Origin of the sequence: Bradyrhizobium sp. WSM2254 (genome assembly GCF_000472645.1) — a bacterium.
Taxonomy (GTDB): Bacteria; Pseudomonadota; Alphaproteobacteria; order Rhizobiales; family Xanthobacteraceae; genus Bradyrhizobium; species Bradyrhizobium niftali.
The window spans coordinates 1-57,671 of the sequence record NZ_AXAB01000026.1 but is presented as its reverse complement, the minus strand read 5'-3'; the positions used below and the strand labels follow the sequence as shown (position 1 = coordinate 57,671).

49 protein-coding genes and 6 pseudogenes (1 of these 55 running past the window's edge) are annotated in these 57,671 nt (G+C 60.0%); 39 read left to right on the top strand and 16 right to left on the bottom strand.

Annotation, left to right across the window (positions count from 1 at the left end; all coding sequences use genetic code 11):
• Positions 1-478 carry the 3' portion of an ABC transporter ATP-binding protein gene (locus tag A3M7_RS0119735; RefSeq protein ID WP_027545451.1) on the top strand. The gene continues 1,325 nt to the left of window position 1, outside the view, so 478 of the gene's 1,803 nt are visible here — the last part of the coding sequence; its start codon lies beyond the left edge, outside the window; its stop codon occupies positions 476-478.
• 549 nt (positions 479-1,027) lie between these two features.
• On the opposite strand, the gene hemN is transcribed toward A3M7_RS0119735, so the two are convergent.
• The 3 genes from hemN to A3M7_RS0119720 form a co-directional block, all read right to left on the bottom strand.
• Entirely contained in the window at positions 1,028-2,362 is a 1,335-nt protein-coding gene (gene hemN / locus A3M7_RS0119730; protein WP_027545450.1) for an oxygen-independent coproporphyrinogen III oxidase, read from the bottom strand.
• Positions 2,363-2,459: 97 nt separating this feature from the next.
• Positions 2,460-3,332, bottom strand: a complete 873-nt coding sequence (locus A3M7_RS44645; protein WP_049823571.1) for a xanthine dehydrogenase — start codon at positions 3,330-3,332, stop codon at positions 2,460-2,462.
• 604 nt (positions 3,333-3,936) lie between these two features.
• Positions 3,937-4,527, bottom strand: coding sequence for a hypothetical protein (locus tag A3M7_RS0119720; protein ID WP_027545449.1), 591 nt, complete (start codon positions 4,525-4,527; stop codon positions 3,937-3,939).
• Positions 4,528-4,808: 281 nt separating this feature from the next.
• Between A3M7_RS0119720 and A3M7_RS0119715 the strand changes: the two genes are divergently transcribed.
• The 18 genes from A3M7_RS0119715 (at position 4,809) to A3M7_RS0119620 (ending at position 20,016) form a co-directional block, all read left to right on the top strand.
• Complete coding sequence (locus A3M7_RS0119715) at positions 4,809-5,123, top strand: iron-sulfur cluster assembly accessory protein (protein WP_027545448.1); 315 nt, start codon at positions 4,809-4,811, stop codon at positions 5,121-5,123.
• Between the two features lie 17 nt (positions 5,124-5,140).
• Positions 5,141-5,431 (top strand): NifU family protein, encoded by a 291-nt coding sequence (locus A3M7_RS0119710; RefSeq protein ID WP_027545447.1) that lies wholly within the window; start codon positions 5,141-5,143, stop codon positions 5,429-5,431.
• Positions 5,428-6,621 carry a cysteine desulfurase NifS gene (nifS, locus tag A3M7_RS0119705; protein WP_371090201.1) on the top strand — a complete coding sequence of 398 codons (1,194 nt, stop codon included), beginning with the start codon at positions 5,428-5,430 and terminating at the stop codon, positions 6,619-6,621. Before A3M7_RS0119710 ends, nifS begins: the two co-directional genes overlap by 4 nt.
• 4 nt (positions 6,622-6,625) lie before the next feature.
• Entirely contained in the window at positions 6,626-6,850 is a 225-nt protein-coding gene (gene nifT, locus A3M7_RS0119700; protein WP_027545445.1) for a putative nitrogen fixation protein NifT, read from the top strand.
• Positions 6,847-7,710 (top strand): SIR2 family protein, encoded by an 864-nt coding sequence (locus A3M7_RS0119695; RefSeq protein WP_027545444.1) that lies wholly within the window; start codon positions 6,847-6,849, stop codon positions 7,708-7,710. Before nifT ends, A3M7_RS0119695 begins: the two co-directional genes overlap by 4 nt.
• A gap of 382 nt (positions 7,711-8,092) precedes the next feature.
• The gene (gene nifB, locus A3M7_RS0119690; RefSeq protein ID WP_245284292.1) at positions 8,093-9,589 is read left to right on the top strand and encodes a nitrogenase cofactor biosynthesis protein NifB; all 1,497 of its coding nucleotides are present in this window, start codon (positions 8,093-8,095) and stop codon (positions 9,587-9,589) included.
• 13 nt (positions 9,590-9,602) lie between these two features.
• Positions 9,603-9,827: a 4Fe-4S binding protein gene (locus tag A3M7_RS0119685; RefSeq protein WP_027545442.1), complete on the top strand. Its 225-nt coding sequence runs from the start codon at positions 9,603-9,605 to the stop codon at positions 9,825-9,827.
• Between the two features lie 133 nt (positions 9,828-9,960).
• Positions 9,961-10,281, top strand: a complete 321-nt coding sequence (locus A3M7_RS0119680) for a nitrogen fixation protein NifZ (protein ID WP_027545441.1) — start codon at positions 9,961-9,963, stop codon at positions 10,279-10,281.
• A 268-nt stretch (positions 10,282-10,549) separates the two neighbouring features.
• Positions 10,550-10,909, top strand: a complete 360-nt coding sequence (locus tag A3M7_RS0119670; protein ID WP_027545440.1) for a DUF3024 domain-containing protein — start codon at positions 10,550-10,552, stop codon at positions 10,907-10,909.
• Positions 10,910-10,945: 36 nt separating this feature from the next.
• Positions 10,946-11,215: a hypothetical protein gene (locus tag A3M7_RS0119665; RefSeq protein ID WP_027545439.1), complete on the top strand. Its 270-nt coding sequence runs from the start codon at positions 10,946-10,948 to the stop codon at positions 11,213-11,215.
• A gap of 978 nt (positions 11,216-12,193) precedes the next feature.
• Positions 12,194-13,078, top strand: a complete 885-nt coding sequence (nifH, locus tag A3M7_RS0119655; RefSeq protein ID WP_027545437.1) for a nitrogenase iron protein — start codon at positions 12,194-12,196, stop codon at positions 13,076-13,078.
• A 158-nt stretch (positions 13,079-13,236) separates the two neighbouring features.
• Positions 13,237-13,914, top strand: a complete 678-nt coding sequence (locus A3M7_RS0119650) for a nitrogen fixation protein NifQ (protein WP_245284291.1) — start codon at positions 13,237-13,239, stop codon at positions 13,912-13,914.
• A gap of 688 nt (positions 13,915-14,602) precedes the next feature.
• Complete coding sequence (gene nifV / locus A3M7_RS0119645) at positions 14,603-15,790, top strand: homocitrate synthase (RefSeq protein WP_371090204.1); 1,188 nt, start codon at positions 14,603-14,605, stop codon at positions 15,788-15,790.
• A gap of 194 nt (positions 15,791-15,984) precedes the next feature.
• Positions 15,985-16,332: a nitrogenase stabilizing/protective protein NifW gene (gene nifW / locus A3M7_RS0119640; RefSeq protein WP_371090203.1), complete on the top strand. Its 348-nt coding sequence runs from the start codon at positions 15,985-15,987 to the stop codon at positions 16,330-16,332.
• Positions 16,333-16,832: 500 nt separating this feature from the next.
• A complete protein-coding gene (locus tag A3M7_RS0119635) occupies positions 16,833-17,024 on the top strand; it encodes a hypothetical protein (protein ID WP_049823570.1) in 192 nt (63 codons plus the stop codon).
• Between the two features lie 228 nt (positions 17,025-17,252).
• Complete coding sequence (locus A3M7_RS0119630) at positions 17,253-18,377, top strand: electron transfer flavoprotein subunit alpha/FixB family protein (protein WP_027545432.1); 1,125 nt, start codon at positions 17,253-17,255, stop codon at positions 18,375-18,377.
• Positions 18,374-19,681 (top strand): FAD-dependent oxidoreductase, encoded by a 1,308-nt coding sequence (locus A3M7_RS0119625; protein ID WP_027545431.1) that lies wholly within the window; start codon positions 18,374-18,376, stop codon positions 19,679-19,681. The genes A3M7_RS0119630 and A3M7_RS0119625 overlap by 4 nt, the downstream gene beginning before the upstream one ends.
• 38 nt (positions 19,682-19,719) lie before the next feature.
• Positions 19,720-20,016: a ferredoxin family protein gene (locus A3M7_RS0119620; protein ID WP_027545430.1), complete on the top strand. Its 297-nt coding sequence runs from the start codon at positions 19,720-19,722 to the stop codon at positions 20,014-20,016.
• A gap of 213 nt (positions 20,017-20,229) precedes the next feature.
• Here the strand turns inward: A3M7_RS0119620 and A3M7_RS0119615 are convergent, their stop codons facing one another.
• Positions 20,230-20,772 (bottom strand): carboxymuconolactone decarboxylase family protein, encoded by a 543-nt coding sequence (locus tag A3M7_RS0119615; protein ID WP_027545429.1) that lies wholly within the window; start codon positions 20,770-20,772, stop codon positions 20,230-20,232.
• Positions 20,773-20,777: 5 nt separating this feature from the next.
• Entirely contained in the window at positions 20,778-21,332 is a 555-nt protein-coding gene (locus tag A3M7_RS0119610) for a peroxiredoxin (RefSeq protein WP_027545428.1), read from the bottom strand.
• A gap of 2,344 nt (positions 21,333-23,676) precedes the next feature.
• On the opposite strand from A3M7_RS0119610, the gene A3M7_RS0119600 reads away from it, so the two are divergent.
• A complete protein-coding gene (locus A3M7_RS0119600) occupies positions 23,677-23,883 on the top strand; it encodes a cold-shock protein (RefSeq protein WP_027545426.1) in 207 nt (68 codons plus the stop codon).
• A gap of 669 nt (positions 23,884-24,552) precedes the next feature.
• Here the strand turns inward: A3M7_RS0119600 and modC are convergent.
• From modC to A3M7_RS0119585, 3 genes are all read right to left on the bottom strand, one after another.
• The gene (gene modC, locus A3M7_RS44640; RefSeq protein WP_049823569.1) at positions 24,553-25,719 is read right to left on the bottom strand and encodes a molybdenum ABC transporter ATP-binding protein; all 1,167 of its coding nucleotides are present in this window, start codon (positions 25,717-25,719) and stop codon (positions 24,553-24,555) included.
• The gene (locus A3M7_RS0119590) at positions 25,716-26,399 is read right to left on the bottom strand and encodes a molybdenum ABC transporter permease (protein ID WP_027545425.1); all 684 of its coding nucleotides are present in this window, start codon (positions 26,397-26,399) and stop codon (positions 25,716-25,718) included. Before A3M7_RS0119590 ends, modC begins: the two co-directional genes overlap by 4 nt.
• 65 nt (positions 26,400-26,464) lie before the next feature.
• Positions 26,465-27,277: a hypothetical protein gene (locus A3M7_RS0119585; RefSeq protein WP_156936938.1), complete on the bottom strand. Its 813-nt coding sequence runs from the start codon at positions 27,275-27,277 to the stop codon at positions 26,465-26,467.
• A gap of 733 nt (positions 27,278-28,010) precedes the next feature.
• Between A3M7_RS0119585 and A3M7_RS0119580 the strand changes: the two genes are divergently transcribed.
• The 13 genes and pseudogenes from A3M7_RS0119580 (at position 28,011) to A3M7_RS0119510 (ending at position 43,919) form a co-directional block, all read left to right on the top strand.
• A complete protein-coding gene (locus A3M7_RS0119580) occupies positions 28,011-28,205 on the top strand; it encodes a hypothetical protein (RefSeq protein WP_156936937.1) in 195 nt (64 codons plus the stop codon).
• 261 nt (positions 28,206-28,466) lie between these two features.
• Positions 28,467-29,656, top strand: a protein-coding gene (locus A3M7_RS0119570) for an IS3 family transposase (RefSeq protein WP_156936936.1) whose coding sequence is annotated in 2 segments (ribosomal slippage) — positions 28,467-28,716 and positions 28,716-29,656 — 1,191 coding nt in all. Because the reading frame shifts where the segments join, the coding sequence is not laid out codon by codon here.
• A gap of 668 nt (positions 29,657-30,324) precedes the next feature.
• Complete coding sequence (locus A3M7_RS0119565) at positions 30,325-31,557, top strand: acyl-CoA dehydrogenase family protein (RefSeq protein WP_027545420.1); 1,233 nt, start codon at positions 30,325-30,327, stop codon at positions 31,555-31,557.
• 431 nt (positions 31,558-31,988) lie between these two features.
• Positions 31,989-32,849, top strand: coding sequence for a MaoC family dehydratase (locus tag A3M7_RS0119560; protein ID WP_027545419.1), 861 nt, complete (start codon positions 31,989-31,991; stop codon positions 32,847-32,849).
• A gap of 1,152 nt (positions 32,850-34,001) precedes the next feature.
• Positions 34,002-35,159: a Xaa-Pro peptidase family protein gene (locus A3M7_RS0119550; RefSeq protein WP_027545417.1), complete on the top strand. Its 1,158-nt coding sequence runs from the start codon at positions 34,002-34,004 to the stop codon at positions 35,157-35,159.
• An 18-nt stretch (positions 35,160-35,177) separates the two neighbouring features.
• Positions 35,178-36,341, top strand: a complete 1,164-nt coding sequence (locus tag A3M7_RS0119545) for a M20 aminoacylase family protein (RefSeq protein WP_049823568.1) — start codon at positions 35,178-35,180, stop codon at positions 36,339-36,341.
• A 1,140-nt stretch (positions 36,342-37,481) separates the two neighbouring features.
• Positions 37,482-38,342, top strand: coding sequence for an acyl-CoA thioesterase II (locus tag A3M7_RS0119540; RefSeq protein ID WP_027545415.1), 861 nt, complete (start codon positions 37,482-37,484; stop codon positions 38,340-38,342).
• Positions 38,343-39,250: 908 nt separating this feature from the next.
• Positions 39,251-40,438 (top strand): pimeloyl-CoA dehydrogenase large subunit, encoded by a 1,188-nt coding sequence (pimC, locus tag A3M7_RS0119535; protein WP_027545414.1) that lies wholly within the window; start codon positions 39,251-39,253, stop codon positions 40,436-40,438.
• 77 nt (positions 40,439-40,515) lie between these two features.
• A complete protein-coding gene (gene pimD / locus A3M7_RS0119530) occupies positions 40,516-41,652 on the top strand; it encodes a pimeloyl-CoA dehydrogenase small subunit (RefSeq protein ID WP_027545413.1) in 1,137 nt (378 codons plus the stop codon).
• Positions 41,653-42,016: 364 nt separating this feature from the next.
• Positions 42,017-42,271 (top strand): hypothetical protein, encoded by a 255-nt coding sequence (locus A3M7_RS50600; protein WP_027545412.1) that lies wholly within the window; start codon positions 42,017-42,019, stop codon positions 42,269-42,271.
• Positions 42,272-42,426: 155 nt separating this feature from the next.
• A complete protein-coding gene (locus A3M7_RS50595) occupies positions 42,427-42,729 on the top strand; it encodes a hypothetical protein (protein ID WP_027545411.1) in 303 nt (100 codons plus the stop codon).
• Positions 42,730-43,272, top strand: a pseudogene (locus A3M7_RS50590) (IS630 family transposase); the annotation flags it as partial.
• Between the two features lie 185 nt (positions 43,273-43,457).
• Positions 43,458-43,919 carry a tyrosine-type recombinase/integrase gene (locus A3M7_RS0119510; RefSeq protein WP_245284287.1) on the top strand — a complete coding sequence of 154 codons (462 nt, stop codon included), beginning with the start codon at positions 43,458-43,460 and terminating at the stop codon, positions 43,917-43,919.
• A 435-nt stretch (positions 43,920-44,354) separates the two neighbouring features.
• Here A3M7_RS0119510 and A3M7_RS0119505 read toward each other — a convergent pair whose 3' ends face one another.
• Together A3M7_RS0119505 and A3M7_RS44630 are read right to left on the bottom strand one after the other, a co-directional pair.
• On the bottom strand, positions 44,355-45,551 hold the full coding sequence (locus A3M7_RS0119505) for an IS91 family transposase (protein WP_027545409.1): 1,197 nt from the start codon (positions 45,549-45,551) through the stop codon (positions 44,355-44,357).
• Between the two features lie 11 nt (positions 45,552-45,562).
• Positions 45,563-46,443, bottom strand: a pseudogene (locus tag A3M7_RS44630) (tyrosine-type recombinase/integrase).
• A 326-nt stretch (positions 46,444-46,769) separates the two neighbouring features.
• On the opposite strand from A3M7_RS44630, the gene A3M7_RS44625 reads away from it, so the two are divergent.
• The 5 genes and pseudogenes from A3M7_RS44625 to A3M7_RS0119465 all read left to right on the top strand — a co-directional run.
• A complete protein-coding gene (locus A3M7_RS44625) occupies positions 46,770-47,102 on the top strand; it encodes a hypothetical protein (protein WP_049823566.1) in 333 nt (110 codons plus the stop codon).
• Between the two features lie 7 nt (positions 47,103-47,109).
• Positions 47,110-47,343 carry a hypothetical protein gene (locus A3M7_RS0119480; protein ID WP_049823565.1) on the top strand — a complete coding sequence of 78 codons (234 nt, stop codon included), beginning with the start codon at positions 47,110-47,112 and terminating at the stop codon, positions 47,341-47,343.
• A 139-nt stretch (positions 47,344-47,482) separates the two neighbouring features.
• Positions 47,483-48,334 carry a transposase gene (locus A3M7_RS0119475; protein WP_245284286.1) on the top strand — a complete coding sequence of 284 codons (852 nt, stop codon included), beginning with the start codon at positions 47,483-47,485 and terminating at the stop codon, positions 48,332-48,334.
• A gap of 21 nt (positions 48,335-48,355) precedes the next feature.
• Positions 48,356-48,643, top strand: a pseudogene (locus tag A3M7_RS50580) (transposase); the annotation flags it as partial.
• Positions 48,644-49,406: 763 nt separating this feature from the next.
• A pseudogene (locus A3M7_RS0119465) lies at positions 49,407-50,214 on the top strand (IS66 family transposase); the annotation flags it as partial.
• 498 nt (positions 50,215-50,712) lie between these two features.
• On the opposite strand, the gene A3M7_RS0119460 reads toward A3M7_RS0119465, so the two are convergent.
• On the bottom strand, positions 50,713-52,071 hold the full coding sequence (locus A3M7_RS0119460) for an LLM class flavin-dependent oxidoreductase (protein ID WP_027545403.1): 1,359 nt from the start codon (positions 52,069-52,071) through the stop codon (positions 50,713-50,715).
• 864 nt (positions 52,072-52,935) lie between these two features.
• On the bottom strand, positions 52,936-54,492 hold the full coding sequence (locus A3M7_RS0119455; RefSeq protein ID WP_027545402.1) for an ISL3 family transposase: 1,557 nt from the start codon (positions 54,490-54,492) through the stop codon (positions 52,936-52,938).
• Positions 54,493-54,655: 163 nt separating this feature from the next.
• Between A3M7_RS0119455 and A3M7_RS0119450 the strand changes: the two genes are divergently transcribed.
• Complete coding sequence (locus A3M7_RS0119450; protein WP_027545401.1) at positions 54,656-55,681, top strand: IS110 family transposase; 1,026 nt, start codon at positions 54,656-54,658, stop codon at positions 55,679-55,681.
• Between the two features lie 241 nt (positions 55,682-55,922).
• Here A3M7_RS0119450 and A3M7_RS44620 read toward each other — a convergent pair whose 3' ends face one another.
• From A3M7_RS44620 to A3M7_RS0119435, 4 genes and pseudogenes are all read right to left on the bottom strand, one after another.
• The gene (locus A3M7_RS44620; protein ID WP_049823564.1) at positions 55,923-56,225 is read right to left on the bottom strand and encodes a hypothetical protein; all 303 of its coding nucleotides are present in this window, start codon (positions 56,223-56,225) and stop codon (positions 55,923-55,925) included.
• A gap of 257 nt (positions 56,226-56,482) precedes the next feature.
• Positions 56,483-56,773 (bottom strand): annotated as a pseudogene (locus A3M7_RS0119440) (IS630 family transposase); the annotation flags it as partial.
• 159 nt (positions 56,774-56,932) lie between these two features.
• Positions 56,933-57,218: pseudogene (locus A3M7_RS50575) on the bottom strand (ISNCY family transposase); the annotation flags it as partial.
• A 260-nt stretch (positions 57,219-57,478) separates the two neighbouring features.
• A partial coding sequence (locus A3M7_RS0119435; RefSeq protein WP_027545400.1) for a helix-turn-helix domain-containing protein occupies positions 57,479-57,671 on the bottom strand: 193 nt, incomplete at its 5' end.

Sequence of the window (57,671 nt, the reverse complement as noted above, 5' to 3'; positions counted from 1 at the left end):
GCTTACCGAGAACATCGCCTATGGCCGGCCAGGGGCCAGCCGGGAGGCGATCGAGCAGGCGGCGCGGTTCGCAAACGCGCACGACTTCATCCTGCGGCTGCCGAGGGGCTACGGCACGCTGGTTGGCGAGCGCGGCGTCAAGCTCTCGGGCGGCGAACGGCAGCGCGTGGCGCTGGCGCGCGCCTTCCTGGCGGACGCACCGGTGCTGATCCTGGACGAGGCGACCTCGAGCCTGGATTCGGAATCGGAGGCGCTGATCCAGCAGGCGATGGAGCGGCTGATGAAGGGGCGCACCTCGATCGTGATCGCACACCGCCTGTCGACGGTGCGCAGCCTCGATCGCATCCTGGTGTTTGATCGTGGCGGTATCGTCGAGCAGGGCACACATGTTGCCCTGACCAAGCGGCCCGGTGGCATCTATCGCGGGCTGTTCGAGAGGCAGTTCACCGACTTCGGCCATATTTCGGCGGCAGGCTAGCCGCCGGCATCATTGCATTTGAGATCTCGGTCGTTTGAGACGAGGTCGCTGGTTTGCTCAGCGGAACCTCAAACGCCGTGATGCTATGCTGTTGGATCGTCTGTTCAAACTGAGCTTCGCGCAGCTCGCGCATTTCGCCAGAGGGACAGCTTTTGCGCTGGTTGTGAGCGCTAGCCCATCTGGCTGAGTTGCTGGGGATATCCGGATCGGCGGTTTGATGATGAAGGCTCGTCGCCGGGATGGAAACCTGCGGGGATGGCGAAACTGCTGTCGATGGAGCTTCGCGAACGGGTGCTTGTCTATATTTGGAGCGGTGTTTCAGGTCGGGAGGTGACGGAGCGTTTTGGCGTCAGCGCGGCGCGCGTAAGTCACTCGCGAACGCGCGAGCGGGAGCAAGGCGAAGTCCAGCCGCCAGAGCTCGGGGCGGTGATCGCTAGTCTCACCGGATTGATGACACAGCCGAATTTCACCGCAGCCCACTTGCATCAGGCAACCCATCACGCCGGCCCTTCCCGGTGGTTGCCTTCCACAAACGTCATCCGCATCGGACTAGTAGGGCGAGCGGTCGAGATATGCGTCGAATGCGGCAGCGACGGTGCGGAGCAAGAAGCGGTACTCCCGCCTCACGCGGATGAAGCCGCTTTCGATATCCACGACCCCGTCCTCGGCGAGCATTTGCAAGCGTTCAGCTGAATCGAGCAGGGGGATCGGATCAAATCCAAAGGTCGCACAGATTGCCGGAACATCAGCCTCCAGTTCGCACATCAGCCGCTCGATGATCGCGGCCCGGACGCGGTCTTCGTTGCCGAGAGGATAGCCCTTTGACGTCGCCAGACGGCCAGCGCGGATGTGGCGCGTGTAGGAACCCGTTGCAACCTCGTTCAGGACATAGCCGTGGCCGACACGGCCGATGGCCGAGGCACCGAGGCCGATAACGGTTTGACACGTATCAGCCGAGTACCCCAACGAGTTACGTCGCAAGCGACCGGTCTTCTGCGCCAGTGCGAGTTCGTCGTCCGGCAAGGCGAAATGGTCCAGCCCGATTTGGCAGTACCCGGCAGCAACCAGCGTGTCGCCCACCGCCGCAGCCTGTTCGGCACGGGCAACCGTGTCCGGCAGCAGGGCCTCATCGATCAGACGCTGATTTTTCTTGTAGGAGGGAACATGCGCGTAACCGGACACAGCAAGGCGGTCGGGGCGCATCGCCACCACCGTCTCCGCGGTCCGGGCGCAGGACTGCACTGTCTGATTTGGCAGACCATAGATGAGGTCGAAGTTGATGCGGGTTATTCCATTCCCGCGAAGATTTTCGACGGCACCCGCCGTCTCCGCTTCACTCTGGATCCGGTTGATGGCCTTTTGAACGACGGGATCGAAGCTCTGCACACCCAGGCTTGCGCGGTTGACGCCGGCGGCTCCAAGCGTTTCAGCCATTTCGATCGTGAAGGTGCGCGGGTCGATCTCGACAGCGACCGTAGCCCCATCCCTCAAGGTGAAGCGGCGGCGCAGGACTTCCATCAGGGCGAGGAACTCGGATGGCGGGATGAGGGTCGGGGTTCCGCCGCCGAAATGCACGTCGCTCACGGGCAGCGCAGGCGGCGCTTGCGCCGCGACCAGACGGGTTTCCTCATGCAGGACCGCCAGATAATTGAGGATCGGCGCATCCCGGCCAGTCCTGGTCCTCGGAAAGCCGCAATACCAGCAGATCGACCGGCAAAACGGAACGTTGATATAGAGCGACACGGCGTCATCGGTCGGCAGGCGCCGCAACCATTCCTCACAATCCTTGGGGCCGACCGCCGCGGAGAACTCCGGTACGGTTGGATAGATGGTGTACCAAGGCAGGCGGGCATCGTAATGCCTTTTGAGGATTGAGGTCTGCAAGGTTACTGTCCCATGTTAGCTCAGCCTGCCCGCTGCGGGGGTCGACACTGTCCAAAAGGCAAAATGACGCGTTCCAGGCGGCTGTTGCGGCGGCCCGTCACGCGTGTCCCGACATCTCCGGTTCAACGACCAGGCCGAACCGCTGCGCCGCACCTCGAAGGACCGCACTTAACGTCGCTTTGGCGATTGCCCGGCCGCGGTCGTCGATGCCGGTCCATTGCGCCAGCACGCCGCGCGGGTCGATCTCGAGCAGCTTGACGCCGCAAGGAACCTCGGTCCCGTCACGGATGATGCCGCGCAATACGCCATCGCGCGGCGCTATGATGGGCTCGCCGGAAAGATGGCCGAGCACGAGATCCTTCTCGACATGCGTTCCAATTGCAACCGAAGTTCGCCAGCTACCAACAAAGCTGGAATAAACAAAACGTTCGGCGCCGAGATCACCGAGCCGGCTCGTAATTCCGTCAGCCGCATCCGTCCAGCCGTCTCGCTGGACCAGGCCGATCCTGCCGGGCCGGGTTTCGATCGCGACATCGCAATTCGAACTCGTGGAGAAGCCTGGGCCCAGACCTATGGTCAGTCCCGCGAGCCGCCGCAGGTCGGGCCTGATCTGGCGCTTCTGCAGACGCGCGTCGATCAGCACATCAATGCGGCGGATCGGAAGGAGGTCGACAAGGCCGAGACGGGAGACGATGACCCGTCTTCGTCGGCTAGCGTCCCCGCGGATCGCCCTGAGCACCTGCATGGCGTCGTCGAGGCGTTCACCCATAATATCTTCGACCTGTGCCGTCCCGGCGAAGAGCGCGTCATGGAACGCCATCCTGCGCCGGATCACAGGCGGATCGGGATCATGCGACAGCACCACGCAAGTTCCGCCGCGCGCAAGATGGACGGCGATCGCAGACGCAATCTCATTGGTGCCGAGGATGATCGCGAACAGTCGATCCTGATGATCAGTTTCTAAAGACATTCAGACCTCTAATCGAAGTGTCCTCGCTTCTGCAAACGCTGCCGACAAAGCAGTTGCGCTGGATGATTGCGTCGAACACCTGAGCAAGAGCCGCGCCAATTGACAGATGCCTTGGCTCTCTTGCCGCGAACGATTGCAGGACCGTTCAGCATGAGTTCTGTCCCAAAGCAACGAACGGCTTGCTGATGAATCGCGAACCTGTTTGGAAACCCACATCGCGCAGAAAGCCGGAAGCATCCACGTCGGTTCTTGGTCCGAAAGCGTTCAGTGCGCTAGCCCCGTGGGTTTCATCTCGCGATCGTTGACGAGGACGACAGCCGCGAAGCCATTGGTTGCCCTTGTAGGGTGCTGGTGGACTCTGTTCGTTGCACCGCAAGGGTGGGATCGCCGTCAATTTGAATTCCAACGCAAGAAGTTCCTGGCCGCACCGGCATCTGTCCGATCGAGTCGCCGCGGATCGGCTCAGCGCGTCGCGCGGCCGCCGCGTTGATCGCGTCGCAACGCGAGCGGCTCGCGCTCATCACTCCGATGGAAATGGACCGCGACATCTGCTGACGGCGCGACCCGTCGAGGAGGCCGCTTCGACGAGATCCAAAGTCAGCGCTCAAACCGGGCGGTTCTGATTGCGGTTTTTCACGGGGCCCATCCGCTTCAGCCCGTCTTCGTAAGGGATCTCCTCATAGGAGGCATCGAGAGCCGTGGCTGCGTCGAGCAGGTAGTCCAGCTTGCCGCCTGCATCGAATTTCTTGAAGTCGTTCTTATCGAGCCCGGCCAGGTCCATCATCTCTTTCCAGACGGTCGATTCATCGCACGGGAGGATGTGGAAGGTGATGTCGCCGACCTTGGTCCGGTATTTCGCCAACAGATCTATATTGTTGCAGAACATGAAGTAGCGCCCGTCGGGCTTCAGCGCGCCGTCCAGAACGCTGCTGACGTCGGTCAGATAGGCCAATGAATGCAGATAACCGGCCAGCACCGGGATTGTGCTTTCGCCCTCCTGCGCGACCGTCAAGACCTGCTCGATTGAATAATCCGGCGGCCGCTTCTCGTCCGCGAGCTGGGCCTGGAACTTCAACGCGATATCGCCACGAAAACCGAATCGGCCCGCCCTGGTCGTGTCGCCCTTGAGAACGGCATTGAGAAGTCGCCCCTCCTTGTCCAGTCGGCCGAGCGCGGTGTTCTCGATTGCAGTCATGAAAATCGTCCTCGATCTAAGCTCATCACCGGTCCTCGACCGGCGCAACACGAACTGCAAATTGCTTGCCGAGCCCCGCACTGCGTTTCATCTGCGTAAACCCCTTAAAGAAACGAAACGATCGCGCTCCAATCCCGAAAACAGCATCGTCAGGAAGACGACACGGGTCGCAAAGCCAACAGGCGGGAATTGAAAAACTGAAGCCCTATCAGGCGCGTATGCGCTGGCATGCGAATTGCCAACCTGAAGTCAGCCGAGTCACGCAGGTGAAAGGGTGAACCATGATCAATTTGACAGATAACGCACTGAATGCCGTCAGGGGGGTGATTTCAACATCGGGAGCAAGCGGCTTGCGCATCACGGTTGAGTCCGGCGGCTGTGCCGGGTTCAAATACATCATGGGCTTGGCCAATGAGACGACGTCGGACGATACCGTGATCGAGCGCGACGGGGTCAAGTTGTTCGTCGACAACGACAGCCACAAATATCTCGCCGGCACCACCATCGATTTCGTGCTGGCGCAGGAGGGCTCCGGATTCACCTTCGACAACCCGAACGCCAACGCGGGCTGCTCGTGCGGCAAATCCTTTGGCTGACGAAAGAGGTCGCAAGCATGCTGGCCGAATCCAAGCATCTGAAACAACTGCCGGCCGCCGAGATGGACCGGGAGCAAGTGATTCGCGCTTTGATCGAGGAGATCCGCCCCAATCTGAAACGCGACGGCGGTGACTGTCAGCTGGTTGCAATCGACGGCACCAAGATCATGGTCAAGCTGACCGGGGCCTGTGTGCTCTGCAAGCTGTCGGCTGCGACGCTGGAGGGCATTCAGGCGCGGCTGATCGAAAAGCCCGGCGAATTCGTTCGCCTGATCCCGGTTGTCGGCGCGCCTACGGCGCCATATTGAGCAGGGTTTCAGTGGCTATTTATCTCGACAACAACGCGACGACCCGAACGGATCCGTCGGTCGTGCAGGCCATGTTGCCGTTTTTCGCCGAGCGGTTCGGCAATGCCTCCTCAGCCCATGCCTTTGGCAGGCAGGTCGCGGGCGCCATGCGGCAGGCACGCCGCAGCGTGCAGGCGCTAGTAGGGGCTGCCCATGATGACGAGATCGTCTTTACTTCCGGCGGGACGGAATCCAACAATGCCGCCATTCTCTCAGCGCTGGCGACGCAGGAGGGCCGGGACGAGATCGTCACCACCTCGGTCGAGCATCAGGCGATCCTGGCGCTGGTCGAACAGGTGGCCCAAAGCGGGGCCAAGGTTCATCTGATCGCAGTGGATTCGCGCGGCCGGCTCGACCTTGAGGCTTTTCGGTCGGCGCTTGGACCACGTACGGCGATTGCATCGGTGATGTGGGCCAACAACGAGACCGGAACCATCTTCCCGGTGGAACGTCTGGCCGGATGGGCGCGCGCCTCCGGCGCGCTGTTTCATACCGATGCCGTGCAGGCGGTCGGCAGGGTACCCATTGACCTGAAGGCCAGCGTTATCGACATGCTGTCGCTGTCCGGGCACAAGCTGCATGGACCCAAGGGGATCGGCGCGCTTTACTTACGCAACGGCACGACATTCAGGCCGCTGATCCGGGGCGGAGGACAAGAACGCCGGCGCCGCGGCGGAACCGAGAACATCCCCGGCATCGTCGGTCTCGGAAAAGCGGCAGAGCTTGCTGCAGAGCGGCTCGACCGAGCGCGCGTTCGTGTTGCTGCGCTGCGCGATCGTTTGGAGCAGTCGATCTTGCAGAACGGTCACTGCACGGCCCTTGGCGACCACTGTAACCGGTTGCCGAACACAATCAATATCGCCTTCGAGGGCCTCGAAGGGGAAGCGATCGTCCATCACCTCAATCGCGCCGGCATTGCCGCGTCGCTCGGGTCGGCTTGTAGCTCAGGCGCGATGGAGCCATCGCATGTGCTGCGCGCCATGCATGTGCCGGCGAGCAGCCTGCCCGGCGCGGTGCGCTTTTCGCTGTCCTATGAAACCACCGCTGAAGAGATCGACCAGGTCGTGCGTGCGCTGTCCGACATCCTGGTCCGTCTGCGTGGCATGTCCCGAGAGCTCGCCCCGCTAGCAATCCGTAATTCCTGGAGTTGATCTCATGAAAGTCATGATCCGCCGCTCTCCCGAGGCGGGCCTGTCGATTTATGTGCCCAAGAAGGATCTTGAAGAGCGGATCGTCGAATCCGAGCACGAGACACTGTGGGGCGGTTGGATCAGATTAACGAATGGATGGGTGCTCGACCTGCCCGAGATGGCGAGCGATACGCCGCTGCCGATCACGGTCAATGCCAAAAGGATTGGCGGGGACGGCGATGAACGATGAGCGCAATGCCGCAAATCAACTGTCTCAAAGGGACGGATGCAGAGGCTCGGCTCGCCGATGTTGCGGCCAGACTGCATGCCGGCACCATTGTTCCCTATCTCGGGCCCGGGCTCGCCGAGTTGTCCAAGCCTGAGGTGCCAGTGACACCTGATGCGCTGGCGATCTTCTTCGGCACCAAGGTCGCGCTGCCGCGTCGGGCCCGCGGCAATGCCTGGGCTGCAGCACAGCATATCGAGAGCAACAAGCATCGGTCCACGGTGACGGGATTGATGGCTCAGGCGTTCGCCGCGCCGGTCGAGGCAACGGCCCTGCATCGTCATCTTGCTGCGTTACGCTTACCGATGATCGTCGATACCTGGTATGATGGCGCAATGCGCGCATCGCTTGGCAAGCGTGAGGGATGGGGCGAAGTGCAAGGGATTACCCGCGCCGGCATCGGCGAGCTTCGCTGGTACCGTTTCTATGATGCCGATGGCGTAGAGGTCGAGTCCCCGGCTGCCGGCGCCTGGACCACGGTCCTCTACAAGCCGCATGGCGGCGTGCTGCCGGCAAGAAACTTCCTGATCTCCGACGCCGATTATGTCGAAGTTCTGACCGAGATCGATATCCAGACGCCGATTCCGGAGATCGTGAGGGAGCGGCGGCTTGGGCGAAACTTTCTTTTTATCGGCTGTCGGTTCGACGATCAGCTGCTGCGCATTTATGCGCGGCAGATCACGAAGCGCTCGGCAGACATTCATTATGCCATTGTCGAGCCGGATGCGCTCTCGCGAAACGAGCTGCGGTTCCTGCTCGACCAGAGCTTGACCCCGCTCGCGATTGCGCTTCCGCGCGCCGTGGAGATCTTGCTGGCCAATTAGAGGCGCTGTCAAACCGAGCCGGGCCGCCTCGGCCCGGCCCGTAGCGGCCGTCCGGTCACGGGGAAAGTGTCGGTGCCGCTGAGCAGGAGCGCGTTGCAAGACAGGCGCCGTCATCCGTCTCACCAGCCCAACGCCTGTCGCATTTCCAACACGCCGTATGCTCGCTGTCGGCTGCGCAACAGCGCAGATCGCTCTGACTAACTGATTGGCGGAGATGAGAAAATCCGTCGCCTGCGGCGATGGCATGTGAGTTGCTAACCCAGGTTCAGGGGTTCGCTCAGGAGTGGCTCCGGGAAGCCTGTTTGGCTTGGAGAAAGAATTGGACATGGACGTAGTGGAGCGCGGTAGCAGCGCTAGAAATGCGCGAAATGGCGGCGAGACCATGCTGGCGGCCCAGCCTAAGAGCTGCGGCATCTCGGTCGGCGACGGCAAAGCGAGCTGCGGGGCACACGGGGGCCAAGACGATCTGCCGCCGGCGATCTGGGACAAGGTGAAGACGCACCCCTGCTACAGCGTCGAGGCGCATCACCACTACGCGCGCATGCATGTTGCGGTTGCGCCAGCTTGCAACATGCAGTGCAACTACTGCAATCGCAAATATGACTGCGCCAATGAATCGCGCCCGGGTGTGACCAGCGAGAAGCTCACCCCCGAGCAGGCGGCCAAAAAGGTGCTCGCGGTCGCCTCCCGCATTCCGCAGATGACCGTGCTTGGCATTGCCGGTCCCGGCGATCCCCTGGCCAACCCAGACAAGACCTTCAGGACCTTCGAGCTCGTGGCCGAAGCCGCGCCCGACATCAAACTGTGTCTATCGACCAACGGGCTCGCCTTGCCCGATCACGTCGATACCATCGCCCGGCTGAACATCGAGCACGTCACCATCACAATCAATATGATCGATCCCGAGATCGGCGCTCAGATCTATCCGTGGATCTTCTACAACCACAAGCGATACAGCGGACTCGAGGCGGCGAACATCCTGAGCAGGCGTCAGCTCAGTGGTCTCGAAATGCTCTCCGCGCGAGGCATTCTCTGCAAGGTCAATTCAGTCATGATCCCGGGCATCAACGAGCGGCACCTGGTTGAGGTCAACAAAGCCGTGAAGTCGCGTGGCGCTTTCCTGCACAACATCATGCCGCTGATCGCAGCCCCCGAGCACGGCACCATGTTCGGTCTCAAGAGCCAGCGCGTGCCGAGGACAAGCGAATTGAAGGCCCTGCAGGACGCATGCGAAGGCGAGATGAACATGATGCGCCATTGCCGCCAATGCCGCGCCGACGCGGTCGGACTGCTCGGCGAGGATCGAAGCGCGGAGTTTACGAAGGAGAAGATTGTGACCATGACCGTCAACTACGACCTCGAGGCGCGCAAGGCCACCCAGGCTGGAATCGAGGCGGAACGCCGCGCCAGGATAATGCCAAGGCAGGAGGACGTGGGGGAGCATGCAGGCGGGACAAGCGATATCAAAGTGCTGATCGCGGTTGCAACCAAGGGCGCTGGGCTCATCAATGAGCATTTTGGGCATGCCAACGAGTTCCAGGTGTACGAAGTATCGCAATCCGGCGCAAAATTCGTCGGTCACCGCCGCGTCGATCACTACTGCCAAGGCGGTTATGGCGCGCAAGATAACCTTGCGGCCATCATCCGCTCTATCAATGACTGCCATGCCGTGTTCGTCGCCAGGATCGGTGGTCGGCCGACGAGCGAACTCCACAAGGCTGGCATCGAGCCGGTCGATCAATACGCGCACGAGTTCATCGAGACGTCCGCGATCGCATGGTTCAGCTCTTATCTCAAGAAGGTGAAGAGCGGCGAGATCCAGCATGTCGACCGGGGTGACGGAGCGATCCGGCAGGACCCGATGATGTCGGTGGCGTGAAAGAGGACATCGGATGCCGTTCAAGATCATTTCTTCGCAATGCACAGGCTGCTCCGCTTGTGAGACCGAATGTCCCAACGTGGCAATCTTCGAGAAGGGCGGAACGTTCGTGATTGACCCGAAAAAATGTACCGAATGCATCGGTCACTTCGAGGAGCCGCAATGTGTTGCGGTCTGTCCGGTCGACAAGACCTGCGTCATCGACACCTCATTGCCGCGCTACCAGCCGCCGGCCTGAACGAGCGTAAGCGTCATGGAGTTCATGTTGACAGTAGCTGCAGAGAATCGCCGGCTTCATCCCGGCAATCGCGGCCACGGCGGCCAGCGAGCTCGCAGGATGCGGCCCGATCAAGTTCACGACGGAGTGACGCATGAGCAACATCGTCCGCGACAGTGACGTCATAGAGCTGGATGGACCGCCGGTCTTCAACCTTGGTGAAAAGGTGAAGGCCAATCGCACCGTTCGCAATGACGGGACCTACGCCGGCAAGGAGATCGGGGACATCCTGGCCAAGAAAGGCGAGGTCGGTTACGTCGTTTCCATCGGGACGTTCCTGCAGCAATTCTACGTCTATGGTGTCGAGTTTCTTGAAACCGGCCACCGCGTCGGAATGAAATGCAAGGAACTTGATTCGGTGGACGGGGACTCTGGGCTCGACAGTCGGCCATTGCGGGAAGGGCCCCCATCATGATCGCGCCCCTTCATTCGACATCCGAATGGCGCCCGCGGCTCAAATCCGCCGGCGACCCCATCAACGGCGGCTTGTTTGACGCCTGCGCGCCCTTGACGGCTCTTGTAGGCACTGGCCGCATCGGTGAGATCGTGCGCTTGAGAGCGAGCACGCAAGCGAACATAGGGACCTAATTTCCATAGTTTTGCCGGGCGGTTCCATAGTTTTGCCGGGCGGCCGGTCGGCTGTCCTGAAGCGCAAAGAACGCGGCTCTAAGGGGGCTTTCACAATGAATGCTGCGGTCATGAAAAGGGCAGTCGTCGGCCTCAAGGCTCACCCGAACGAGGTCGATCGCAAGCGGATCGAATGCGCATTGGGCTCCCGCAAACGCTATCGTTATGTCTCACCCAGTGTGAAGCCGGTTAAGGGGGGATATCTCATCGAGAGCCCCTGCTGCTCACGCGACATCGACAAGGATGGCGGCGTGATCGATGTCGCGTTGATCCATCATGACGCCGTGTGCGGACTGTGGAAGATGTTTTGGAAGGACCATGCGCGAGGAGTTTGGCAATTCCACAGCGTCCATCAGCGGCTGAGCGCAGCGACAGATGAGCTAAATGCCGATCTCGACCGGGTGTTCTGGCGGTAACGCTACTGTTTACGCACACAAACGATAAAGTCGGTCATGGCACTGGACGAAAACGAACTGATCGAACTTGAACAACTGATCACGGCGGCAGAAGGCCGCGCGAGCCCCTTGACCGAGCTGCGGCGCCGCTTTCCCCATCTCGCCCTGGTGCGATGCGATGCGTCTGATGTCACCGAGCCGCCCTTTCGCAGCTTTCTGCATTACGACCTGCACTTGATCGACCGGTCCGAACACTGCGTCCAGATCACAGCCGATCCGCTGCTGGCGATTGGCATTGTTTTGGCGGCAAGGGACCCTTCGGGGTGACTGGGGTTGCATTCGCAGACGTTCACGGCCCTTTCGCGGGTGCGGTCATAGCGCATCACCGTTGCCGCCGTGACGAGTTCCGGGACGTGGAAAAGATCGCCGATGTCGGGGTGCGCTGCCGCTTTCGCACCGATGAGGATCGAATTCGTTGAAACGATGACTGGCGCGTCCATCAACATGGGCATGCGCGCAGTTCTCTGCGAGGAACCTCTGGAACTTGATCGAAGGCAGCCGATCCGGGAGCGGCCATGTGGGTCAGCCATTAATGTCTCGATCGCGATCTCCCCGTCGATTGTCGTGAAGAAGCCGCATGCGAGCGGCCTGAGTCAGGCTCTCGATGATCGATCAGCGCCCGCTCATGCGTCGTCGCTCTCGTGAGGACCCCAGCCAGCACAGTAGAATTCGAGCCAATCGGCATCCCTGCGCGCTGGCACTCGGAAGCGTCTCGGTTTCGATGTCGTGATGCAGCGCGAACGGGAAGACCAACCGGTCATCACATCCTTATCAAGCGCGAACACCTGTCTTTGGTGCACGGGGGCCACTCGAACTTCGATGCTGATCGGAGCATCATTTCTGAAAAGCGTACCGAGAGGCTCGACCGCAGCTGCATTTCAAACCATCCGCAGTTCCGTCTGGCGCACGAATGCGCCGCCATCAATCATATGTTTCGTCAAAATTGTGAGCGCTGTCAGATTACACACAGCCGCACAGCTGCTGTCAGGTTCGAAACATCCAGCGCGATGAGAAATCTCGCGAAGTTGTAGTGCATCATCAGAAGCTTAAACAGGCCGCCGGCGTTGGCACGGCAGTTGCTACTGCGATGCAGCAACACTGAGTAAGGGCTGAGTGCACGCCGACGCGCAAGACGAGCGATGCTCTCCTACCCTTGGACCCGTGTGCCCCGTTTCTGAAAGAGAAACAAGCTCGCGTGCAAAACAGCATGCAATCTTTGGCAAATCGGTTGATGGAGAGAGCAACATGGCTTCACTGAGACAAATCGCGTTCTACGGCAAGGGTGGTATCGGAAAGTCGACCACGTCCCAGAACACGCTGGCGGCGCTGGCGGAGATGGGTCACAAGATCCTGATCGTGGGCTGCGATCCCAAAGCGGACTCCACTCGCCTTATTCTGCACGCCAAGGCGCAGGACACAATCCTGAGTCTGGCTGCCAATGCCGGCAGTGTCGAGGACCTCGAACTCGAGGACGTGATGAAGATCGGCTATAAGGACATCCGCTGCGTCGAGTCGGGTGGCCCGGAGCCCGGGGTCGGCTGCGCGGGCCGCGGCGTCATCACCTCGATCAACTTCCTGGAGGAGAACGGCGCCTATGAGGAGCGCGACTACGTTTCCTATGACGTGCTGGGCGACGTCGTCTGCGGCGGCTTTGCGATGCCGATCCGCGAGAACAAGGCGCAGGAAATCTACATCGTGATGTCCGGCGAGATGATGGCCATGTATGCTGCCAACAACATCTCCAAGGGCATTCTGAAATATGCGAGCTCCGGCGGCGTGCGGCTCGGTGGCCTCATCTGCAACGAGCGGCAGACCGACAAGGAGCTGGAGCTCGCGGAAGCGCTCGCCAAAAAGCTCGGCACTGAGCTGATTTATTTCGTGCCGCGCGACAACATCGTGCAGCATGCGGAGCTGCGGCGCATGACCGTGCTGGAATACGCGCCGGACTCCAAGCAGGCGGATCACTATCGCAACCTCGCGGGCAGGATCCACAACAATGGCGGCAAAGGCATCATCCCGACTCCGATCACCATGGACGAGCTCGAGGACATGCTGATGGAGCACGGCATCATGAAGGCCGTTGATGAGTCCATCGTCGGGAAAAGCGCCGCCGAACTTGCGGCATCGTAAAAGGGCGCAACGCCGCAGCCCGGCCCTCCCAATACTCAAAAAGGAGGGCCGGCAGTTGTGCGAAAGGGTGTCTCCCGAGTGCAGACGCGGTGATACAGACTTGACCAATGTGGAAAGGGTAGCGGACGCCCATGTTCGAAGAGCAGTTCTATCCTGTCATGGTTGTCGAGACGAATGATGGGAGCGGCCAGGAATGTAGGGGAATTGCGAGCTATCGTCTGCTGACCGGGATGCACCCCGCAGATGCGGACATAGACCATGACAGCAGTTTCGATCGGCATGTGCTGGCGTCCATTTTCGCGGCCAGTGCGATGGAAGGTGGTCTTCTGTTTGAGAAGGTCGGCCTGTCCAGCGATGAGCTGGCGGCATTGCTCAAGCAAAATTTTCCGTCGGTTCGGATCAAAGGCGATGACTTGCTGCTGGATTCCAAGCGCGATGACAACGACGAGGTCACAATGGTGCGTGATCTCTTGCTCGCACAACGATCGACGCAAGGGGACACCGGCCGTTGGCTGGCCGCGATGATCGCGCGCCGCGCCATGGAGCCGAATCATCTGTGGGCAGATCTCGGATTGCGCAATCGTGGTGAACTGTTGCGTCTCCTCAACCGCCATTTCGGACCGCTCGCCAGGCGCAACGTCAATAATATGCGCTGGAAGCGCTTTTTTTATCGCAGGCTATGCGAGGACGAGGGCCTCATCTTGTGCACGACGCCGGTGTGCACAGAGTGCAAGGACTTCAACCACTGCTTTGGCGATGAAAGCGGTGAGAGCCGCATGGCCGAGCGCCGGCGTGACGTTCTGTTGGCGCCGGCCGCTGTCGCGGGCGGCAACTGACCCGTATTCCCGCCTCCCGATAGGTAGTTCTTTGGCGCAACTGCCGCCCGACGGTCGCGCAGCTGGCCGATGAGGTGCAGGTGACGCGGCCAAATCTGGCGCAGCGGATTACGGCGCCAACCAGCGAGATGATCTTGTGCTCAAGGCCGGCTTGCGCCCAAGCTGTAGCGGTCTGACGGGCTCAGTGCTTTGGCCGGCGCGGACAGAGAATGCGGCTGCGGCGATCTGTTCGGGCGAGGCTGCTCAACTCCGGCGTCCCGGCGCCGGCAGGCCTCCGTCCATAAGATTGTGGATCAGTCGTGCAAGCGGTCCTGCTGCGTTTGAATGAAGCCTGACGTCTCACAACCGTTTTCGACACCGATACCACCCAGCATCCGACACGTTGTTTACGGCGGCGGCGTCCTTGTCACTATGACCGAAGCCAATCTCCTGACGCGATGTGCCTGGTTTAGCGAACCGATGAACCCTGACGCGTCGGTCTGACAGTCGATCCGCGCCGTAACCCGAACTGATCCAGGACGCAGAATGGTGAGAGCTCAACCGGCACGTCTGTTTTGCGACACTGTCGTCCCAGCGACATCCGACGGCGGGCGAAAAATGATGGATCTTCAATAGTGTGGGACGCTGCGGGCGTGGCATGCGGTTTGCCAAAGCAGTCCTTGGCAAGCACAATCAGGAGGCTTCGTTGATTGACGCCAAAGCCATCGCTGCCAGGCCGGCATGGTCCGATTCGCTGTGGAACCAGCGGACCGTGCTCAATGACACCACGCTGCGCGATGGCGAGCAGGCGCCTGGTGTTGCGTTCACCACAGCTGAAAAGGTGGCCATCGCGCATGCGCTGGCGCGGGCCGGCATCACGGAGATCGAGGCGGGGACCCCCGCCATGGGCGATGATGAGATCGCGGCCATCCGTGCCATCGTCGAGGAGGGGCTGCCGCTCACCCCTATTGCGTGGTGCCGCATGCGTGAGCCCGATGTCGACGCGGCCATCGAGGCCAAGGTGTCGATGGTCAATGTTTCGATCCCGGCTTCAGACGTACAGATCGCGGCCAAGCTTGGCGGGAATCGCGACCAGGCCTTGCAGCAGGTGAAGCGGGTGGTGGGTTACGCCCGCGAGCGAGGGCTTGATGTCGCCGTTGGAGGCGAGGACTCGTCCCGCGCCAATGTCGATTTTCTCATAAGTCTCATCGCGACTGCGGAAGCCGCAGGCGCGCGGCGGTTTCGTGTCGCCGACACGCTCAGCGTCCTCGATCCCGACTCCGCCTATGCGCTGATCGCGCGCCTGCGCGCCACTAGCGATCTCGAGCTCGAATTTCACGGCCACGACGATCTTGGGCTCGCGACCGCCAACACGCTCGCTGCCATCAGGGGCGGCGCGAGCCACGCTTCGGTCACTGTCATCGGGCTCGGCGAACGGGCCGGCAATGCGCCACTCGAGGAAGTTGCGGTCGCACTCAAACAGCTCTACGGGCGTGACACCGGCATCATGCTGCCGGAGCTCACAGACGTCGCCGCGCTGGTCGCGGCCGCGGCTGCACGGGCGATTCCTCTCAACAAGGCAATCGTCGGGGAGCATGTGTTCACGCACGAATCCGGCATTCATGTCGATGGGCTGTTGAAGGACGAACGCACCTATCAAGCGCTCGACCCGCATTTGCTTGGTCGCTCCAACCGCATCGTGATCGGCAAGCATTCCGGGCTTTCGGCCATCACCACGCTGCTCGGGGAATTGCAACTCGCCGCCACCACCGAGCAGAGCAGACACATCCTGTCCCGAGTGCGCAAATACGCCATCGAGCACAAGCGGCTGGTCGCACGCGAGACGGTGGCGGCGATCTGGCGTGATGTTTGCGAATGCTCTTCTGATCGCACGTGAGTGAGCTCTCGGGTTTCACTGGGCCCGCCACCAAATCGATCGGAGCGCGGCCGAAGCGCTCGCAGATTGCGTTGAAGTCCGAGGACATGGACTGTGTGGCCATCTACAGAAGGGCCCACGCGAAACAGCCTTTTCCGCGAACCAAGCTGGCGCTACCGGATCTCGACCGAGACGCGCGGGCCAATCCAGGGACAATTTCGATGAGCAATATACCCCAGAGGGCTGGCATCCTCGACCGGCTCAACAAGGTCTCCTCGGCTGAAGAGATCTTTGCGCTGCTTGGCGTCGACTACGATCCCAAGATCGTCAATGTCGCGCGCCTGCATATCCTAAAGCGCATGGGACAACATCTCGCCAAAGAGCAATTCGCCGGTGCCACAGAAGCGGAGATCGCTGCGCGCTGCAAGGCGATGCTGGAGCAGGCCTATGCCGATTTCGTGGCGTCTTCGCCAATCGACCAGCGGGTCTTCAAAGTCCTGATGGATGCGGTCGCGGAACCCAAAAAGCCGGCCGCCTTCGTGCCGCTCAATACGTTGAAATAGCGTACTCTTAAATGCCGTCTACCGCAGAGCAAATAGCTGCGGCGCGCCTCGGCGCGCGCCTCTTCGTTCGGTCGAGTCTGTGGAGCGACGCGGGAGACGGCCCTGTCGCGTTTCCGACGTATGTCGCGGCCCTGTTGTCCCCGATGCCAAGAACCAAGTTAGCAACTGCGCCCAATTCATTCCTTTGGTGCATGACCTCGCGGTGTTCTCAGTTGGTATGACACTTGCTGCTCTGCACCTAAGTCCGCTCAACGACGAATCGAGCTTGTCCTGGAGAAGCGCATGCATAGCGTGCTCTGCATCAAACAGGTCCCCGACCCAGCGCAAATCCGCGCGCGGTTCCTGTCAAACACGATTGTGCAGCGGGGTGTGCCGACAAACCGTCGCGAAGCCGTAGCCGCGGAGGCGCCCCCCAGTTCAGTGACTAGCCCGCCGGCGAGATCACCGTGCACGCTATGGCACCGTATTCACCTGAGCCCTGACTGCGGAAGGTGCGCACCTTGGGTGCCGAAGCTGCGGTGCTGTTTACCGAATGCTCCTTTGTCGATGACGCGACGCTACCCACGACGTACGCGCGCACGACCGCGATCTCGAAGACCAGGGAGCTATCTGGTGGGACCGCTGTCGTCTTCATTGGCAAATCGGCCATTGACGGCGACATGGCCCAGGTCGGCCCCTGGATCGCTACGTAGCCCTGTTTATTGCAGCTCAATCACCTCGCCAGAACCGTCGGTCTCGATCTCTGCGTCCGCAGCTTCTGATGCGGAACGCCGAGGGTCCCGTCCTCCGCAAAGAAGGCCCTGGGTGTGAACCGCGAGCAACCGGCGAACGCGCTCATCAGGGCCACGTTCAACCGACAGTCGAAGCCAGAGCCCAATCGTGTCGCGCAGGCGCGTGGATCGGAAGGAGAATGCAAAACCATGAGCAACGTCATCAAGGCTCCCACATCAGCCGCAGCGGGCCGCGCAGCAACGAAGAAGCAGTTGCCGGACCGGTTCAAAGCCTACAAACATGTCTGGGTCTTCGTCGAGCAGGAGCGCGGGCAGGTCCATCCCGTCTCATGGGAGCTTATGGGGGCGGGCCGCAAGCTTGCCGACAGGCTCAAGGTCAAGCTTGCGGCTGTTGTCGTCGGCCCGGAGGGCGAGGCCACACGCAACGCCGCGCTCGAAGCCTTCTGTTACGGCGCCGATTTGACGTATCTCGTGGCCGACAATGTGCTCTCGGATTATCGTAACGAGTCCTACACCAAGGCGCTGTCCGATCTCGTTGAGATCTACAAGCCCGAGATCCTGCTGTTAGGGGCAACAACGCTCGGCCGCGATCTCGCGGGCTCCGTCGCCACGACTGTCCTGACAGGGCTCACCGCCGACTGCACCGACCTCGACGTTGACCTGGATGGATCGCTTGCAGCCACCCGTCCGACCTTTGGCGGCTCCCTTCTCTGCACGATCTACACGCTGAATTACAGGCCGCAGATGGCAACCGTCCGCCCGCGCGTGATGCCGATGCCGGAGCGTGTCGCGCGCGATCCCGGCCGCATCATCGTCCATCCGCTCGGCCTGGTGGAAGACGATATCGTGACCAAGGTGCTGTCGTTCATCCCCGACCGTGATTCGGCCAAATCCAATCTCGCCTATGCCGACGTCGTGGTCGCCGGCGGGCTTGGGCTCGGTTCTCAAGAAAACTTTCAGCTTGTGCGCCAGCTCGCCGGCGTGCTCGGTGCCGAATATGGCTGTTCCCGTCCGCTCGTGCAAAAGGGATGGGTCACCTACGACCGACAGATCGGCCAGACGGGTAAGACGATCCGGCCAAAGCTCTATATCGCCGCAGGCGTTTCCGGCGCAATCCAGCACCGGGTCGGTGTCGAGGGCGCCGATCTGATCGTCGCCATCAATACCGATAAGAATGCGCCGATCTTCGATTTCGCCCACATCGCCATCGTCAGCGACGCCATGCATCTGTTGCCGGCGCTGACGGACGCGTTTCGTGCGCGGCTCTCGCCACATTCGCGCGACCGGATCGCGAGCAAAAGGAGGCTATCATGATCGAGGAAAGGTTCGATGCAATCGTTGTCGGCGCCGGCATGGCGGGCAACGCCGCGGCGCTGACCATGGCCAGGAAAGGCATGAGAGTGCTGCAGCTCGAGCGCGGCGAATATGCCGGATCAAAGAACGTTCAGGGCGCAATACTCTATGCCGACATGCTGGAAAAGCTGATCCCGGAGTTCCGGGAGGACGCGCCGCTTGAACGACATCTGGTCGAACAACGGTTCTGGATCATGGATGATCGCTCCCATGTCGGGCTGCATTACCGTTCCGAGGACTTCAATGAGGAACGGGCCAACCGCTACACGATTATCCGGGCCCAGTTCGATCGATGGTTCTCCTCAAAAGTGCGCGAGGCAGGCGCGACCGTGCTGTGCGAGACCACCGTGACCGATCTTGCGCAGGATGCCTATGGCAGAGTCATCGGTGTTCGTACAGACCGCCAGGACGGCGAGATCCACGCAGATGTCGTGGTGCTGGCCGAGGGCGTGAACGGCCTGCTCGGCACGCGTGCGCGCCTGCGCGAGCGCCCCAAGCCGAACAAGGTGGCTCTCGCGGTGAAGGAAATGCACTTTTTGCCGCGCGAGACCATCGAAGCGCGTTTCAATCTGAGCGGCGACGAAGGCGTTGTCATCGAAGCGGCGGGCACGATTTCCGGCGGCATGACGGGAATGGGCTTCATCTACGCCAATAAGGAGTGCATTTCGCTCGGTATCGGGTGTCTGGTTGCAGACTTCCAGCGCACCGGTCGGACACCCTACGAGCTGCTCGACCACTTCAAGCGCCACCCGTCGGTCGCGCCCCTGATCGAGGGGGCAGAGGTCAAGGAATATTCCGCGCACCTCATCCCCGAGGGCGGCTACAAAGCCATCCCGCAGCTCTATGGAGACGGCTGGGTCGTGGTCGGTGACGCGGCGCAGCTCAACAACGCCATTCATCGCGAGGGCTCCAATCTTGCGATGACGTCCGGACGGATCGCGGCCGAAGCAATCTTCCAGGTGAAATCGCGCCGGCTTGGAATGACCGCGGAAAATCTCGCGCTCTACAAGAGGATGCTGGATCGCTCCTTCGTCTTGAAGGACATGAAGAAGTATAAGGATATGCCGAGGCTAATGCATACCAACTCGCAAAACTTCTTCCTGACCTACCCCCAGCTCATCTCCAAGGCGATGCAGACCTACCTTCGGGTTGACGGTACGCCAAAGTCTGAGAAACAGAAGTCGACGCTGAAATCCTTCGTTAATGCGCGGTCCTGGATAGGGTTGTTCGGCGATGCATTCCGCTTCGCCCGCGCTTGGCGCTAATTGTTCGAAACGCGAACCCGAAACCAATGAGACTAACTATGAAGGTCGAGAGATCAGTGCGTGTCGAAGACAAGTTGTTTTGCAACCGCTATCTTGTGGACGCCGGACGGCCCCACATCAAGGTGCGCGCACACACCAAGCCCTCGCCGCAGCTCCTTGCGCTATTGAAAGCCTGCCCCGCGCGCTGCTATGACCTCAATGACAAGGGCCAGGTCGAGGTCACCGTCGACGGCTGCATGGAGTGCGGCACCTGCCGCGTCATCGGCGAGCCCACCGGCGACATCGAATGGAGCTATCCGCGTGGCGGATATGGTGTGTTATTCAAGTTCGGGTGAGGGACTACGATTGCCTCAGCGTTATCAGTAAGGCGGAGAAGATCTGACGGCGGAGTCATTTCGCCGTACTTTGCGTGCGCGCCAGAGGCCGAAAGCCGACCAACGCTTGAATATTTGGGCGGAACGGCGCTCTCGGCGAACTCAGCTCAGGATATGGACTTCCACCCGAGCCTACCCAGGGAGGGGCGAGGCGAAGGGTGCGGGGAGGGTGGATTACTCCGCCGCTTGTGGCGTGCCACGCCCTGCCGCCTCGATCGCAATCGCAACTGACTGCACGATCGCGGCAAAGCGCACGGCCGTTTGAATTGCATCCGAGCGGATGCCGGATTGCCGCAGCGTCTTCTCGTGGGCGTCCATGCAGGCGCCGCACCCATTGATTGCGCTCACTGCCAGTGCCCACAGCTCAAAATCGGCTCTGTCCACACGGGGATTGCCAAGCCAATTCATCCGCAGCCGAGCCGGCATTGTCTTGTATTCCGGGTTGGAGACGAGATGTACAAATCGGTAGTAGACGTTGTTCATCGCCATGTCGGATGCTGCGGATTTCGCCGCCTCGACCGCGGCTGGCGTTATCACCATGCATGCTGCGGATTCCATTGCGGCAGTTGCGATCGGATTGCGGGTCGCAATCGCGCTCGCCAGCAACAGCCCGTATTTGCTCTGTGGTGACAATGCTTCATCTGCCATCGACGCCAGGTTGAGCCTGACGTCCTTGGCGAAATCCGGAATCTGGTCTTTCAACTGGTCGATCGTCACATCCCTCAAGCGACTTTCAGTGTCTCGCCGCCGATCTCGCGGTTGCAGGGGCAGAGCTCGTCAGTTTGCAGGGCGTCCAGGACGCGCAACGTGTCCTTCGGGCTGCGGCCGACATTGGGATTGGTGGCATAGACATGCTGGATGGTATTCTCAGGATCGACAATGAAGGTCGTGCGATGGGCAACGCCATCGGCCGAGCGGCCGCCAAGACCGTCGACGAGCGCGCCGTCCGTGTCGGCAAACTGCCAAATCGGCAGATGGTGCAGGTCCTTGTGCTCGCGCCGCCAGGCAAGCTTGCAGAACTCATTGTCAGTCGAGCCGCCCAGCACGACCGCATCGCGGTCGGCGAAATCCTTGGACAGGCGGCCGAATTCGGCGATCTCGGTCGGGCAGACAAAGGTGAAGTCCTTAGGGTAAAAGAAGATGATTTTCCATTTCCCCGGAAAGCTCCTTTCGGTCAGCGTCTCGAAGGCGCTTTCTCCCCTCTCTTCGTGCAGGTGAAAGCCGGGCTTTACCCCGGTGATTTGGAACGACGGCAACTTACTTCCAATTCCAAGCATTTTATCCCCACTGTGTACTTCGGGCTAAACCCAGTGATCTCGCGCCATCAGCGAAGCAAGCGATGTGCCATGAGACCCCGCGGGTTCATTGTCGCTGATCCAACATTCGCTTCGTCCTTATTGACGAGTTCAAGCCACGCTGCGACATCAAAGACTGTGGCTCCTGAATCCAAACTGTCCTGGACCAGGAGATCCGGAGAACGAAGATCCATCGCAAGCTCCGTCGACAGCACGCGACCAACAGGACAGGCGCCCGGCCCCCGATCCGTGAGCAGGCCCGCGACGATGTCCACGGCGAGAAACAGAATGAGGCTGGAAGCAAGGTCCTGAGCTTGTCCACAGCAAGCACTACGGCTCGAGTTGCAGCCCAGGGCAGGGAGTTGTGACCGCAAATAATCCTCGGCGCGATGGAGGTCTCTCGACGCTGGGCACCTGGGGTTTGGGCTGCAATCCTACGCTCAAGTTCCGCAGTCGAATGAAGCGGTGCCATCCTCGTCTACTCGGCCTGTAAATGACAACCAGGCGAATTCTCGATGGGCCTTTCGTCCTGAGTCTCTGAGCGGAAACCTGAGCATACCAGAGGGGATGATTCCGTTCCTGTGGGAACATGAAGCGCGGCCAACTAAGCTCAGGCCAATAGGCATACCTTTTGCTATTGACGATGAGCGATACACGTCGAGTCCATTCGGATGACGGCGCCTTGTATCTTATTCATCATTCTCGCTGGGCAATGCACTTGGCCTGGATTCGAACGAGCCTGCCCATGCCCCAGCCCAAACCCGATGCCGCGCAGTGAGCGCGATCAGCATAGGAATCAAGAGACCAGATGATCAAGGCCAGGAAGGAAAGAGTCCGCGAACTCATTCGGTCACTCGAAACGGTCCAGGTGCGAAGTCGGGCTCCCTGCGAAGACGAGAGTACGCTCGATGGCAGGTCGTCCTCCTTCGCGGAGACCCAGTCTAGTAAGAACGATGCAGCGCATTCCCCCCGCGAAGCTGGCGGCGACATCCAGAGCGCCATCGATCACATGAGCGTCGCTGTCGGTGATGACAGCCATGTCGGAACTTAAGGCAGCACCAAAGTGACCCCAATCGTTGCCGTCCTGTCAGGCTCGCGCGCATGCGTTTCTCATGAAACGCTGGTGAGCAGCCGAGGCTAGAATGGCACGCTCCGGCGCCTCGCGCGGCTGGCGATTGACGCTTCGGGCAACAGGCGCTCGATCTGCCGCTAGGTTGTTTGCCCAAACTGCGGCCCAGAGAACGGCAGTGAACGACGCATTGACCCAGCCATTGACGGCGGATCCTGTCGAGATGCGGCAAGTTCTTGAGGGGGGAAGCGGTCGACGACAGCCCGGTTGATGTGGGTAGATCACCCTTTATGGCCCGCGACAGTCCGCCAGTTCCACCGCGAACGCCGGCAGCGCACGCGCAGTACTAGGCCGATCGAGGCTGAGATCACATTGGCTATCGTTCGGCTATCAACGATGTGGCCGACCCGCTACTCACCATGTTCGGAGTCGCAACAAGACTCAAGGGAGTAGAACCTGCCGCTGCGCGGCGGCTGACAACGCTCGATGGATACCGGCGCTCGCGCCAGCGATTGTGGAGCCCTGTTGGGGAAGCGAGGTTAGACGCGGGAACCGCTATGACGCCAACGACTATGGCGTTGCTGATCTCGACGCCGTGCTCACTGGCGTACCTTTAAGCGGAATGACCTGGTGACACTAGCCGCCAGAATCCCGCGGTTCGGCAGTTAACTGTTTTCTTGAGAGCGGTCCAGATCTTGCGAACCCATGAATTGCCGCGCTCGTCATTGTGTCTTCCAGAACCTCGGGGCGACGTCGACGACCTGAAGCGATCATACACAAGAGTTGTGGGACCCTCGCATTTCCGGTTCAACGATGAAGCCCCGGATTGAGGTGCATGCGTGACCGGCCTGATATCTTCGCGACTCTTTATCAGTAGGTGCAGCAGCGAGCCGATGAGATCTACCGGCGCCGTACCCGCAATGCGTATTAGGCAGGCGACAGCGCCCAGACGTGGCTCAGTGCGCGATAATCGCCGTGGCGGTGCTCCGGGGTGTCAGCAACTACAATGCTGGCCACAATCCGGGTGGGCTTTTATTGCAGAACGGCCTCGCCCGCACAGAACACGGTTGGCCCGCCCGTCCTCCGGCCTGGCTGTTAGGGACGCGACCAGTGGAAATCACAAGTCTGGCTCAAAGCTTGCACTAGGCGAGACGAAGCGGAGACATGGTAGGGCGCTCGGCGCTCAGCCCCCGGTCACGGCGGCGGCCGTCTGCGCTCATGAAAGCTCGAGTCTGAGCACTGTTGGAGATTGTGAAAGTGGCGATAGGCTTTGTGAAGTGGTTCAATCCTGAAAAGGGGTACGGATTCATCAGGGCTGATGACGGCAGCGGTGACGTCTTCGTTCACATATCGGCGGTTCAAAAGGCCGGGCACACGACTTTAGCCGAGGGCGCGCGCGTGAGCTACGAGCTTCTACCCGGTCGCTCCGGCAAGATGTCGGCTGAAAACCTTCGTGTTGACTGAAGCCGGACCTCTGCCGTTGCTAGACCCGCGGATCGAGAGGAGAGCCCCGGTGTGAGACCGTCAGTTCAGTTGACGTGTACGTCAGTCAGGCCCCTTCGATCATCTGAAAGCTGCTCGATGACCCATCTTCCATGAAACTTTCGGAGCCTCAACCCGTCCAGCCATTCGCGTTGATCGATGGGCCAACGCGACTAGAAGCCGCCTTCGATGGTATGCCACGTACGCCGGAGTCGAGCGCAGCGGGAAAGTGATCGTGATGCGACGCGCTTCGGGGAGCCCTTGAAGCAGCATCCAGCTTGCATCGCGTTGGTCGAATGTGCAACTTGACGGAGCAGCGTTGAGTGCTGATCCGTAAGCAGGTTAGCTTGACCGCTCCAGGTAAGGCGACCGGAGACGCCCGCCGACGGTCGCAGGTAAAACTTCGGGATTATAGATGAGACTCGATCGGCTTTGCTCTTGAGGAGGGGACATGCCCATCGCATTGCGCCTCCTCTGGGAGAGTTGGGCCGATCAGGGGGAGATCGACACCGATCGATCGCGCGAGAGTCTGAGCTAAGTCCGTGAGTAGGCAATCGAGGCCATGTTCCAGACGCTCGAGGATTGCGTCGACGGGAATCGGGGGGCCACGTGAGGTCGCGATCAAGATCTTGATTCCCTTATTGGCTGATTTCAAGCAGCGACGCTTGCTTGTTCGGAATCTCCTGCTGACGTGGAGGCCTCTGGGGCTTGCGATGGCGCGTCAGAGGTCGAGACCAGCGAGACATGCTTGAGCTGGGCGAATACGTCCATTCCGTCCTTGAGCCCCAGCGTATCAAACGAGTAACGCGTGATACGCGCCAAAATGTCCGCGCCTAACCCGCCGGTGCCGAGCGCAAGCACCAGAGTGATCTCGGACTCGCCGAGCGGAAAACAAGCCTTAATCCGCGTCGGAAATACATTGAGGACGGTGCTTGAGCGTGCCACTTCGCGCGTGATGCTGACGTCGCTGGCTGCGATGCGCAGCCGCTGGTGCACGCCAGGTGCAAGCGGTGGCGCCGGGACCAATAGCCGCGCCCCTTTGAGGCGGAGGATAAGCAGCCCATAGCGCCCGTCATAGCCGCCGACCACGGCATCAAGGCAGACGGCGGCTTCGTGGCTCGCTGCAAGGGGCAGAGCTGGATCGCTCTGCAAGATATGTAACGGCCCGGTCGCGGTGATCGTGCCACGCTCCATCATCACGAGGTGATCGGCGAGGTATTCGATTTCAGCCATGTCATGGCTGATGTAGATCATTGGCACGGCGAGCTTTTCATTCAGGCACTTTAGACATGGAAAAATCTCACGCTTGGCGCGGCGGTCCAGGGTGGCAAGCGGCTCGTCCATCAAAAGCACTCTGGGCTGCGACAATAGCGCGCGGCCGATGGCGACCCGCTGCCGCTCGCCGGCGGAGAGATGCGCTGGCGAGCGGTCGAGCAACGACGTTATGGCGAGCAATTCGGCCACCTCATCAAGCGCAATCGGCCTCGGATTGGGTTTGGGCGCGGCGTAAAGCAAGTTGCGCCTGACCGACAAATGCGGAAAGAGACACGGCTCCTTAAGGACATAGCCGATCGGACGAAGATGCGGCGCGCGGAACGTCGTCTCGTCCTGCCACACTTCGCCATCGATGGCGCAAAAGCCGGCCGACAAACGCTCGAGTCCCGCAATGCAGCGCGCCAACGTGGTCTTGCCGCAACCTGGCGCCCCGAAAATCCCTGCCACGCCTTTGGCCGGTATGCTGAACTGCGTATTCAGCGGGAAGCGAGCGCGCTTCTCGCTGAACGCGACTTCGATCCGGCCCAGTGTGGCTGTCCTCACGTGCTCCTCCGTCCGAGGTATTTATCGATTAAGGTCAAGATCAGGATGACGGCAAAGGCGAACATAAACATGCCGCCGGCAACCCAGCTTGCCTCGTGCCAGCGCGATGCTCTGATATATTCGAAGAGAAAGGCGGACAGTACTTTGGTACGGCCAGGAATGCTGCCGCCAATCATCAGCACGACCCCGAATGCGGCGACCGTATGCGCAAAGCCAAGCACGGCGGCGGTAAGAAAGGCCGGTCGTGCCAAAGGTAGTGCGACCGTAAGGAAGGCATATGACGGAGAGGCGCGCAGAGTGGCCGCAACTTCCAGCGGTCGGTCGCCCATGGTAGTGAAGGCGTTGCAGATTGGCTGCACGACAACAGGCAGCGCGCTCAATACCGATCCGATAACGAGCCCAGCGAAGGTGAACGCAAGCGTGCGCTCGCCCCAGAGAGAGGCGAGCAGGCCGCCCGGGCCGGTCGGGCCGAGCAAGGCCAGCAGATAGAAGCCGAGCACCGGTTGCGGCAGCATTGATGGCAGTATGATGATCGTCGCCACAGCCTCGCTCCACATGCTCTTCGAACGCGCTAGCCACCACGCGAGCGGCGTACCAAGTATCAAGAGGATCACGGTCGTGATACTCGCGAGCTCGATTGTCAGTCTGACCGACACCCAGATCTCTGAAAGGGCTTCCATGCGTGTCAACTTTACGATTGCCGCACGGGACCGCGGCGCGCGATGCCTGCGTGGGTTTCCGATCCTTAGAGAAGATCGATGAGGCCGGGTCTCCCCTTTAAGCCAGTCGCCAAAAGCATGGCGTGCGGCCGGAGAGGATCAGAAGACTCCTGCGGCCTCAACCAGCAAGCGCCGGTTCCGCCATCCGTAAGCTCCGAAAGCGCGACGAATGTCGGCTCGACATTGGCAGTCGCGGCAAATTGATTGGATTGCGTGTTCGTCTTCTCGACCCGCGCTTGTTGCATCGCTTCACGAACGCCGAGCGCTTTGATCTCTCTCGTTGGAGTTGGCTCAGGACACGGTGCGGCCGGGTCGCAGGTACATGGTTTTGTCAAACAGGGGTTCTTCAGCGTCTTCGCACCACCCACAAAATCTGCACTCGAGCTCCACGGTACAAAGCAGCTGGGCACTTCTGTGAGGCGGCCGTCGGAATCCGCAAGATCGTTCTCAATCAATTTGCAAAGACAGAAGCGATTAGTTGAGAGAAATTCCTGAAATGAGACGGTTTGTGTGATCTGCCCAAAAGACTCTTCGCTCGCGCCACAGCACACGATCGTCTCGTGCCGGCTCTTCGTTAGTGCCATTCCAATCTCTTTGGTCTGCATCGGCGCATCCGTGGCGAGCGCCATGGTGATGTTCTCAGCTTCCGGATTTCCAACCACCAGAAGCATCGGAATTGAACTGATGAAGCAAAGCCGGGCAAGCGTCATTGCAGACTCCTGAGATGGGGCCGCTGCGACCACGCCGGCAGCGGCGGTTTCTTTGCTCCATTCCAGCAAGCGGCGTGCCGCCCGCGGAATGTGGTTCTGTTTTCCGCTTAAGATGTGAATCAAGTGCAAGCTAGACCCCGTGAACCGATGAGTTGCCTTGTCAGGTTTCCGACATCGGCGGCTTCAACGAAACGCGGACGGCGGACAAGATGGAGCTGAAGAAGATAACGGCCTCCTCCTCATTGTGTGAACGTCTGTTTGAAGATGACGTGCCCATGATGACCTCAGAACCGAAGCGTTTGGCCTCCGGCGTGCGGGCGCTTGCTGGAAATTGCGGGTAGCCATGCCCTTCCACTGAATCAGCGATGAAGGGAAAGCTGCCGGTATGGGGTGGATCGCCTCGGAGGAACCCGGGATGCGCTAAATGAGGGCCGATAGGGCTTGGCCAAACCGATCATCGCCAAACATGAGGCTGGCGATGATGCAGAGGATTGGGTGACGGCGCTTTCGGCGGTCGAGGTGGCCGTCGCGGCGGTTCCGGAGCGAGCCGAATTTCCGCGTGGTCCGCGCGGATCTGGTGCTCCACAAAATGCGCGGCACGCGGTCCGGCTTGCCGTTCGTGCACGAATTTCGGGACGCGATCGACCAAAAATCCGCGGGTTCGGGCGGCCGCGGCCATGCGCCGACTCTTCGATCCGGCAAGGGACAACGTTCTTGTCGAGACCTTTGCGATGGCAAGGAGTTGTCAAGACACATCCTGGCCTTGGATCCTTCGCAAAAGGCCGACTCCCCAAGTTCGTGTCCTATGGGTCGGTCGCTCAGCACTACTACGAGAGCGGCAAAAACGGTTCGCGAGATCAAGTTGGTTGAGCTGAAGATGACGTCCCTGGACAGTGCGGAGCTTATCGCGGACGAAACAGAACAGCATGTTCCGGTCCTCATTGCTCCAGCCACGGCCAACTACAAGAGCGAAGTGGCTTTTCACAGCGCTCTCTATGCGGTGCAAAACGAGTCACAGAAAAGCTTAAAGCGCAGTTGGAGCAGGAGGAAAACATGAAGAGGAGCGATACTCGAAATCTGTCTACCGTCCTTCGTCCGTCGCCTCTGCCGAACCTCACACGTGGAGCCCACACAGTACAGTGGTGGATTGTTTGCGGCAACTTGCAGGTCCGGACCTTGCCGAGCGCCTCGATCCTGATGTCGCCCTTCTGGCCTATCCAGACGTTCGAGTTCTGCCCGAGAGGAAGTAGTCGTTGACCTTGCCCCGCGGGTTTAATCCAGTTTGAAGTTCGTTCTGGCCCACGACAAGGACTAGAGCATGAAGCGCAGCCGCTTTTCGGAGGAGCAGATCATCGGGATCTTGAAGGAGCATGAGGCCGGCGTGTCGGTCGCCGATCTGTGCCGCAAGCATGGCGTCAGCGACGCCAGCATCTACAAATGGAAGGCCAAGTTCGGCGGGCTGGAGGTCTCGGAGGCCAAGCGGCTGAAGACGCTGGAGGATGAGAACACGCGGCTGAAACGGTTGCTGGCCGACGCCATGCTGGACAACGCAGCCTTGAAGGACCTCGTGGGAAAGAAATGGTGACGCCCGCGGCCAAGCGGAAAGCTGTCGCCCATCTCCGAGACGCCTTCGGGATGAGCGAACGGCGGGCGTGTAAAGCCATCGGCTGCTGTCGCATGACCATGAGATACCAGACGACCCGGGCGGACGATGCCGGTCTTCGCCAACGCATGAGGGCGATCGCCCACGAGCGCCGCCGCTTTGGCTATCGGCGCCTCCACGTTCTGCTCAAGCGGGAGGGCTATGTGATCAACCACAAGAAGCTGTTCCGGCTCTACCGGGAAGAGAAGCTTGCGGTGCGTCGCCGTGGCGGCCGCAAGCGGGCGATCGGGACCCGGGCGCCGATGACGGTGCCGATGGCGCCGAACGACCGCTGGTCGCTCGACTTCGTATCGGATCAGCTCACCGATGGTCGCCGCTTCCGTATCCTCACCGTGGTCGACGACTGCACCCGCGAGTGCCTGGCGCTGGTGGCCGACACCTCGCTCTCGGGCACCCGGGTGGCGCGGGAGCTGGACCGGCTGATGATTGAGCGCGGCAAGCCGAAGATGGTTGTCAGCGACAACGGCAGCGAGCTCACCGGCAACGCCATCCTGACATGGGCTGATCAGAGCCGCGTGGCATGGCACTACATCGCGCCGGGCAAGCCCATGCAGAATGCCTTCATTGAAAGCTTCAACGGCCGGCTGCGCGATGAACTGTTGAACGAGACGCTGTTCATGTCGTTGGCCCAGGCCCGTGTCGCGCTCGGATGCTGGCGGGTCGATTACAACGAGGCACGACCACACTCGCAGCTCGGATGGAAGACGCCGTCCGAGTTCGCCTTCACCTGCCACCCGCGCCGGGAGCTGGCGCTGCGCTATGCCGAGGGCTCCGCGCCAGCTCCCGCCGCTGCCACCGCCCAACCGGGCAAATCCAACAGCCGGGGCGAACTCAGGACTGGATAAAACTTGGGGGCAAGGTCATCGTTGTTAGATGGCCTGTGTTGTCTATTGTCGTATTCAGCCAAGTCCAGTTGAGACTTTACGTGTTCAACTCGACAGGGACGGCTGCATGCGGCGCCTGTCTGAAGTGCGAAACACGTGGAAAACCACCTTTTGCTGATCCATGTGCGCTCGAACGGCACATGGCGGAGTGCAGCCTGTCGGGGTTCGCGACAAGCGCGCAAATTTTGATTCCGATCAAGGGGGGCAGAATGGCGAAATCTGAACCGCTTTTTCGTATTTTCTGCCGCGCAATTGCATAGGCACTCGCGGTTAATCTGCCGGCTTGAGGCGAAGAATTATCTAAGATCAGCGCGTGCTTGCGGCCGAAATCGTCATTCACGGGGTGACAAGTAATCACGATGTCGCACAGCATAGTCCGCCAAACCAGACACCAGCCCAATGCCATCGGCTGCAACGAGAAGGGCGGCCGAGACATTCTTACTGCATGAATCAACTCCCCAAGTTGGGAGTTGCATGTCAAGTCTTTGTATGAAATTTCACTTGAAGACGAATTTATCAATGCGCGGCTTGCCCGCGCTAAACCCTGGTCCGCCATACCGTCTCGAAGTGTGAGATAGTGTTGGATCGCGACCGGGCGGGAGCACAGTGCCCGCAGGTAAGGAGCATGCATGGATTTCACGGTATCGGCGAAACAGAAGGAATGGCTCAAGCGCGTGCAGTCCTTCATGGCCACGCATGTGCGTCCGGCAGTGCCAATCTATAAGCAACAGGACGAAAGCGGCGAGCGCTGGAAGCTTATCCCGATCATCGAGGACCTCAAGAAGAAGGCGAAGGCCGAAGGCCTCTGGAACATGTTCATGCCGCCGAACGAGCATGAGGACGACGAATTCCGTGGCGCGGGATTGACCAATCTCGAATACGCGCTGCTGTCGGAGCAGATGGGCCACATCTCCTGGGCCTCGGAAGTGTTCAACTGCTCCGCACCCGACACCGGCAACATGGAAGTGTTCATGCGCTACGGCTCCAAGGAGCAGAAGCGCAAATGGCTGCGTCCGCTGATGGATGGCGAGATCCGCTCCGCCTTCCTGATGACGGAGCCGGCGGTGGCCTCGTCGGATGCCACCAACATCGAGACCAGCATCAAGCGCGACGGCGACCACTACGTCATCAACGGCCGCAAATGGTGGTCGTCCGGCGTCGGCGATCCCCGCTGCAAGATCGCGATCCTGATGGGCAAGACCGATTTCAACGCGGCCAAGCATCAGCAGCAGTCGCAGATCCTGGTTCCGCTCGATACCCCCGGCATCAAGGTCGAGAAGATGCTGCCGGTGTTCGGCTTCGACGACGCGCCGCATGGCCATGCCCAGGTGCTGCTCGAGAACGTGCGCGTGCCGAAGGAGAACATCCTGCTCGGTGAGGGCCGCGGTTTCGAGATCGCGCAGGGCCGCCTCGGTCCCGGCCGTATTCACCACTGCATGCGCACCATCGGCAAGGCCGAGGAAGCGCTGGAGAAGATGGTGAAGCGGCTGATGTCGCGCACCGCCTTCGGCAAGAAGATCGTCGAGCATTCTGTGTGGGAGCAGCGCATCGGCGAGGCCCGCACCAAGATCGAGATGACGCGTCTTCTGTGCCTCAAGGCGGCCGACATGATGGACAAGGTCGGCAACAAGACCGCGCAGGCCGAGATCGCCATGATCAAGGTCGCAGCTCCGAACATGGCGCTGAAGATCATCGACGAGGCGATCCAGGCCTTCGGGGGGGGCGGCGTTTCCGACGAAGGGCTCGCGCGCGACTACGCGTCGGCGCGCACCATGCGTTTTGCAGATGGTCCTGATGAAGTGCACTACCGCGCTATAGCAAGGCGTGAACTTCGCAAGTATGCCAACGGTTCGGTGAAATAGGTTCCTATGGGACCCCGAGAAACAGTCGGGGCACCATGTTGGCTGACAACATCTACAAGGACAAGGAGTGCTCAGCCAGAGGGTCTCACTCATTGCCACGCGGCCGAACGCGGTGTTCTCTCGCTCTCGGTCTAAGCCAACCACGGCGGCCAGCGCAAGTCCGACAAATGTTGTTTGTCGCTCGGGCGCGTGACGCTTCAACGGCTGTGACGTGTAACAGCTTGTCTGATTACACGCCCGCGATGCATAGGGGGGAAGTCGCAAACCTGACACGCGTCCTCAGGCGAATAACGCGCGTTCGATCATCAGTTCGCGGCTTGCTGGCACGCGACTTGCCGGCGAGTATGACTGCAGCAAGGCCGCCCGCTAGCACGAGAGCGGAGGCGCAACAAGGACCACTGTCAATGGGACTCGGAGAGGAGATGTGAGGGATGCCGATCAACTACAAACAGCTCATGGCCATGAAGAGCCTCGATCAGAGATACAGTTACGGGGACCGCGAGGCGATGCTCTACGCTTATGCTATCGGCATGGGGGCCGATCCGCTAGATGAGAAGGAGCTTGCCTTTGTGAACGAGGCGACAGCGACAGCGCGACCGCTGATGGTGGTGCCGACCTTCGCCTCGGTAGCTGCTTGGGGCGCGCGGCCCGGCGAAATGAATCTCACCCGCATGACGGTGGTCGATGGCGAGCGCGACATCACCTTTCACAGACCACTTGCAATCGCGGCGGACATCACCGCGGATTCCTCGGTGCTTGCGGTGTTCGACAAGGGCAAAGACAGGGGTGCTGTGATCCAGCACCAGACCGTGCTGAAGAGCGCCGGTGGCGAATTGCTAGCGACGGTTGTCGCCTCAGTCTTCGCGCGAGGCGATGGTGGTTTTGGTGGGCCGTCGGAAGGCCAGCCCGAGCCGCATCAGGTTCCGACCCGCGCGCCTGACTTAACACTTGATATCTCGACCCGCCCCGATCAAGCGCTCATCTACCGCTTGTGCGGCGACCGCAACCCGCTGCACTCGGACCCGGACTTCGCCAAACGCGCCGGCTTTCCCAGACCGATTCTGCACGGCATGTGCACCTATGGGATTACCTGCCGCGGCGTTTTACAAACTTACGCCGATTATGATCCTACTGCGTTCAAGCGGCACGCGGCGCGGTTTTCCTCGCCGGTGTTTCCTGGCGAGACTGTGACGCTAGAGTTGTGGAGGGATGGTGACGTGATCTCGTTCGAGGCCAAGGTGAAGGCGCGCGGCGTCACGGTAGTCAAGAACGGCATAACGTTGCTCGGTTAGGCGGCGGACGTGGTTGGGACCGCGATCCCATCTCTGCGCCTAGCGACTCATCCCGAAGCAAATCGCGAGGGCTGAGCCCAGCTCGCACCGCGGATGAGCTGAGCTGTGCGCAAAGCTGCTGGGCGCGAGAGCGCGTCTGTGGTGGCCAACGATCTCAGGAGGCCGTAGGTCCGCCGCGGTGGCGCAGCTGACGGCGAACATGGTCGAGGCGATCAACCCAAGCGTGGCCATGCTGTTGCCAATGGCGGACATACCAACGTCGAAGAACGTCTATGTTCCAACCATGCGATCAGACATTTCGGCGCGGCGATATATCAACGAGTTGGGCTCCTCGTAATCAGAGCTATGATCTCACTCCCATCACTCCTTAGGACTGCGGCGTTTTCATATGCCTTATCCTGAGATCTGCGCGCGCGAGCCGAGCTTTGGACGGAGCTGCTTCCCTGATCTGGTCGGGGAGACCTCCCTAGAGACACATCACTGGCCTATTGAGCTTTCAGGAGCGCGAAGCGCGCAGCTCGCCCAACCGGCCACGGTAGAACAAATCAGCCACTACTTGACCGAGAAAGTCCGTCAACACTTGGAGTACGAGTCGCCCATCAGCGCTGCGCTGTTCCGGTTGCCCCGCGCACGCTCCGGCGCTACTCGCGGCTCTTTGCTGCAGCGCCATCCCGGCGATGTATGGAGCCGCTCCCCCAATATCCCGCAGCCAATCTTGTGCGACTGGCCGCGCCGCACGTTCTTTCTGGGAGCGCACGTGGCGGTTCGCGTCGAAGTTCCGACATTCGGTACAGGGCCCGTCAGGTTCGAGACACTGGCCGCTCTGAGGAGTCGTGGAGTTACCAGAGCGTAATCAGTCGCCCAATGCGCGCTGATGCTACTGGCACAGTCGTTGCTATTGAGATGTAGCAACACAGGGTGAGGCCGAGTGTGCGCAAGCGCGGAAGACTAGCATGCTCTTCTTTGAACCCGTGCCTGTTTCTGACAGAGAGAGATGCTCGCGCATAAAGTCGTGCAACTTTTGGCAGTAGCTTTGGAGAGCAACATGGCGCTGTGCATCGGGTCCCTGACTTGGTCGATTGAGGTGGACAGCCGGCTGGGTGGAGAGCGTAAGTCTAATCTTGCCGGGCGCAATGGAGGTGAGTTGAGGCCATGACAACATTCTCCGCGAATACTTTGACCATTGTCCCATTCGCGCCCTCGGAGTACGAACGCCGGCAGCAGAAAGTGCTCGAGGCGGTGGCGCGCGCCAAACTCGACGCTCTCTTGGTCACCGCGCACGGTCACCTCAGATACCTCACCGGATATCACGGATTTGGAGGGTACTTCGCGCCGTTCCCGTTGATCCTCGCGCCGGGGCGGCCGCCGACATACGTTGTCCGAGAGTACGACGTGGAGGCGGTTCGCGCGGAGGGGTGCGTCGAAGAGATCGTCCCGTATACCCACCAGAACGAGTTTGCGAAGGTCTGCGTCGATGTTCTTCGGCGCTATGGACTGCAGGGTCAGAGGATAGGCCTCGAACTCGGGTGCTGGAATCTCGCGCCGGCCGATGTGAGTGCGCTTCGAGCGCAACTGCCCGATTTGAAAATTGCCGATGCGACTCGTCTGGTCGCGTCGGTAGCAGCCGTGAAAAGCGAGCTTGAGCTCAAAGTGATGCGCGAAGCGATGAACATGACAGATCTAGCCGTGCGCACGTTTCAGAACTCACTGCACGAAGGCGTCACCGAGACAGACATGTACACGACCATTGTGGGAGAAGTGAGCAAAGTTGGCGGTGAAATTTGGCGGTCTTCTACTTTGGTATTCGGCGAGCGGACGAAGGTGCCGCACGGTAGTCCGATGCGCCATCCGATCCGAAGCAATGAGCCTGCGATGGTGGAAATCGGCGGCCTGAAGCACGGGTACGCCGCAGGGCTGGTCCGGGGCGCGGTGCTTGGTCGGCATCCTGAGACCGAATCTCTGCACGCCCTGTCAGTGGAAGCCCTGGAGGCCGCAATTGCCGCGATCAAACCGGGCGTAGCCGCCGGTGCGGTGGACGCCGCCGCGCGCCAGGTGATCGAACGGGCTGGCCGCTCGCGGAGCTTTCGCCACCGGACCGGATACCAAACTGGCATCCATTGGACGGAACGCGGTAACCTGAGCCTGGAGCCAGGAGCGGAAGACATTATCGAGGCCGGTATGACCTTCCACATGCCATTCATTCTGTTCGGGGAAAGCGGCTACTTAAATGGGTGCAGCGAACACGTCGTGGTGACGGAGCACGGCGCAGAAATACTCAGCAATACACCACACACACTGTATCGTGCATGATTTCTAAGGGTGGCAGCCTTGCACAGCGTTGAAGCTTTTCGGCATTTGCAGCTCGAGGCAGCCGAGTGGCGCCGCTACCTGCACGAAAATCCCGAGCTCGACTATCGGCTACACAACACCGCGAGCTTCGTGGCAGACAAGTTATCTTCGTTTGGTATCAGCTATATCGAAACGGGTATAGCGATAACCGGTATCGTCGCACTAATTCATGGCAAAGGCGGAGAAGGGCGTACGATTGGGTTGAGGGCCGACATGGATGCCTTACCAATCATAGAAGCGTCAAATAGACCGTGGTCATCAAAAATTCCTGGCAAAATGCACGCATGCGGCCATGACGGTCACACGGCAATGCTGCTGGGCGCAGCAAAATACCTAGCGAACAGCCGCAACTTCAAAGGCGCCGTTGCCTTGATCTTTCAGCCCGCGGAAGAAGATGGACTGGGCAGCCAAAGGATGGTCCAGGAAGGGATCATGGACCGTTTCGGTATCTCCAAAGTTTTTGGGATGCACAACGCGCCGGGCATGGAGGTCGGCAAGTTTGGCATTTGCGATGGGCCAATACTGGCGGCGCTTGATGAGTTCGACCTGGTCGTAAAGGGCAGGGGTGGACATGCCGCGAAGCCGCAGGAGACGATCGATCCGGTAGTGATTGCAGCACAAATCGTTCTCGGCCTACAAACATTGGTCTCGCGCAACACGAACCCGATCGAGGCGCTCGTGATCTCTATCACCAAGTTCAACGCGGCTCAGGCCTACAACATCATTCCCGATCACGTGGAAATGGCCGGCTGCGTTAGGACTCTCGCACCCGAACTGCGGGATTTCGTCGAAACACAGATTCTGGCTTGCGCTCGAGGTATTGCGCGCGGATTTGGCGCGGATGTCGAGTTCAAATACTGTCGATCCGGCCCGGTCACTTTCAACCACACGGAAGAAACCAATATGGCGATCAACGCGGCACGTAACACCGTGGGGCCCGCCTGCGTGGACGACAAGATCAAGCCGCGAATGGGGTCGGAGGATTTCGCTTATATGCTTGAGGCGCGGCCGGGAGCCTTTATTTTTATTGGTAATGGATCGACCGCCAGTTTGCATCACCCGGCATATGATTTCAACGACGAAGCCCTGCCTTATGGAATCGGCTATTGGGTGAACCTGGTCGAGACGGCGCTGGCAGCGTGAAGCCCAGTCCGGCGGAGCCGCCACATGCTTGATCCTCCCAAATTGCGCAGGGGAGCAAGAACGAACGCATAGTTACAAAATCACGCCGTAAAATTCTGAGAAGGTGCGGCTTCGGCTACGACTATTACTAGTTGACGCCGTCGCGCATCATCCTACTGGGCGAGGCATGTTGGTCGTAGAGAATGGATGAGGGGCGCGATCTAGGATACTGTGCTGCTTCTGGCGGTAGTAGCATTGGGCCTCTACTTTGCGTCTCGATTTTGAGGGGGCGTGGTGCCGCGCCTCGGAGTCGCCACTGATCGAACCCGAGCGACACTGTGTTGCTGCACGGCTATTCGGGGCGCCAGTGGCGCATGTGCTCGCCGAAACCTGCCGGCATGTCGCCGTCGGATCTGGGGCGACAAGGCGAGGTCCGATGATCAGTCGGATAATGCGGCGCCGCCGATAAGGTCCGCAAAGTCCGGTGAAGATGCCAAGTATCGCTTCGGTTACATGCGTTGCAGCAAGATGGTCATAGGCATCCAGTGCAGAACTATGCCACCCTAAGGCTTTGCCCATGGTAATCTCTTCAAGCCTTCATCGACGTCTCCGCTCAGTCGCGCGTGGCGAGCCGTTTCTTGGCGTGAATGGGAGCCCCGTAACCTCTCGGCAAGCTCCGCGCGCGCCTCTGCGGAACCCAAGCGGCTCAACTTTGCCAAGGCGGGCGCGAATTGGCGTGTCTCGTGCCCAGTTGTTTCCGGTCGAAGACGTCCATCTTTCTGAGCCAGACACTAAAGTCGAGGCACTCCGGCAGCACGATATGAAACTTATGGCTTCCATCTGTTCGGGCACGGCTCGCACAGCTTCTTTGCGGCACGCCGATTGCTTGGTGGGTGGTGACTTCCGTTGTGGCAATGGCGGCCTCCCAGTCCCGGCCCTGGAGTTCAAATGAAATTTCTCGCCAATCAATGCTATCGACGCAAACTATTGATTGCGGACCGCCAACTCAGAGTTGGTGGATTCGCTAAGAGCGAAAGATATGGAAGACAAGAGTCCAAAGCCGCCGACACCGTTACACCGGGGCGGCCTCGAAAGAGGCGCTCCTCGGATTCACGTTCGTGGCTGTGTCTGGACTAAGCCCAAAGAAACCGAACAAAGTAAATGCCAAAAGCTGTCATCGATCTGCTCGCCATTCTCGACCTTGAAACGGTCGAAGTGAACCTCTTTCGCGGTAACAATCCGAACCCCAGCTCGCAAAGGGTGTTCGGTGGCCAAGTGATTGGGCAGGCCATAGCCGCGACATGCCGCACGGTGGAAGGTCGGCTGCCGCATTCGCTGCACTGCTATTTCATCCAACCCGGTGACCCGCAGGCGCCGATCATCTACGAAGTCGAACGCCTGCGCGACGGCAAGAGCTACTCGACCCGACGCGCCACCGCGACCCAGCATGGGAGGGCGATCTTCTCGATCATGGTCTCATTCCACGCCGAAGAGGAGGGCGCCTTCAATCACCAGGACAAGATGCCCGAAGTCCAGCCACCTGAAAAATTCACGGCAGAGGAATTGTCCAGGCAGCCGATATTTTCCGAGATGCCGGAAATCATCCGCCGCTATTATGAACCCGACCGTCCGGTTGAATTGCGCCCGGTGGAGATTGGCCGCTATTTCGGTGAGAGGATCCACGACGGCCGCATTCATATCTGGATGAAGTCCGCAACGAAGCTGCCCGATGATCCGGCGCTGCATATATGCGCGTTGGCCTATGCCTCGGACTTGTCACTGCTCGATGCGGTGATGGCGCGCTATGGCCGCACGCTGTTCGACGGGCGCATACTGTCGGGAAGCCTTGACCATGCGATGTGGTTTCACCGGCCCTTCCGCGCCGACGAGTGGCTGCTCTACGCCAAGGAGTCGCCAAGCGCTCAAGCTGGACGCGGCCTCACGCGTGGCCTGATCTTCAAGCCCGACGGCACGCTGGTCGCTTCCGTCGCCCAGGAAGGCTCGGTACGCGAGCGACGCTAGGCCTTAGCGCGCCCTAAATGTCACCGCTTCGACAATCGCGCTCGTGGTTGTCAGGGCACCACGCTACGCCTGCAGGCAATGCACAATTGCCCTTCTGAGCACGATAGTCAGGGGTGCAGCGGATCGAGCCCGTCAGGTGAGCGGAGTCCGCGAATGCACATCGGATTCAGATTCGAAAAGTGGTGGAGGTTGGTCGAGATCTCTTCGCATGAGCTTGTCTCGCAGCTAACAAAAGCTCCGTTGCGCCTTTATCTACGCCAATATCTGCACCTACAGTGTTTCGCGGAACCAACCGCTGATCCTTGTCGGGTTTCGGACAGCGGCGAAACCCCTGTCGGTTCAAAGCAACGGCCGCCGTTTCTGGCACCCGAACTGTTTTCGAAGTGAATCAAGAGCTTCATGCCCTTGGGTGCGAGTGGCACGGCCGTTGCTACTGAGAAGCGGCAAACACCGAGTGAGGGTCTGAATGCATTCAGACGTGCAGGACCAGCGACACTCTCGTCCTGCAGGGCTTCCCGTTTCAAGAGAGAACAGAACGCGAGGGAGCGGCCGCGCACGCTTTGATCCGTTGATGGAGAGCAGCAACATGCTTTCAGCCAGAGAAATCGCGCTTTATCGCGAAAATGCTACCAAGAAATCGAGCGCCTCCCAGGACACGGGAATGGGATCGGCCGAGAATGGCGCAAGATACTATCGTATCGCGGCGGCCTGGAAGAATGTTGGAAGATTCTACACGCGTCTTTTGCCCTTCTCTAGCGCCCGGCGATACACGCTTCCCAGTTTGCCTACATTGAGGCAGCTCCAATAGGCGGTCCACAGCGCTTGTTGGCTGATCTCGCCACCGCTTTCGCACGCCCCAAAATAACGAGTCGATGCTTCGGTATTGAAATTGCTCACAGGAGAATCCGGTGGATCTTGCATTCACGAAGGAAGAGCAGGCGTTTCGCGAAGAAGTGCGGCAATTCCTGCGCGACAACGTATCGCCGGAGATGTGGCGCAAGATAGTCGAGGGCCGCCAGGTCTCGAAAGAGGAGATGGTCGCCTGGTGGCGCGTCCTTAACAAGAAGGGCTGGGCCGTCAGCCACTGGCCAAAAGAATATGGCGGCACGGATTGGACCTCTGTGCAGCATTACCTCTTTAAGGAGGAGCTGCAGATGTATCCAGCGCCCGTGCCGCTCGCCTTTGGCGTTTCGATGGTCGGCCCGGTCATTTACACCTTCGGCAACGAGGCGCAGCGGAACTATTACCTGCCGCGCATCGCAAATGTCGACGACTGGTGGTGCCAGGGATTCTCGGAGCCGGGCGCGGGTTCGGACCTCGCGTCGCTGAAAACCAAGGCCGAGCTCAAGGGCGATAAGTGGATCATCAACGGTCAAAAGACCTGGACTACGCTCGCGCAATATGCCGACATGATGTTCTGCCTCTGCCGCACCAATCCGGCCGCAAAGAAGCAGGCTGGCATCTCCTTCATCCTGGTCGACATGAAGAGCAAGGGCCTAGTGGTGCGACCGATCCAGACCATCGACGGCGGCTATGAGATCAACGAGGTGTTCTTTGACGACGTCGAGGTGCCTGTCGAAAATCTGGTCGGCGAGGAAAATAAGGGCTGGGACTACGCCAAATTCCTGCTCGGCAATGAGCGCACTGGCATCGCGCGGGTCGGCGTCTCCAAGGAGCGCATCCGCCGCATCAAGGAGCTGTCATTGAAGGCCGAATCCGGTGGCCGCCCATTGCTTGACGATCCCGCCTTCCGAGCGAAGCTCACCGCCTGTGAGATCGAGCTTAAGTCGCTGGAACTGACGCAGCTGCGCGTCGTTGCGGACGAAGCCAAGCACGGCAAGGGCAAGCCCAATCCCGCCTCCTCGATGCTCAAGATCAAGGGCTCGGAAATCCAGCAGACCACGAGTGAGCTGTTGATGGAAGTGATCGGGCCGTTTGCCGCGCGCTATGACGAACATTCCGACAGCAACAACGAAGCGATGGAGTGGACCGCACAGATCGCGCCGAGCTACTTCAATAACCGCAAGGTCTCCATTTACGGCGGTTCCAATGAGATCCTGCGCAACATCATCGCCAAGGCGGCGTTGGGGCTTTGACGCGTCTTCCTGCATAACGCAAATGGGCGACGTCAACAGGTCATATCCAGAATTGTGGTCAGAGGAAGCTAAAGAAAATGGATTTTGATCTGTCCGAGGAGCAGCGTCTCCTGAAGGAAAGCATCGAAAGACTGTTGATCGACGCCTATGATTTCGAGCAGCGCAAGAAATATATGAAGGAGAAGGGCGGCTGGAGCAAAGACATCTGGGGGCGGCTCGCCAGGCAGGGCCTGCTCGGCCTTCCGTTCGCGGAAGCCGATGGCGGCTTTGGCGCCGGCGCGGTCGAGACCATGATCGTGATGGAAGGCTTAGGCCGCGCGCTGGTGCTGGAACCCTATCTGGCGACCGTTGTTATCGGTGGCGGCTTCTTACGCCATGGAGGCTCCGCTGCGCAAAAGGCGGCGCACATTCCATCCATCGTCGAGGGCAGCAAGACATTTGCCTTCGCCCAGCTCGAAAAGAGCTCGCGCTATGATCTTCACGACGTCACTGCGTCGGCGGAGAGGAAGAGCGACGGTTGGGTGCTCAATGGCAGGAAATTCGTCGTCATCAATGGCGAAAACGCGGATAGGCTCGTCGTTACTGCGCGCACCAGGGGTGCGCCGCGCGCCAAAACCGGCATCGGCGTCTTCCTCGTGCCCGGCAGCGCCATCGGCATCTCGAAAAAGGCCTACCAAACGCAGGATGGCCTCCACGCTGCCGACATCACCTTCGCCGGCGTTGAGGTGGGCAGCGACGCCGCAATCGGTGATCCCGAGGACGCCCTGCAGCTGATCGAGCGGGTGGTGGACGAGGCACGCACTGCGCTCTGCGCAGAGGCGGTCGGAGCCATGGATGAATCGCTGAAGACCACAGTCGAGTATCTGAAGACGCGAGAGCAGTTCGGCGTGGCGATCGGCAGCTTCCAAAGCCTGCAGCACCGAGCCGCCGACATGTTCGTGGCGCTTGAGCAAGCACGCTCGATGTCGATGTTCGCTACCATGGCGGCCGATTTCGACGATCCCGCTGAACGGGCGAAGGCGGTCGCCGCGGCCAAAATGCAGATCGGCAGGTCGGGCAAATTCATCGGCCAGCAGGCGATCCAGCTCCATGGCGGCATCGGCATGACCATGGAGGCCAAGATCGGCCACTATTTCAAGCGGCTGACCGTGATCGAGAACACTTTTGGCGATGCTGAGCATCACCTGCGCCGCGTCAGCGGCGGGGTGGTCTGATCTGTGGTGGCAACGAGGTAAGGCTTCGCGATGATCGTCATGTCCCGGGCTTGTTCTGCGTTCGCTAAAGCTTCAGTGGGACGAGATTGCACAGCCCCAGCTCGGCGAATACAAAGACCAATCGCTCCGCATTCGCCACAAAGAGAACGCTTGCAGCAAATGGCTGGGACAAGCCCCGCCATATTCGGCGATGATTCCTCATATCGACCCTTGGAATCCTGCGCGCGAGGACCAAACTTCACTGAATTTCGCATGTTTTGGCAGCTTCGAAAGTTTGCGCAGGGCTTGTAAAAGGTCGTCCAAATTAGGAGATCGCGAATGAAAGGTCGATGTTCCCAAGGAAATCAAGACGCACGAATATCGCGTGGGCCTGACGCCCGGGACCGTCAGCGAATATGTTACCGCCGACCACAGCGCGCAGATTGAGACCAAGCTGGCGGCAATTGCCGCAACAGATGACAACTATCGCAAAGCCGGCCCAACGATTGCGAGCTCCGCTCGCGAGGTGGTCGCATCGAGCGAGATGATCGTTAACTGGAAAGAGCCGCAGCCTTCCGAAGGAGTCCAGATGCCGAGAGAACCAGATCATCTTTTGCACCGCGATTGCGTACGAAACTGACACTGAAGCGCATGGAGCGATCCCTCTGTTTGTGCCAAGGAGCGAAGCCGCGGGTAGGCATGCCATTGAAGCGGCCGGTGCGGCGCTGAAGCGGTACACAGGCGGGCGAGGGCTGTCGATCGGCGACGTGCCGGTGTCCAGCCGACGGTCATATCATGGTAATCGGAGTCGACGTTGTGGGTACACATGCGGCACGCATGGCGATCGGTCTGGGAACCGAGATGATAATGCTCGACCATTCAATCCCACGGCTCCGGGAGCTAGAGCTATTCGAAGGCCGCTCTCATGCTAGATTTCCGACAATGGAAGGCTTCGGGGAGGAGGTGCTCGCGGTGGACGTTGGGATCGGTGCAGTGCTTGTTTCCGGCGAGAGCGCGCCGAACCTTATTAGCCGCGGCATGTTGAACTCGATGATACCCGAAGTAAGAGAAGTCCACCTTTCGCGGAACGATCGCTAGGTGATTGAGGCATGTTGTCGCTCGTCGGTGTCGTTGCAGCGCGATTTGGAGCGGGCGCGGATAGTTCCGTTGGCGGCGGACGGGCGCAGCACCCGCTCGGTTGCCAAAGAAGTCGGCGTCCAGCCGCGGATTGTCAGCCTTGGCGGCGCCGCTAGGACCCCCCTCTGCTGGCCGAGGCGCTGGGCGATGTTGACGTCCAATATGTCTGGCGGTTCCTGCGCAGCCACAAGATTGACCTTGTGGCTCGCAAGTCCTGGTGCGAGAGCGACGACCTGAACTTTCCGGCCAAAGCCGCCGATATTGTTGGCCTTTACGTCGCCCCGCCCGCGAAGGCCATTGTACTCCATGGAAGGGAAGCCCTCGATCCAGGCCTTGGAGCGGGCGCAGGGTTATCTGAGGTTGCCCAATGGCCGCGCCTTGACCGACCAGAGCCGTGATTACAAGCGGCATGGCACCACAACACTATTTGCAGCGCTCGAAGTCGCCACTGAAAAGATCAGCGCGGCTCATTCAAAACGCCTACGCCGCGTCGAGTTTCTCGAAACGGGCCCACATCGAGGTGACGCATCACCTCACCATCGCCGAGGTGGAGGCCATCATCGCAGCCCCTGATCAGACGACGCCCCGCGGCCGGCGCGACCGGGCCTTTCTGCTTTTCTTGGCGAGAACCGGCGCTCGCGTGTCCGAAGCGACCGGCGTCAACGCGAACGACCAGAGGACCCCCGCAGGTGCTGCTTCACGGCAAGGGGCGCCGAGATCGCGTCGTTCCCATTCCTAAGGATCTGGTGCGATCGCTGACGGACCTATTGAGCGAACGCGGCCTCGCCAATCATGAACCGCGGCCGATCTTCGTCGGGGTCCACAACGAGCGCCTGACGCGTTTCGGCGCGACACACATCGTGCGGCGTGCCGCCTCCCAGGCCGCGTCCACGAGGTCAAGCTTGGAGGGCAAGCCGATATCGCCGCACATCTTCCGGCATTCCCTCGCCATGAAGCTTCTCCGGTCAGGCGTGAACCTCCTGACGATCCAGGCTTGGCTTGGCCATGCTCAGGTCGCCATAACTCACCGGTACGCCGCGGCGGATGTCGAGATGATGCGCCGAGGACTCGAGAAGGCGGGCGTGTCAGGCGACCGCAGCGCGCGCTTCCGGCCGAACGACACCATCCTGCAGCTGCTGGCTAGCATCTGATTACTATGTGGCGGAGGAATCCAGCCGTGGCCGGCCCTGGCTGGCGTTAAGGCGCCTCCGCCACATAATCTCGCCCGACACATAATGAAGAGCGTTTTTAGCTCAGCGGCGCGGCCACGGCGGTGCGGTTGAACGCAAGCGTGCGACCCGCGCTGGTGGGCTAAAAACGTGTTGGACTAAACCGCCGGGCACGGCAGCGCCACAGCTATGGGGATTGTAACGCGGCGTCAAATTGCAAGGGACCGCAAACGCGGTCGCGAATGGTCAGGACAGGAGACTTGAGCGGATGCGATGACGCATCGGAGGTACTGATCACGAGCAAAGAGCAACAGAATTGCCTTGGAAATGCGATGTGAAGCCCCACGGGGCGGAATTGTCCCGTTCGCGAGCTCGCACAGGGTTGGCCGAGACATGATGGTGAGTAGCCGTTGACGGTCATGAAGTGTCCATGATTGGCGCACGATTGGCGGCGCATTCGAAAGTTTCGATGACCACCATGGTGCCACCGCGACACAGCGGGCATGTCTTCAAGAAAACGCCCGTGAGTACCTCATATCGATCTCTGTAATCCATGCTGACTTTGCGGGTGGCCGTTGGCGGCGACATTTGCATGAGTTGCCGGCACAGAGCGAGCTTCTCTGCGCGGTAGCGATTGGCCAAGAAGCCGAAATACCGAATGCGCTGGAACCCATTGGGAAGTACGTGAAGCAGGAACCGACGGATGAATTCGTCAGCGCCAAGCGTCATCGTCTTTTGACGGTGGCCATTGCGATAATCTTTCCAGCGAAACTGAACCTTGCCGTCATCGATATCGAGGAGGCGATTGTTGGAGATGGCGATGCGGTGCGTGTATCGTGCGAAGTACTTGAGGACTTGTTCAGGTCCGGCGAAGGGGCGCTTCGCGTAAACTACCGAATCCTTCTTCTGGATAGGCGCGATGTGACGCAAGAAGGCGTCGCGCGTCCGAAGGGATTCCAGCGAGGAAAAGAACTGCAAGTCTCCGGCGTCGAAGGCCTTCCGGAGATAATCGAGAAACAGTCGACGAAACAGACGCGCCAACACGAGAACGGGCAAAAGGAACTTGCGCCGGCAGGAAATCCATCGCGTGCCATCCGGAGAAATGCCCCCACCCGGAACCACGCAATGCAGATGCGGATGGTGAAAAAGAGCCTGACCCCAAGTATGAAGCACCGCGAAGAATCCGATTTGCGCGCCCAAATGCTTGGGGGCAGCCGCGATGGTGCGCAACGTCTCGCTGGCGGCCCGGAACAGAATGCCGTAGACGATCTCCTTGTTTTGAAGGGCAATAGCTGCAATGGACGGCGGTATGGTGAAGACCACATGAAAATACTGGGTGTCGAGAAGTTCTGATCGACGGTCGTCCAACCACTGGGCACGAGCCAGTGATTGGCATTTTGGGCAGTGGCGATCACGACAACTATTGTAGCAGATGCGCTTGTGATCACAGTGATCGCAGCGCTCGACATGACCACCAAGTGCGGCAGTTCGACACAATTCGATCGCGCTCATAACGCGACGCTGTGCAATGCATAGCGAGGCGCCATGGCTCTCACGATAGGCTGCACCGTAGCGGCGGAATATGTCCGCCACTTCCGGCCCCGAGCGGGCCATCGGTCTGAAACTCAGAAGTGTTTTGGCGGCACCGGCTGTGGTTCGGCTGGAACTGGATGCGGCAAGAGGTCCAGAGGGGTGGACGTCGCGCAGACCTTGTTGGTCGCGATGCGCAAGTACTTGGCCGTGGTGGCGAGGCTGCGATGACCGAGGAGGAGCTGAATAGTCCGCAAGTCGGTACCTGATTCGAGGAGATGTACAGCGAATGCGTGCCGAGCTAATGTGTGGTGACGGGTTTAGAGAGACCGGACAACCGATGCGCCTTTTGGCAGGCTGCTTCTACGGCGTCCTTCGTGATTGGCCGATCATCGTGAATGCCAGGGAACAACCACTCCTCCGGGCGAACGGCGATCCAGTAGCTGCGCAGGATCTCCAGCAGCATGGGCGACGGCATCACGTACTGATCTTTGCGACCTTTACCCTGCTCGACGCGAACAACCATACGGGCACTATCGATGGCGGCGGCCTTCAGCCGGACGGCCCTCCGAAATGCGCAAGCCTGCCGCGTAGCACGTGGTCAGGATCACCCGATGTTTGTTGCAATCCACGCAGCTGAGGAAATGCACAACTTCTTCAGGGCTCAGGACGACGGGTAGCTTCTGCGGCTTTTTTTAAGCGGGATGTCTTCTCCAAAGGTCCAGTCCTTCTTGAGCGTAATCCTGTAAAGGAACCGAAGCGCCGCGACAGCTGTATGGATTGAATTGGGGGCCAGCCTCTTCTCGCTCGTGAGGTAGATTTGATAGGTCCGGATGTGCTCGGGGGTCAGCGCATCCGGCGACATACGGAAGTAACGTGCAAACAGCGATACCTGTTGGAGATACGATGCCTGTGTATGTGGCGACAGATTCCGCACCTGCATGTCCTCAGTCATCCGTTGTCGAAGAACCGTCATGGGAAGCTCCTTTGCGATATGAAAGCGCTGCAAGCAGCGCCTCCAGCGTCTCGCAATCGAACTTCGTCGGGAATGCAGGAAGATCAGATGGTGGCACCGAAGCTTGCCACGAGTCGCCTACCGCGAAGCGGTGATGCGCCGGAGAGGGGCGGACTGCCTTGTATTAGCGAGGAAGCGGGGTCATGCCCGTGAGGTCATCGCCATTAGATCGGGTCAACCAGCAATGGGAGGAAGGCGGGTTGTGCGACGGATAGGGAATATGGCCATATTCCCTATCATCGCTGATCATCGGCTCTCTGATTCGCCCGTTAAGGATGGACGACGCTATGCTCGACAATCCGGAGAAGACCACCCGGCTGCTCGCCGCACTCAAGGCAGCTGCGCCATTTGACGTTGAACTGGCACCATCGTTGATCGAATATCTGCAAGCCCAGAATGTTGCCGATGCTGATCGGATGCACCACGTCGTCTGGGATTTGTCATACGCCGGTGACGAGGGCGGCATCATCTGCCATTTGTCTCGCTCGGAAGAAACAGGCAGAGCGCTTGTCGTCTCCCTCACACATATGCGCGTGCCGCGCTCGATGCCACTTGCAGCGGCCGTTCTGGATTATCAGAAGCACCGAGTGAAGAAGCTCAAGAAGCGGGGCCGGAGGTAGCATAGAAATGGCGCACGCGATTATCCGAGGAAAGAATGGTCGCCAATATGAAGTGGAGTTTGACGACGCGCCGATACGCGTCGAAGTTCATGCCAGTGGGGAGACCGTCGAGATTTTTGTGGACGCAGATTTTGAAACGCATCCGGAAGAACGGCGACGTTTTGCTATAATCAACATCCCCCGCCACCTGTTCAGTGAGGCCACGGGTCGGACGGCGCGACGCACAGCGAAGGATCGTTAATGCCGCTGCCGCGCACTCTGTGCCGCTTCCTTCTTCAGGCCGCCGCCATCGCCGCCTACCGCGGAGCGGTTTAGATCCTATGGGCTGCGCGGCGAGGCAATGGCACCATCGTCGCGGCAACAAAGCGATGGAGCGCCCCATGGCAAAGCAGAACGACCTGAGCAGATGCCTTGTCACCCTTGAGCAAGACGCGACAGTGATCGCCGTGATCGAGATGGGCCAGTCGAGTTGGCTGGTGGCCGGTATTGTGCCGGGACTTGAACGCAATCCGTTGAAGAAGCTCAGCCCGGACTCCGATGCGCTCCTGCAGCTTCTGCATCGCTGGCGGAAGGAAGCGGTGCAGGCTGGACGCGCCATCAAACGGATCGTCGTCGCCTATGAGGCCGGCCGCGATGGCTTCTGGTTAGCACGATGGCTGCGAGCGCGACAGACCGAGGCCCACGTGATCCACCCATCGAGCGTGCCGGTGTCGCGTGAGCACCGGCGGGCGAAGACAGATCGGCTCGACACTGAGCTGCTCAAACGCGCCTTTCTCGGCTGGCTGCGCGGCGAACCGAAGCATTGCAGCATGGCGGCGATCCCCACCTCGCAGACGAGGATACAGAAACGGCCGGGCCGCGAGCGCCAGAGCCTGGTCGGGGAGCGCACACGCATCATCAATCGCGTGAAGGCTAATTTCGCCCGCCTTGGCATTCGCGGCTTCCGGCCCAACCTGGCCCAGGCATCGAGCCGGCTGGAGGCGTTACGCACGCCGGAGGGCGCGGCCGTTCCGGCGAACACACTGGCCGAACTGCGGCGCGACATGGACCGCCTTCGCTTCGTCAAGCAACAGATCAAGGAAATCGAGACAACCCGTGCCAAATGCTTGGCGGGAGCGCCCAACGAGCAACGCCATGCATGGTGCGGCTGCTCGCGCGCGTCGTCGGCGTCGGCATTGAGACCGCGGACATGCTCGTGCAGGAGGTGTTCTCGCGCAACATCCGGATCGTAAAGCCGTCGCGCGCTATGCCGGCTCACCGGCGCGCCCGACGAGAGTGGTAAAAAACGACGCGAGCGAGGACTTGCCAAAGCGGGCAATGCCCGCGTGCGCCGCGGAATGATCGAGCTCGCCTGGGGTCATCTGGTACATCAGAAGGCCAGCGCGCTGACTGCGTGGTATCGGAAGCGAACTTCCGATGCCCGCGGCGGCACGCGCAAGACGATGATCGTGGCGCTCGCGCGCAAGCTCCTCATTGCGCTGTGGCGGCTCGTGACAACCGGCGAGACGGCGGTCGGTCTGCTGCTGCGCCCGGCCGCATAAGGACAACTGAGTTGCTGCAGCCTAGCGCCGTATCGATGCCGAGTTGCAGCTGATGAACCGAGGTGGCGGCAACCCGACGTTGGACTATGGTCCTTGTACCGCGGTTTAGAATGGGCCCGCCCTCTCGGAGCTTCGCCGCCGATGCGCATGACTGCATCATGGTTGCGACCCTCTCGGGTCGGTCGAATACAAGTTCGTGGCGCGCGATCTGCGCGCACGATCGCGAGCTCCCCTCGGTATCGTCTCAGTTGCCCAACCCGATCGCGCAAGTCTGCCGCTGTGCTCGCGGCCGTCAAGGGCAAGTCGCTCCGCGATGGCCTTCGGCCGCCCTTGACCGCCGCTCCGCGCAGCAGCCTAAGCAAAAAGCAGGTCGGGACGAGAAGACGTCGCTGGCCGGCCGAACAAGGAGATAGCCCATAACGAAAAGCCTTGACACCAATCGCCCCATACAAGTCCAAGAAGGGGTGATGTTGCACGCAACATAACCGTTCTCGGGTGCCGTCTATGTGTTCCGCCTGGGATGGGACAGGTTTGTGCCTGTTCGCCGCGAGGAAGGCGTCTTCCGCTGGCCGAAGATCGAGGGTGGCGTGATGCGTTTGTCGGCGGCAGATTGTCGGCGCTGCTCGAAGGGCTCGATTGGCGGGTCCACGCGGCACGGGAAACGGTCGTTCCGACGCAAGCCGGATAATTGTGGGCCGCGCTGCGGCGAAGTGAATCAGGGGCATCAAGAACGTCGCCAGTTGGGCGCGAGTATGCTCTGATTTTGCCTGTGAGTGATAGCCTTCCTGATGATCCCGAAAACGCTGAAGGCGATGCTGCTGGCCGAGCGGCACGAGAGCGAGCGGCTGCGTCAGATCATCAAGGAATTGCAGCGTCATCGCTTTGGCCGGAAGGCGGAGTCGCTTCCCGAGGAACAGATGCTGCTAGGCCTCGAGGACGTCGAGCAAGTCGCAGCTTCTGCCGAGGCCGGTCAGGACGAGACAGCCCCGGAAGGCCGGACCGAACGGGCGCGCAAGCGCCGCAACAATCGCGGAGCACTGCCGGCGCATCTGCCGCGGATCGAGGTCGTGGTCGACATCGACGACAGGACCTGTCCGTGCTGCAAGGGCGACCTGCACCAGATCGGCGAGGACAGGAGCGAGCGACTGGACATGGTGCCGGCCCAGTTCCGCGTTGTGGTTACCCGCCGTCCCAAATACGCCTGCCGCGCCTGCGAAGATTGCGTCCTGCAGGCCGAGGCTCCGGCCCGGTTGATCGAGGGCGGACTGCCGACGGAGGCAACCGTCGCCCAGGTTCTGGTGTCCAAATATGCCGATCATCTGCCGCTCTACCGGCAGGCCCAGATCTATGCTCGCCAAGGCATCGCTCTCGATCGATCAACGCTGGCGGACTGGGTTGGGCATGCCGCCTTCCATCTGCGCCCGCTGCATGAGCACCTTCTCTCGGTGCTTCGAGCGAGGTCCAAGCTGTTCGCCGACGAGACGACAGCGCTCGATCCCGGCCGAGGGCGCACCAAGACCGGCCAGCTCTGGGCCTATGCCGCCGACGACAGGCCCTATCTCGGAAACGACCGCGCCCGGGACCAGCGTCTCCTCGACAATCCTCGCCTTGTCGTCCTTGGAGAACCAACGACGTCGTCCTGTCTCCGTGATCACTTCCAACCGGCGCGTCGGCACGTCCGACTTAAGCGTATGGTCAAGCATAGACACAAGCCGATTCCTTCAAAGAGATCGTGAAACTCGCCTATCCTATGTGCCACGAGAAGATGGGAGCGGAACGACGCTTACTGCTTACTTTGATTGTGCTGGCTCCTTCGATGCTCCCGAGCGACCGCAAAGGCGGTCGGCCGGTTGCCCGGTCGTATGGATTTGGCCCGTCTGGCTTGCGGACACAAGGAGTTAGCGTTCCGGGGGCTTTTTCGTCTGCTGGATCGGCAGGCGAGCCGGGGGGCGCCGGACCGCCAGCTTTTCAGGTGGGTCGAGCACCGGCAGAGCCGGGCGATGGCCGCAGAGCCCGAAAGCTTGCAATCGCAAAACCAATCGCCTTTTCCAAAACGCTGCCCCGCTCCTTCAGAGACGACTACTTACACCTGCAGGCGTGAACTGATTGAGTGGCCGCTTGAGACCAAGGTTCTCTCTTAGTGTTTTTCCAGAATAAGCGGATCTGAACTTGCCTCGTCGGCACAATTCGGGAACGACGAGCTCAACAAAATCCTTGAGTCCGCCGGGAACGATCGCCGGCAATACGATGAATCCGTCAGCCGCACGTTGATCAAACATATCAACCATTGTGCTGGCAATTTCGTCCGGCGTACCAACAACCATGAGCTGACCCTTGCTGTCTGACACGAACCGAATCAATTGTCTCCAGGTGAATTTCTGTCGTACGGCCAGATCGAGGAGCAGCCTCTGACTGCTCTGAGTCAAATTCGTCTGCGGTAAGACCTCGGGGACTAATGAGTCGAGGTCCATTGAGCGAAGGTCGCTGACAAACCCGAGCAAGCGATCGGCCACCCCAATTTGCACGTCGAGGTGCGTATACGAATGTAGTCGATGAAGCTTGTCGGACGCTTCTTGCTTGGTCTTCCCGACGATCGGGACAATGCCCGGCATAACTAGCACCTGATCGTCCTCCCGCCCAAGTGCGCGCGCTGTCTCTTTAAGAGTTTCATAATATCTTTTCGCGTGCTCTAAAGAAGGTGCGGCAGCGAATACAACCTCGCCGACTTCCGCACCGAACCTAATTCCGGCGTCGGATGCGCCAGCCTGAGCTAGAACCGGATATCCTTGGGGCGGCCTTGCGACGTTCAGTGGGCCCTTGACTGATAAGTAGTTCCCCCGGTGGTTAAGCAAATGCAGCTTGGTAGTGTCAGCGAAAATGCCACTTTGCTTGTCGCGAAGGAAGGCATCGTCTTCCCACGAGTCCCAAAGACCCTTGACCACCTGCACGAATTCTCTTGCCCGAGAATAGCGCGTGTCATGATCCGGAAGTTCCAGATCGCCGAAATTTGGCGCCTCGAACTTAGTTCCAGAGGTGACAATGTTCCAGGCAGCCCGTCCCCGCGATAGGTGGTCAAGTGAGGCCAACATGCGTGCAAGATGATAAGGCTGATGGTACGTCGTCGTCGCTGTCGCGACGAGGCCGATGTCTTGCGTTCGCGATGAAAGTGCCGACAAGAGCGTTATTGGCTCGATGCCATCATTTCGGCTTGCACGTGCTATGTGTGCGCAATCTCGTTCTAATACGCTTGGGCTATCTGCGACAAATATGAAATGAAACGCCGCGCCTTCGGCAAGTGCTGCCAGATGGGCATAATGGTCAATGTTAGATCCACCATTTGCTGGCACGCCCGGATCGCGCCATGCAGCATCGTTAAATCCCGTAGGAACGAGCATCATCCCGAGTTTCATTTTATCACTGCTCCGCATGCCGTTCTCCCTTTGAATCGAATACTCTCACGCCTCGTATTCAGCTCTGGCCGAATTAGTTAAACAACATAGCGCAACACGCCAATTTCCGGACAGATGACGCGCTTCTGCTATGTAGATCAACTACTAGCGTTGGTGGGTGACCAGATGTCCTTCAAAATTGCTGCGTAAAATCGCACAAGTGAAGCGCCGCACTTGAAACGTCAATTCCAAATGACAGCTTAATCGGTACGCGGTTTTGAAGGACCTGCGATCGCCAAAACTTCGGCGCAAGAAGCGCGCTCGACATCTCGTTGTCGTGTCCGGTTGAAAGGCGTCGATGTCCAGAATTCGAGACGTTGGGATATCCCGGTAGCGCGGTATAAAGGACATGATTTGCCATTTGTTCACAGGAAGCTTGACAGAACGTTGTTACGGCATGCGTAGTTCTGGTGGTTGGCGAAGGAGCCCATGACGCGGCGGCATCGCACGGGCGGCGCAGGAATTTTAGTTGATCGCCTTTCCTTCGATGGAAGTAGGGCACGTCTGTAGCGGCGGAACAGATGGACGAAATACTTGGCAAAACAGCCCATACCATTCCCGAACAGCTCGAAGGGTCTACGCCGGAAATTCGATGGCCGAAGAAACTGATAGAGCATGAATGTCGAAAAGGCTGATCGATCTGGCGACCATTCTTCTCGAATCAATTGACTTGTCCCTGTTTCGCAGCAATAGCCCGGACAGCAGCTCGCAACAGGTGTTGGGCGGCCGATCGGTCGAGGGACCGAATGTCCGAATGGAAAGCTCGCCTGGATTTTCGGTCAGCGCTTGAAATGTCATTCGGCCTGCAATATTGGCTCTGACGCAATTTTGGTGCAGCTCCGATTATTCTGCGCCGATCAATCTGGCTTGAAGCAGATCGATTTTCCCGCGACCGTACATTTGACGTCTGACGAGCTTGAGGCGCGTGATCTGACCTTCAGTCTGTCCGTTGGACCAGGGCAAAGTGATTGCTGCTCGAACCGCCGCTTCATCTTTCGCGACGCCGCTGGCGAACGAGGCGACGAGACTGGCGCGGGCGCGCTCGATCCATGGGGCGAGGGCCGCCTCGGTCTTGCGCCGGATCATCAGGTGGAATTCGGCGATGATCTCGCGTGCCTCGATCAGGGTTGGTACACCAGCTTCGATCGCCGCGACCGTGACGGTCTCCGCTTTCGTGAGCAGGTCCCGCCCGATTGTCATGAGGCGCGCGATTGTTCTGGCCGACGGAATCGGCTGGAGGTTTTTTGCGTCGGCCTTTTCGGCCCGTCGTCTGCGGGTCGCCCACTCGCTGACGACGCGGAGCGAGCCGCGGAAGCCACGCGCCGTTAAGCGGCGCCAAAGCTTAGCCCCGTTGCGACAGCCGGACGCCCACTGATCATCGAGCCATGGCAAATGCGGATCCAACGAACTTTGTCGGGTCCGGAAGACATCGGTGCGTTCGCCGCGGATCACCTGCCGTACCAGCTTCCTGCTATGGCCAGTCTGGCGCACGATCTGCTTGATGGGTATGCCGCTCTTCGACAGAGCCAGGATGGCTCCATTGGTCTCCTCGCGGCGCAGATAGCCCTCATACTGGAGGCGCTCGGCGGCTGTTAGCAGCGTGCGATCGATCTTGGTTGCACCGATGACGGTGCGTATCTGGCGCATCGATTTGCGGACGGCGTCAAGGAAGGCCCGACTGGCGTTCTCCATCAAATGCCAGCGGTCGACGACCTGCACCGCGTGCGGCAGGGCCTTTGCTGCCGCTTCGCCATATCCGCCGCCACGATCGCGGGCGACGACCGAGATCGTTGGATGAGCAGCCAGCCAGGCTTGTGCGGTCGCGGGCTCCCGATCCGGCAGCAAGGTGACCACCCGGCGCCTTTCCAGGTTGCAGATGATGCTGGCGTATCGGTGATTGCGCCGCCAGGCCCAGTCATCGATGCCGATGACCTTGAGAGAATCGGCCGGCGAACGGCTGCGACGTCGGACCACGCGCAGAAGCGTGTCCTTGCTCACTGGCAGCATCAGCCGCTTTGCGAAGCCCGCCGCCGGTCGACCGCCAAGCGCCAGACCGAGGTGATGGACGATAGAGTCCAGCCTCGCCGTGCGTCGCGCCGATGGAGCCAATATCCCGTCGGCGAAACGCTCAGTGAAGATCTGGCGTCCGCACAGGACGGCCTCGCAGCGGAAGCGGCGGGCGATCACCAGGAGCTCTACGACCCGCCCGGACAGCGGCAGATCGGTCACGCGTCGCCGATACCGGCTATGGATCCGCCGCGAAACTGTCCCGCAGGATGGACACAAGCCGACCCTTCCGGATGCCCGGACCGTGATGACGGCCTTATCACCCTCGTAGCGCGCACTCTCTACAACAAACCCACGCGGCACCAGACTGGAGCGGTGGAGTGCTTGCTGCATGGCGCTGATTCTCCCCCAATCAAAGCGCCAGACATCTCCGAACTGCATCAAAAGTGAGTCAGTGCCAATTTTGCAAACGATGACGTAATTGCCGTCAGCGCTCGAGGCACGAAAGCTCCGTTATCGTCGAGCTCTCGCAATCAAGCGATTCGGAGGAGCTGTCATGAGGCAATACGTCGGCCTGGATGTCTCGCAAAGAGAGACTGCGGTTTGCGTAGTCAACGAGGCTGGTCAAGCGACTTTTGAAGGAAAGGCCAAGTCTCATCCCGGAGAATTGTCAAAGTTACTTCGTAAACATGCGCCACTGGCGGAGCGTATCGGCTTTGAGACGGGCGCAATGGCGAGCTGGCTTTGGCATGAGCTTCGTAGGGTCGAACTCCCCGTCGTTTGCATCGATGCAAGGCATGCACACGCAGCACTGTCGGTCCGCATGAACAAGAGCGATCAGAACGATGCTCGAGGCCTTGCCGAATTGGTGCGGGTTGGGTGGTATCGAGAAGTCAAAATCAAGAGCGAGGAGAGCCAGAAGGTTCGAGCGATCCTCGTTGCGCGATTCCGCCTCGTGTCCATGCGCCGAGACATCGAGAACCAGGTCCGCAGTCTGATCAAGGAATGCGGGTTGCTATTCCCCCGCGCCATCGGCCAACAATTCCGCAACTTAGTCCGTGAGCTGTTGAGCGAAGGCCATCAGCTTCTCACCGTGATCGGGCCGCTCCTATCGATTCATAAGCATATCTGCCAGCAGCAGAGCAAATTCGACGACGAGGTCCGCCGATTGGCGAAGTCTGACGAGACGACGCGTCGCCTGATGACGGTCCCCGGTGTCGGCGTGGTGACTGCCTTGACGTTCCGCCATACGATCGATGACCCGTCTCGCTTCCGATCGGCCTCCGCAGTCGGCGCCTATCTCGGCCTCACACCTCGGCGCAACCAGTCTGGTGAAACAGACACTAGTGGTAAGATATCCAGATGGGGCGACAGGCTTCTCCGAACTTACTTGTTCGAGGCAGCGACCGTCCTTCTCTATCGGACCAAAAAATGGTCTTCCCTCAAGGCTTGGGGAATGAAGCTCGCGAAGCGGATCGGCTTGAAAAAGGCAAAGGTCGCCATTGCCCGCAAGATCGCAGTGATCCTCCACTGCATTTGGGTCGATGGCACGTCGTTCGACTGGGGCCACGCGCCGGCCTGACCTTATTTTGGCTCCTGGCCCGGTCCGCCGGGCCGGCGATGTCCCGCTGGGACGGTGGTCGTGGTGACCTCGGTCAATCGGCTGGTGGCGGCTCGTCCGCACGCCGTTGCAAACGATGAGGCACCCGATCCGGACATCATCATGAGGCGCTTGCGACCTCGGAAAGGACCATGACCCCAGCGACGGGCAGCGGATCGTTGAGATTTAGGTGAGGGCTATTCGACCAATACTACCGAGCTGGCTATCGATCTACCAGCCGCGCTCGCCCCGTCTCCGCAACCCCGACCCGCTCCAACGGGCCGAGCGCTACCTCATTGCCGAATGGCTTCAAAAAGAAAGTTGACATCAATCCGCAATTAAAGGGCCGATTGACAACCAGCCAATGCAGATCAGTTCTGAAGGTACCGAAGCTGCGTATCGGCTCAGGCGTGCGATCTGCATTCACGGCGGCCATGTGCATCGTGGTCCCGATGATCGCGGCCGCACTTGGATGAACCACCGACATCGTGTCGCGGCCCTTGTTCTTCGATTTGTGTCGACCCATTGCCGATCCTCCCTTGAGAACGGAAGGGCTGGGCCGCGCTGATGATCAATTTCCTAAACGGGATCGCCTGACGGAGTCACCACTCTCACGTGCGCAACAGCCCATCGACGATGCTTTTGCGGGGTTACTTGCCACCAAAAAGCCGTCGGCCGCTCCCTTCGTCACGAGGATAGACCTCCGCCGTTTCTACGCCCACAGGCGGACGCTGTCCGAGATGTTTTTTTGAAGCTGAGCTTCTCGGCATGCACGAAGTCCTACACCGAGTGGTAGTCGACCTTCAGGCCGCGACGGGCAAGCTCGGCAAGGAGACCACGTATGGTGAAATCGCCGTCCTTGATCCGCTGCGACAGCCAGACTGCGTGGACTCCCGAAACCGCCTTCGGCTTGTGACCGCCCATCTGGCCAGGCTCAACGCTGCCAGTCTCCTCGACCCGCTGCATCCAGCCGATAGCCGTGCTAATCGCCACCCCGAACTGCTCGGCGGCCCGATTGCGGGCGATCGCGGCCACGACGCGCTTGCGAAGATCCAGAGAATAAGGCTTGCCCATCCATGCTGGCCTCCAACCCAACCAGCATGATGGGTCAGAAGCGCGCTGATTTGGGAATCCCAAATCGATTCAACCTAAGCCCATCCCGCTTTAGGCAGCCAGAACGCCTCGCCCCCGGGGCGAGATCAAATCGGAAAGGTGGGCGACATCGTCTCAGACCATCGACTCGATCAGGAGCGGCAGCAGCACTTTCAGTCTCCTGCCGCAAATCCGGTTCGAGGCCTTCCAAAGAACTACCAACGCATTTCGTTTAGCTTCCTCGTAAATCCGGCGAGGGGTGCGCCGAAGCGAGGATTGTCCAATATCGCTTCCGAGCAGGCGCATCGCATGCCTTCGATGGAAGCCCGTCACAACCACAAACTCGTCGAAAATTCGCACCCTCTCCGCGCGGCTCGCCTCTCTAGCGCTGCCCCACGGCGGCCGTCAGTTCTCTTCGAGTCGGCATGCTCAGTTTGCCTCATTGTCGCCCGCGCAGTCCCATCCCACTGGGGAGCAATTTACGTGAGGCAGCGGCCCAGCATTCAGGAACATTTCAGCCGGCGCAATGCGCCGCGGTATTCCACGTTGTCGTAGTTGCCGCGGCTGCAGGTTGCCCTTGAACAGAGCGAACGCCCGGTCGTGGGCGTTGAATACCATCTCCTGCGTTTCCCGCGGATAGGCCCCTAGTGGCTCTGCACAGTGATTTTGACAGGTTGGGTGCGGCGGTCAGATTAGCTCCGGCAGGAGTTTCGGATCAATGAGGACCTCGATGCTGCGAGGCGTCCTTGGCTGCCGTCTGATGAGGCCGACACGTTCCAGCGTCAGCACCATCTGGTGAACCGACGGCGGGCTGACTCGGAAATATTCCTGCATGTCGGTCTCGGCCGGGGGCCTGCGATGCAGCCGGGTATAGAGGTGG

Excerpts from the sequence above, each read along its gene's own strand:
- A3M7_RS44645 (WP_049823571.1), bottom strand. The coding sequence starts at position 3,332 with ATGTCTTTAGAAACTGATCATCAGGATCGACTGTTCGCGATCATCCTC.
- A3M7_RS0119720 (WP_027545449.1), bottom strand. The coding sequence starts at position 4,527 with ATGACTGCAATCGAGAACACCGCGCTCGGCCGACTGGACAAGGAGGGG.
- A3M7_RS0119715 (WP_027545448.1), top strand. The coding sequence starts at position 4,809 with ATGATCAATTTGACAGATAACGCACTGAATGCCGTCAGGGGGGTGATT.
- A3M7_RS0119710 (WP_027545447.1), top strand. The coding sequence starts at position 5,141 with ATGCTGGCCGAATCCAAGCATCTGAAACAACTGCCGGCCGCCGAGATG.
- nifT (WP_027545445.1), top strand. The coding sequence starts at position 6,626 with ATGAAAGTCATGATCCGCCGCTCTCCCGAGGCGGGCCTGTCGATTTAT.
- A3M7_RS0119695 (WP_027545444.1), top strand. The coding sequence starts at position 6,847 with ATGAGCGCAATGCCGCAAATCAACTGTCTCAAAGGGACGGATGCAGAG.
- nifB (WP_245284292.1), top strand. The coding sequence starts at position 8,093 with ATGCTGGCGGCCCAGCCTAAGAGCTGCGGCATCTCGGTCGGCGACGGC.
- A3M7_RS0119685 (WP_027545442.1), top strand. The coding sequence starts at position 9,603 with ATGCCGTTCAAGATCATTTCTTCGCAATGCACAGGCTGCTCCGCTTGT.
- A3M7_RS0119680 (WP_027545441.1), top strand. The coding sequence starts at position 9,961 with ATGAGCAACATCGTCCGCGACAGTGACGTCATAGAGCTGGATGGACCG.
- A3M7_RS0119670 (WP_027545440.1), top strand. The coding sequence starts at position 10,550 with ATGAATGCTGCGGTCATGAAAAGGGCAGTCGTCGGCCTCAAGGCTCAC.
- A3M7_RS0119665 (WP_027545439.1), top strand. The coding sequence starts at position 10,946 with ATGGCACTGGACGAAAACGAACTGATCGAACTTGAACAACTGATCACG.
- nifH (WP_027545437.1), top strand. The coding sequence starts at position 12,194 with ATGGCTTCACTGAGACAAATCGCGTTCTACGGCAAGGGTGGTATCGGA.
- A3M7_RS0119650 (WP_245284291.1), top strand. The coding sequence starts at position 13,237 with ATGGTTGTCGAGACGAATGATGGGAGCGGCCAGGAATGTAGGGGAATT.
- A3M7_RS0119630 (WP_027545432.1), top strand. The coding sequence starts at position 17,253 with ATGAGCAACGTCATCAAGGCTCCCACATCAGCCGCAGCGGGCCGCGCA.
- A3M7_RS0119625 (WP_027545431.1), top strand. The coding sequence starts at position 18,374 with ATGATCGAGGAAAGGTTCGATGCAATCGTTGTCGGCGCCGGCATGGCG.
- A3M7_RS0119620 (WP_027545430.1), top strand. The coding sequence starts at position 19,720 with ATGAAGGTCGAGAGATCAGTGCGTGTCGAAGACAAGTTGTTTTGCAAC.
- A3M7_RS0119610 (WP_027545428.1), bottom strand. The coding sequence starts at position 21,332 with ATGCTTGGAATTGGAAGTAAGTTGCCGTCGTTCCAAATCACCGGGGTA.
- A3M7_RS0119590 (WP_027545425.1), bottom strand. The coding sequence starts at position 26,399 with ATGGAAGCCCTTTCAGAGATCTGGGTGTCGGTCAGACTGACAATCGAG.
- A3M7_RS0119565 (WP_027545420.1), top strand. The coding sequence starts at position 30,325 with ATGGATTTCACGGTATCGGCGAAACAGAAGGAATGGCTCAAGCGCGTG.
- A3M7_RS0119560 (WP_027545419.1), top strand. The coding sequence starts at position 31,989 with ATGCCGATCAACTACAAACAGCTCATGGCCATGAAGAGCCTCGATCAG.
- A3M7_RS0119550 (WP_027545417.1), top strand. The coding sequence starts at position 34,002 with ATGACAACATTCTCCGCGAATACTTTGACCATTGTCCCATTCGCGCCC.
- A3M7_RS0119540 (WP_027545415.1), top strand. The coding sequence starts at position 37,482 with ATGCCAAAAGCTGTCATCGATCTGCTCGCCATTCTCGACCTTGAAACG.
- pimD (WP_027545413.1), top strand. The coding sequence starts at position 40,516 with ATGGATTTTGATCTGTCCGAGGAGCAGCGTCTCCTGAAGGAAAGCATC.
- A3M7_RS50595 (WP_027545411.1), top strand. The coding sequence starts at position 42,427 with ATGGTAATCGGAGTCGACGTTGTGGGTACACATGCGGCACGCATGGCG.
- A3M7_RS0119505 (WP_027545409.1), bottom strand. The coding sequence starts at position 45,551 with ATGGCCCGCTCGGGGCCGGAAGTGGCGGACATATTCCGCCGCTACGGT.
- A3M7_RS44625 (WP_049823566.1), top strand. The coding sequence starts at position 46,770 with ATGCTCGACAATCCGGAGAAGACCACCCGGCTGCTCGCCGCACTCAAG.
- A3M7_RS0119480 (WP_049823565.1), top strand. The coding sequence starts at position 47,110 with ATGGCGCACGCGATTATCCGAGGAAAGAATGGTCGCCAATATGAAGTG.
- A3M7_RS0119475 (WP_245284286.1), top strand. The coding sequence starts at position 47,483 with ATGGCAAAGCAGAACGACCTGAGCAGATGCCTTGTCACCCTTGAGCAA.
- A3M7_RS0119460 (WP_027545403.1), bottom strand. The coding sequence starts at position 52,071 with ATGCGGAGCAGTGATAAAATGAAACTCGGGATGATGCTCGTTCCTACG.
- A3M7_RS0119455 (WP_027545402.1), bottom strand. The coding sequence starts at position 54,492 with ATGCAGCAAGCACTCCACCGCTCCAGTCTGGTGCCGCGTGGGTTTGTT.
- A3M7_RS0119450 (WP_027545401.1), top strand. The coding sequence starts at position 54,656 with ATGAGGCAATACGTCGGCCTGGATGTCTCGCAAAGAGAGACTGCGGTT.
- A3M7_RS44620 (WP_049823564.1), bottom strand. The coding sequence starts at position 56,225 with ATGGGTCGACACAAATCGAAGAACAAGGGCCGCGACACGATGTCGGTG.